At 42.7% G+C, this 57671-nt stretch carries 59 protein-coding genes (2 of these 59 only partly in view); 22 read left to right on the top strand and 37 right to left on the bottom strand.

Annotated features, from left to right (window positions below; genetic code table 11):
- The 3 genes in view from CLV48_RS06500 to bglX are tightly spaced (at most 54 nt apart) and all read left to right on the top strand, a layout consistent with a single transcriptional unit that may run on beyond the window.
- A protein-coding gene (locus CLV48_RS06500; protein WP_106566447.1) for a glucoamylase family protein crosses the window boundary here: on the top strand, positions 1-303 show its 3' portion. 1662 nt of this gene lie to the left of the window's left edge; only the last 303 of its 1965 coding nucleotides appear in the window; its start codon lies off the left edge, out of view; it ends in the stop codon at positions 301-303.
- Between the two features lie 10 nt (positions 304-313).
- The gene (locus CLV48_RS06505) at positions 314-1669 is read left to right on the top strand and encodes a glucoamylase family protein (RefSeq protein ID WP_106566448.1); all 1356 of its coding nucleotides are present in this window, start codon (positions 314-316) and stop codon (positions 1667-1669) included.
- Between the two features lie 54 nt (positions 1670-1723).
- A complete protein-coding gene (bglX, locus tag CLV48_RS06510) occupies positions 1724-4012 on the top strand; it encodes a beta-glucosidase BglX (protein WP_106566449.1) in 2289 nt (762 codons plus the stop codon).
- A 205-nt stretch (positions 4013-4217) separates the two neighbouring features.
- On the opposite strand, the gene CLV48_RS06515 is transcribed toward bglX, so the two are convergent.
- A complete protein-coding gene (locus CLV48_RS06515) occupies positions 4218-5306 on the bottom strand; it encodes a glycoside hydrolase family 43 protein (protein WP_106566450.1) in 1089 nt (362 codons plus the stop codon).
- Between the two features lie 98 nt (positions 5307-5404).
- On the opposite strand from CLV48_RS06515, the gene CLV48_RS06520 reads away from it, so the two are divergent.
- Both CLV48_RS06520 and CLV48_RS06525 read left to right on the top strand, forming a co-directional pair.
- On the top strand, positions 5405-7060 hold the full coding sequence (locus tag CLV48_RS06520; RefSeq protein WP_106566451.1) for a sulfatase family protein: 1656 nt from the start codon (positions 5405-5407) through the stop codon (positions 7058-7060).
- A gap of 209 nt (positions 7061-7269) precedes the next feature.
- On the top strand, positions 7270-8439 hold the full coding sequence (locus CLV48_RS06525) for a PQQ-dependent sugar dehydrogenase (RefSeq protein ID WP_245889503.1): 1170 nt from the start codon (positions 7270-7272) through the stop codon (positions 8437-8439).
- Here the strand turns inward: CLV48_RS06525 and CLV48_RS06530 are convergent.
- The 15 genes from CLV48_RS06530 to CLV48_RS06595 form a co-directional block, all read right to left on the bottom strand.
- Positions 8429-8809 carry a hypothetical protein gene (locus tag CLV48_RS06530; protein WP_106566453.1) on the bottom strand — a complete coding sequence of 127 codons (381 nt, stop codon included), beginning with the start codon at positions 8807-8809 and terminating at the stop codon, positions 8429-8431. The two genes, CLV48_RS06525 and CLV48_RS06530, sit on opposite strands and share 11 nt — an antisense overlap.
- On the bottom strand, positions 8793-9086 hold the full coding sequence (locus tag CLV48_RS06535; RefSeq protein ID WP_106566454.1) for a hypothetical protein: 294 nt from the start codon (positions 9084-9086) through the stop codon (positions 8793-8795). Before CLV48_RS06535 ends, CLV48_RS06530 begins: the two co-directional genes overlap by 17 nt.
- A gap of 21 nt (positions 9087-9107) precedes the next feature.
- Positions 9108-9263, bottom strand: a complete 156-nt coding sequence (locus CLV48_RS20510) for a hypothetical protein (protein ID WP_170068988.1) — start codon at positions 9261-9263, stop codon at positions 9108-9110.
- Between the two features lie 17 nt (positions 9264-9280).
- Complete coding sequence (locus CLV48_RS06540; protein ID WP_106566455.1) at positions 9281-10147, bottom strand: hypothetical protein; 867 nt, start codon at positions 10145-10147, stop codon at positions 9281-9283.
- Positions 10147-14073: a tail fiber domain-containing protein gene (locus CLV48_RS06545; RefSeq protein ID WP_106566456.1), complete on the bottom strand. Its 3927-nt coding sequence runs from the start codon at positions 14071-14073 to the stop codon at positions 10147-10149. The genes CLV48_RS06540 and CLV48_RS06545 overlap by 1 nt, the downstream gene beginning before the upstream one ends.
- A complete protein-coding gene (locus tag CLV48_RS06550) occupies positions 14070-14504 on the bottom strand; it encodes a hypothetical protein (protein WP_106566457.1) in 435 nt (144 codons plus the stop codon). Before CLV48_RS06550 ends, CLV48_RS06545 begins: the two co-directional genes overlap by 4 nt.
- A complete protein-coding gene (locus CLV48_RS06555; RefSeq protein ID WP_106566458.1) occupies positions 14504-18805 on the bottom strand; it encodes a tape measure protein in 4302 nt (1433 codons plus the stop codon). The genes CLV48_RS06550 and CLV48_RS06555 overlap by 1 nt, the downstream gene beginning before the upstream one ends.
- 193 nt (positions 18806-18998) lie before the next feature.
- A complete protein-coding gene (locus CLV48_RS06560) occupies positions 18999-19484 on the bottom strand; it encodes a hypothetical protein (protein WP_106566459.1) in 486 nt (161 codons plus the stop codon).
- 1 nt (position 19485) lies between these two features.
- Positions 19486-19998, bottom strand: coding sequence for a hypothetical protein (locus CLV48_RS06565; RefSeq protein WP_106566460.1), 513 nt, complete (start codon positions 19996-19998; stop codon positions 19486-19488).
- A gap of 2 nt (positions 19999-20000) precedes the next feature.
- Positions 20001-20477, bottom strand: coding sequence for a hypothetical protein (locus CLV48_RS06570; RefSeq protein WP_106566461.1), 477 nt, complete (start codon positions 20475-20477; stop codon positions 20001-20003).
- Positions 20474-20977, bottom strand: a complete 504-nt coding sequence (locus tag CLV48_RS06575) for a hypothetical protein (protein WP_146140073.1) — start codon at positions 20975-20977, stop codon at positions 20474-20476. The genes CLV48_RS06570 and CLV48_RS06575 overlap by 4 nt, the downstream gene beginning before the upstream one ends.
- A complete protein-coding gene (locus CLV48_RS06580; protein WP_106566463.1) occupies positions 20959-21330 on the bottom strand; it encodes a D-Ala-D-Ala carboxypeptidase family metallohydrolase in 372 nt (123 codons plus the stop codon). Before CLV48_RS06580 ends, CLV48_RS06575 begins: the two co-directional genes overlap by 19 nt.
- Positions 21321-21833: a phage holin family protein gene (locus CLV48_RS06585; RefSeq protein ID WP_170068989.1), complete on the bottom strand. Its 513-nt coding sequence runs from the start codon at positions 21831-21833 to the stop codon at positions 21321-21323. Before CLV48_RS06585 ends, CLV48_RS06580 begins: the two co-directional genes overlap by 10 nt.
- 1 nt (position 21834) lies before the next feature.
- Positions 21835-22767, bottom strand: coding sequence for a phage major capsid protein (locus tag CLV48_RS06590; protein ID WP_106566465.1), 933 nt, complete (start codon positions 22765-22767; stop codon positions 21835-21837).
- 75 nt (positions 22768-22842) lie between these two features.
- On the bottom strand, positions 22843-23838 hold the full coding sequence (locus tag CLV48_RS06595; protein ID WP_106566466.1) for an HK97 family phage prohead protease: 996 nt from the start codon (positions 23836-23838) through the stop codon (positions 22843-22845).
- Between the two features lie 141 nt (positions 23839-23979).
- On the opposite strand from CLV48_RS06595, the gene CLV48_RS06600 reads away from it, so the two are divergent.
- The 6 genes from CLV48_RS06600 to CLV48_RS06625 all read left to right on the top strand — a co-directional run bounded on the left by CLV48_RS06600 (position 23980) and on the right by CLV48_RS06625 (position 30035).
- Positions 23980-24408: a phage terminase small subunit-related protein gene (locus CLV48_RS06600; RefSeq protein WP_106566467.1), complete on the top strand. Its 429-nt coding sequence runs from the start codon at positions 23980-23982 to the stop codon at positions 24406-24408.
- Positions 24408-25976 (top strand): phage terminase large subunit, encoded by a 1569-nt coding sequence (gene terL, locus CLV48_RS06605; protein WP_106566468.1) that lies wholly within the window; start codon positions 24408-24410, stop codon positions 25974-25976. The genes CLV48_RS06600 and terL overlap by 1 nt, the downstream gene beginning before the upstream one ends.
- Before the next feature lies 1 nt (position 25977).
- Positions 25978-26391, top strand: a complete 414-nt coding sequence (locus tag CLV48_RS06610) for a DUF1320 domain-containing protein (protein WP_106566469.1) — start codon at positions 25978-25980, stop codon at positions 26389-26391.
- 3 nt (positions 26392-26394) lie between these two features.
- Complete coding sequence (locus tag CLV48_RS06615) at positions 26395-28923, top strand: phage portal protein family protein (protein WP_106566470.1); 2529 nt, start codon at positions 26395-26397, stop codon at positions 28921-28923.
- Positions 28924-29062: 139 nt separating this feature from the next.
- Positions 29063-29587 (top strand): phage virion morphogenesis family protein, encoded by a 525-nt coding sequence (locus CLV48_RS06620; RefSeq protein ID WP_106566555.1) that lies wholly within the window; start codon positions 29063-29065, stop codon positions 29585-29587.
- Position 29588: 1 nt separating this feature from the next.
- Positions 29589-30035 (top strand): hypothetical protein, encoded by a 447-nt coding sequence (locus CLV48_RS06625; protein WP_106566471.1) that lies wholly within the window; start codon positions 29589-29591, stop codon positions 30033-30035.
- A gap of 386 nt (positions 30036-30421) precedes the next feature.
- Here the strand turns inward: CLV48_RS06625 and CLV48_RS06635 are convergent, their stop codons facing one another.
- The 19 genes from CLV48_RS06635 to CLV48_RS06720 all read right to left on the bottom strand — a co-directional run bounded on the left by CLV48_RS06635 (position 30422) and on the right by CLV48_RS06720 (position 41466).
- The gene (locus CLV48_RS06635; RefSeq protein WP_106566472.1) at positions 30422-30988 is read right to left on the bottom strand and encodes an outer membrane beta-barrel protein; all 567 of its coding nucleotides are present in this window, start codon (positions 30986-30988) and stop codon (positions 30422-30424) included.
- 42 nt (positions 30989-31030) lie between these two features.
- On the bottom strand, positions 31031-31273 hold the full coding sequence (locus CLV48_RS06640) for a hypothetical protein (RefSeq protein ID WP_106566473.1): 243 nt from the start codon (positions 31271-31273) through the stop codon (positions 31031-31033).
- The gene (locus CLV48_RS06645) at positions 31266-31859 is read right to left on the bottom strand and encodes a Rha family transcriptional regulator (RefSeq protein ID WP_106566474.1); all 594 of its coding nucleotides are present in this window, start codon (positions 31857-31859) and stop codon (positions 31266-31268) included. Before CLV48_RS06645 ends, CLV48_RS06640 begins: the two co-directional genes overlap by 8 nt.
- 264 nt (positions 31860-32123) lie before the next feature.
- Positions 32124-32702 (bottom strand): hypothetical protein, encoded by a 579-nt coding sequence (locus tag CLV48_RS06650; RefSeq protein WP_106566475.1) that lies wholly within the window; start codon positions 32700-32702, stop codon positions 32124-32126.
- 6 nt (positions 32703-32708) lie between these two features.
- A complete protein-coding gene (locus CLV48_RS20830; RefSeq protein WP_106566476.1) occupies positions 32709-32912 on the bottom strand; it encodes a putative quorum-sensing-regulated virulence factor in 204 nt (67 codons plus the stop codon).
- Between the two features lie 15 nt (positions 32913-32927).
- The gene (locus tag CLV48_RS06660; protein ID WP_106566477.1) at positions 32928-33341 is read right to left on the bottom strand and encodes a hypothetical protein; all 414 of its coding nucleotides are present in this window, start codon (positions 33339-33341) and stop codon (positions 32928-32930) included.
- Positions 33338-33598 carry a hypothetical protein gene (locus CLV48_RS06665; protein ID WP_106566478.1) on the bottom strand — a complete coding sequence of 87 codons (261 nt, stop codon included), beginning with the start codon at positions 33596-33598 and terminating at the stop codon, positions 33338-33340. The genes CLV48_RS06660 and CLV48_RS06665 overlap by 4 nt, the downstream gene beginning before the upstream one ends.
- A 24-nt stretch (positions 33599-33622) precedes the next feature.
- Positions 33623-34045, bottom strand: a complete 423-nt coding sequence (locus CLV48_RS06670; protein ID WP_106566479.1) for a DUF4406 domain-containing protein — start codon at positions 34043-34045, stop codon at positions 33623-33625.
- 7 nt (positions 34046-34052) lie between these two features.
- On the bottom strand, positions 34053-34469 hold the full coding sequence (locus CLV48_RS06675) for an ASCH domain-containing protein (RefSeq protein ID WP_106566480.1): 417 nt from the start codon (positions 34467-34469) through the stop codon (positions 34053-34055).
- Positions 34470-34479: 10 nt separating this feature from the next.
- A complete protein-coding gene (locus CLV48_RS06680) occupies positions 34480-35001 on the bottom strand; it encodes a nucleotidyltransferase family protein (protein WP_106566481.1) in 522 nt (173 codons plus the stop codon).
- Positions 34998-35552 carry a 3'-5' exonuclease gene (locus tag CLV48_RS06685; protein ID WP_106566482.1) on the bottom strand — a complete coding sequence of 185 codons (555 nt, stop codon included), beginning with the start codon at positions 35550-35552 and terminating at the stop codon, positions 34998-35000. Before CLV48_RS06685 ends, CLV48_RS06680 begins: the two co-directional genes overlap by 4 nt.
- 110 nt (positions 35553-35662) lie before the next feature.
- Positions 35663-36079: a DUF4494 domain-containing protein gene (locus CLV48_RS06690; RefSeq protein ID WP_106566483.1), complete on the bottom strand. Its 417-nt coding sequence runs from the start codon at positions 36077-36079 to the stop codon at positions 35663-35665.
- Positions 36076-36732, bottom strand: a complete 657-nt coding sequence (locus CLV48_RS06695) for a DUF3164 family protein (RefSeq protein ID WP_106566484.1) — start codon at positions 36730-36732, stop codon at positions 36076-36078. Before CLV48_RS06695 ends, CLV48_RS06690 begins: the two co-directional genes overlap by 4 nt.
- Entirely contained in the window at positions 36729-36884 is a 156-nt protein-coding gene (locus CLV48_RS20515; RefSeq protein WP_170068990.1) for a hypothetical protein, read from the bottom strand. The genes CLV48_RS06695 and CLV48_RS20515 overlap by 4 nt, the downstream gene beginning before the upstream one ends.
- Positions 36862-37455 (bottom strand): hypothetical protein, encoded by a 594-nt coding sequence (locus CLV48_RS06700; protein ID WP_106566485.1) that lies wholly within the window; start codon positions 37453-37455, stop codon positions 36862-36864. Before CLV48_RS06700 ends, CLV48_RS20515 begins: the two co-directional genes overlap by 23 nt.
- Complete coding sequence (locus tag CLV48_RS06705; RefSeq protein WP_106566486.1) at positions 37452-37850, bottom strand: hypothetical protein; 399 nt, start codon at positions 37848-37850, stop codon at positions 37452-37454. Before CLV48_RS06705 ends, CLV48_RS06700 begins: the two co-directional genes overlap by 4 nt.
- Position 37851: 1 nt before the next feature.
- Positions 37852-38481 carry a hypothetical protein gene (locus CLV48_RS06710; RefSeq protein ID WP_106566487.1) on the bottom strand — a complete coding sequence of 210 codons (630 nt, stop codon included), beginning with the start codon at positions 38479-38481 and terminating at the stop codon, positions 37852-37854.
- Between the two features lie 2 nt (positions 38482-38483).
- Positions 38484-39380, bottom strand: coding sequence for an AAA family ATPase (locus tag CLV48_RS06715; protein ID WP_170068991.1), 897 nt, complete (start codon positions 39378-39380; stop codon positions 38484-38486).
- Positions 39381-39390: 10 nt separating this feature from the next.
- Positions 39391-41466 carry a hypothetical protein gene (locus tag CLV48_RS06720; protein ID WP_106566489.1) on the bottom strand — a complete coding sequence of 692 codons (2076 nt, stop codon included), beginning with the start codon at positions 41464-41466 and terminating at the stop codon, positions 39391-39393.
- 96 nt (positions 41467-41562) lie between these two features.
- On the opposite strand from CLV48_RS06720, the gene CLV48_RS06725 reads away from it, so the two are divergent.
- Entirely contained in the window at positions 41563-41853 is a 291-nt protein-coding gene (locus tag CLV48_RS06725) for a hypothetical protein (protein WP_106566490.1), read from the top strand.
- 69 nt (positions 41854-41922) lie between these two features.
- On the opposite strand, the gene CLV48_RS06730 is transcribed toward CLV48_RS06725, so the two are convergent.
- Positions 41923-42120 (bottom strand): helix-turn-helix domain-containing protein, encoded by a 198-nt coding sequence (locus tag CLV48_RS06730; protein WP_106566491.1) that lies wholly within the window; start codon positions 42118-42120, stop codon positions 41923-41925.
- Positions 42121-42213: 93 nt separating this feature from the next.
- On the opposite strand from CLV48_RS06730, the gene CLV48_RS06735 reads away from it, so the two are divergent.
- From CLV48_RS06735 to CLV48_RS06780, 9 genes are all read left to right on the top strand, one after another.
- The gene (locus CLV48_RS06735) at positions 42214-42630 is read left to right on the top strand and encodes a hypothetical protein (RefSeq protein WP_106566492.1); all 417 of its coding nucleotides are present in this window, start codon (positions 42214-42216) and stop codon (positions 42628-42630) included.
- 842 nt (positions 42631-43472) lie between these two features.
- Positions 43473-45143: a sulfatase family protein gene (locus CLV48_RS06745; protein ID WP_106566493.1), complete on the top strand. Its 1671-nt coding sequence runs from the start codon at positions 43473-43475 to the stop codon at positions 45141-45143.
- A 102-nt stretch (positions 45144-45245) separates the two neighbouring features.
- Positions 45246-46415 (top strand): aminotransferase class V-fold PLP-dependent enzyme, encoded by a 1170-nt coding sequence (locus tag CLV48_RS06750; RefSeq protein WP_106566494.1) that lies wholly within the window; start codon positions 45246-45248, stop codon positions 46413-46415.
- Between the two features lie 13 nt (positions 46416-46428).
- Positions 46429-47697, top strand: a complete 1269-nt coding sequence (locus tag CLV48_RS06755) for an alpha/beta hydrolase family protein (protein WP_106566495.1) — start codon at positions 46429-46431, stop codon at positions 47695-47697.
- 146 nt (positions 47698-47843) lie between these two features.
- The gene (locus CLV48_RS06760) at positions 47844-50600 is read left to right on the top strand and encodes a M14 family zinc carboxypeptidase (RefSeq protein WP_106566496.1); all 2757 of its coding nucleotides are present in this window, start codon (positions 47844-47846) and stop codon (positions 50598-50600) included.
- Between the two features lie 95 nt (positions 50601-50695).
- A complete protein-coding gene (locus CLV48_RS06765) occupies positions 50696-51382 on the top strand; it encodes a hypothetical protein (RefSeq protein WP_245889504.1) in 687 nt (228 codons plus the stop codon).
- Positions 51379-52095, top strand: coding sequence for a DUF3307 domain-containing protein (locus CLV48_RS06770; RefSeq protein ID WP_106566497.1), 717 nt, complete (start codon positions 51379-51381; stop codon positions 52093-52095). The genes CLV48_RS06765 and CLV48_RS06770 overlap by 4 nt, the downstream gene beginning before the upstream one ends.
- 1 nt (position 52096) lies before the next feature.
- Positions 52097-52903 (top strand): metallophosphoesterase family protein, encoded by an 807-nt coding sequence (locus tag CLV48_RS06775; RefSeq protein ID WP_211299907.1) that lies wholly within the window; start codon positions 52097-52099, stop codon positions 52901-52903.
- Between the two features lie 66 nt (positions 52904-52969).
- Complete coding sequence (locus CLV48_RS06780) at positions 52970-54880, top strand: sialate O-acetylesterase (RefSeq protein WP_106566498.1); 1911 nt, start codon at positions 52970-52972, stop codon at positions 54878-54880.
- Here CLV48_RS06780 and CLV48_RS06785 read toward each other — a convergent pair.
- Complete coding sequence (locus CLV48_RS06785) at positions 54867-56135, bottom strand: carcinine hydrolase/isopenicillin-N N-acyltransferase family protein (RefSeq protein ID WP_106566499.1); 1269 nt, start codon at positions 56133-56135, stop codon at positions 54867-54869. The genes CLV48_RS06780 and CLV48_RS06785 overlap by 14 nt on opposite strands.
- 134 nt (positions 56136-56269) lie before the next feature.
- Between CLV48_RS06785 and pgi the strand changes: the two genes are divergently transcribed.
- Positions 56270-57671: the 5' portion of a glucose-6-phosphate isomerase gene (pgi, locus tag CLV48_RS06790; protein ID WP_106566500.1), read on the top strand. Its footprint extends 245 nt past the window's final position; 1402 of the gene's 1647 nt are visible here — the first part of the coding sequence; the start codon lies at positions 56270-56272; its stop codon lies beyond the right edge, outside the window.

The following is a 57671-nucleotide window of genomic DNA, read 5'->3' on the forward strand; positions in this document are numbered from 1 at the left end:
ATTAATGATCTTGGCGTCATATCATTGACAGCAGCCCTGTCTTCTTTTCCTTATACACCAGAAGAATCAATGGAAGCATTAAGGTTTTTTTATTTCGAAATGGGAGATAGGCTATGGGGCCCATATGGTTTCTACGATGCTTTTAATGTTACGGAGTCTTGGTATGCTAACTCTTATCTGGCCATAGACCAAGGCCCTATTATCCTAATGATCGAAAATCATAGATCTGGATTGTTATGGTCATTATTCATGAAAAATCCTGAAGTCCTTTCAGGATTACGGAAATTAAATTTCACCTATTAAACTTTAAAAAATGAGATATTTATTCATTTTGATTTTATTGATCAATTTAATTCAAATCTGCTCCTGTAAGGAAAAGAATCGGGAAGTTAAGTTCGAAACCAATGTCATCAGCGATGACTCCCTGATGACATTAGTACAATATAGGACGTTTCAATATTTCTGGGAAGGAGCTGAGCCTACCTCAGGAATGGCCCGCGAAAGAATTCACATAGACGGAGATTATCCACAGAATGATCAAAATGTAGTGACTACGGGAGGTTCAGGCTTCGGTCTTATGGCGATATTGGTTGGGATTGAAAGAGGTTTTATTACCCGTGATGAAGGCTTGAAAAGATTAGATAAAATCGTGGACTATCTTGCCAAAGCAGACCGGTTTCATGGGATTTGGTCACATTGGATTGAAGGTGAAACAGGAAAGGTAAAACCTTTTGGAAGAGATGATGATGGCGGAGATTTGGTGGAATCTGCTTTTTTGGCCCAAGGGCTCCTTACGGTAAGGCAATATTTTCAAAATGACCATCCTTCGGAAAAACTGCTTGTAGAAAAAATCAATAAATTATGGGAGGAAATGGAATGGTCCTGGTACATTAAAAAGGGAGACAATGTCTTGCTATGGCACTGGTCTCCTTCTATTGGATTTCAGAAGAACCACCCGATTAAGGGATATGATGAAACCCTGATCACTTATATTTTGGCCGCATCTTCTCCAAATTATCCAATTACTGAAGAGGTATATCATGATGGTTGGGCAAGAAAAGGTGAAATTGCATTTAATGCAGAACCTTATGGTCATCTTTTGGAATTGAGACACAATGGTGCGGAAGAATTGGGAGGACCCTTGTTCTGGGCGCACTATTCCTATTTGGGTTTGGACCCTAGAGGATTGAAAGATCGATATGCGGATTACTGGAGACAAAATGTAAACCATACCCTTGCCAATAGGGCTTGGTGTCTGGAAAATCCTTTAGGATTTGCTGGATATGGAGAAAAATCCTGGGGATTGACAGCAAGTTATTCGGTAAATGGCTATGCAGCCCATGCACCAGGAGAAAATAAAGATAAGGGGGTTATATCCCCAACAGCAGCACTATCTTCATTCCCTTATACGCCGGAATACTCCATGGAAGCGATGAGATTTTGGTTTGAGAACTATGGGGATAAGCTTTTTGGACCTTATGGTTTTTATGATGCGTTTTCGGAAGAAGAGGATTGGTTTCCCCAAAGGTATTTGGCCATTGACCAAGGGCCAATAGTAGTCATGATTGAAAATCACAGGTCCGGGTTACTTTGGAACTTATTTATGTCAGCGCCTGAAATTAAAGCCGGATTAGTTAAATTGGGATTTAATAGTCCTCATTTAAATTGAACAGATCAAGAATTGATTGTTCGGAATACAATAGATAATAAAATGGTATAAGCTATGAGAAGTTCAATATTAGTTGTATTGTATTTGATTGTAATGATAGCCTGTAGTCAACCAAATGCAGACAAAGGTTCGGAGGCTTATTATTTACAAAAAGCTGATTCTATTTTGGCCTTAATGACCCTTGAAGAGAAAATAGGTCAATTAAACTTGCCTGTAGGTGGAGACATCACTACAGGTGAAGCAGGGAGTTCAGATGTGCTCAATGCCATTAGGGAGGGAAAAGTCGGAGGAATTTTTAATCTCAAATCTGCTGAGAAGATCAAAGAAGCACAAAGGGTTGCTTTTGAGGAAAGCCGTTTGAAAATCCCATTGCTAATCGGTATGGATGTCATACATGGTTATGAAACCTTATTTCCTATTCCACTGGGCCTTTCCAGTACTTGGGATATGGAGCTGATTGAGAAGTCTGCACGTATAGCAGCCCAGGAGGCAAGTGCAGATGGGATCAACTGGACATTTTCACCTATGGTGGATGTTTCGAGGGATCCCAGATGGGGAAGGGTATCAGAAGGAAATGGAGAAGATCCATTTTTGGGTGCTGAAATAGCCAAAGCAATGATACGAGGATATCAAGGGGATGATCTAAGTCTGCAAAATACAATCATGGCATGTGTGAAGCACTTTGCTCTTTATGGCGCACCAGAGGCCGGAAGAGATTATAATACTGTGGATATGAGCAGGCAGCGCATGTTCAATGAATATTTGCTTCCTTATAAAGTTGCCGTAGAATCAGGTGTTGGTTCTGTGATGACAGCTTTTAATGATGTGGATGGGATTCCTGCTACGGGTAACAAATGGCTCATGACGGATCTTTTGAGAGAAAATTGGGGTTTCAATGGATTTGTGGTGACTGATTATACGGCTATCAATGAAATGAGCCCCCATGGTTTGGGAGATCTTCAGAAGGTTTCTGCTTTGGCTTTAAATGCAGGTGTGGATATGGATATGGTAGGAGAGGGATTTCTTACTACTCTTGAAAAATCACTTAAAGAAGGAATGGTAAGCCAAAATCAAATTGATCAGGCGGTCCGCCGAATATTAATCGCTAAGTTCAAATTAGGGCTTTTCGAAAATCCATTCCGATATTCTGATCTGGAAAGGTCAAAAAATGAGATTTTCACCCAATCAAACAGACAGATAGCCAGGGAAATTGCTTCTCAGTCCTTTGTTCTTCTGAAAAACGATGGAAATATCCTTCCACTTTCCCAAAAAGGAACCATAGCACTTATAGGCCCGATGGCTGACAACAGGGAAAATATGGCTGGAACTTGGAGTGTGGCGGGAAAATTTACTGAGTCTGTTTCATTACGAGATGGATTGGAAAAGGCAGTTGACAACCAAATGAATATTCTCTATGCAAGAGGGGCTAATGTGGTAGAAGATCCGGAATTTGAAGAGAGGGTCAGTATTTTTGGTAAACCTACTTATCGGGATGAAAGACCTGAGGAAGTCATGATTCAGGAAGCGGTGGCAGCAGCCAGAAAATCAAACGTGATTATTGCTGCAATGGGTGAAGCTGCAGAAATGAGTGGGGAAGCATCCAGTAGGTCGGATATTGAACTGCCTGCCAACCAAAGAAGATTGTTACAGGCATTGAAGGCAACAGGAAAACCAATAATATTGGTCTTATTTACTGGCCGACCAATGGCTCTTAAATGGGAGGCTGAAAACATTCCCAGTATCTTAAATGTTTGGTTTGCGGGATCCGAAGCCGGAGATGCCATTGCAGATGTACTTTTTGGAAAAGTCAATCCTTCTGGAAAACTGACCGCAACATTCCCACAAAATGTGGGACAAATTCCAATTTTTTATAACCATAAAAATACCGGTAGGCCTCTTCCAGAAGGACAATGGTTTCAAAAATTCAGGTCAAATTATCTTGATGTTTCCAATGATCCGCTATATCCTTTTGGTTTTGGATTGAGTTATACTGAATTCCAATATGGAGATATTCAATTGAATAAAAAGGAATTAAGAGGAGATGAAGTCCTTAAGATTTCTGTTGAAGTTAGAAATACCGGCAAATATGACGGAGCAGAGGTGGTACAATTGTATGTGAGAGATAGGGAAGCTTCTGTAACAAGACCTGTCAAGGAACTTAAGGGATTTAAAAAAGTATTTTTAAAAACCGGCGAGTCTCAAACTGTGAATTTCGAACTGAAGCAGGATGATTTAAAATTTTACAATTATGACCTAGATTTTGTTTTTGAGCCTGGTGAATTTGATATCATGTTGGGAAGTAATTCCCGTGACCTGAATATTTCCAGAGTCAATTGGAATTGAAAAAATAGAATCTGAAAAAAAGCCATTGTCCAAGTTTTACGGATTAAGTTTTGTATTAAGAATCAGACACTGTGTGGCTTGGCGCCTTTATGGCCTTATTCGTATAATAAAGCCACAAAGACGTCAAGTCTCCAAATTCATTCTATTTGAAACCCAATCCAAATTTTGATAGATGTATTGGCTTAGGCTTTTGGTGCAACCTATTTTATTTCATTGGATTGATAGTAATTATCGTTCCATCATCATTATATCTCAACTCTGTCATTTTGATGTTTCTTAGATGGGTTTCACCGGACAATTCTGTATCATGGTAGAATAAGTACCATTTTTCTTCAAATTCCACAATGGAATGGTGGTTCGTCCAGCCTTGAACAGGCAATAATACATTGCCTTTGTGGACAAATGGGCCATAAGGACTGTCGCTTATGCCATAAGCAATATTATGGGTGTCTCCTGTAGAATAGGAAAGGTAATATTTTCCATTGTATTTGTGTACCCAAGCACCCTCGAAAAACCTCCTTTGGTTGTCGCCTGATAAAATTGGATTTCCCTGTTCATCCACTATCAGAGCATCAATTGGTTTTTCAGCTAATTCTAGCATATCTCCTGAAAGTTTGGCTACTTTAGGCATTAGGGCAGGCTGATCTGAAGCTGGAATTCCATCTGTTGGTCCTTTTCTTCCCTGTACCAGTTTTCCGTCTTCAAACCACTGTAGTTGACCACCCCAGATGCCGCCAAAATAAAGGTAGTAGCTTCCATCATCATCTTGGAAAACAGCAGGATCCATACTGTATGACCCTTTGATTGGAGCGGGCTGTGCCTTAAATGGACCTGCAGGACTATCTGCTACTGCGACCCCGATCCTGAAAATATCTTCTTTGTCTTTAGCCGGGAAATAAAGGTAGTATTTTCCGTTTTTATGCGCGGCATCAGGAGCCCAAAGCTGCCTACTTGCCCAAGGAATATCTTCTAACTTTAAAACCGGTCCATGATCGATAACTTCTCCACTAGGTCTTTCCATGGAAAAGACATGGTAATCTTTCATGTCAAAATGCCCTCCCATATCATCTGAAGCAGCACTGGTCTCAATGTCATGGGATGGGTAAATATAAATTTTACCCTCAAAGATATGGGCCGAAGGATCAGCAGTATATATATGGCTGACCAAAGGAGAATGGCTGAATTTTGAAGCTTCCTCTGCTGATGTTGCTTGATCATTTTGGGAGGCAGGCTGATCACATGCATTACCTATAAGTAATAAGGCAATGAAAATCTTGTTAATTTTTGTTTTCATGTAAGATTCAATAGGTTTAGGTGGGAACAATAGGTTTCTTAAAACAAAACTACTTATTTTTATTGGATTGCCATAGAAATCAAATAAAGCCCGAAATAATGAATAAATTACCAAAACTGATTTTATTTGCCGGTTTACTCTTTTTTCTTTTTGCTTGTCAAAAGGAACCGTATGAACAAATCTCTAAGAGGCCTAATATCATTTTTATCATGTCAGATGACCATGCGTACCAGGCCATTTCTGCTTATGATAGTAGGTTGATTCAAACTCCCAATATTGATCGAATTGCAAACATGGGCATGTTGTTTACCAATGCCTCAGTGACTAATTCTATCTGTGCTCCATCCAGGGCTACCATACTTACCGGAAAGCATTCTCATATCAATGGAAAAACGGACAACCATTTCCCTTTTGATACTACCAATGTTACTTTTCCCCAGCTACTGCAGGAGGCAGGATACCAAACCGCCATGTTTGGAAAACTACATTTTGGAAATAACCCAAAGGGTTTTGACCAATTCAAAATATTACCTGGACAGGGGGTGTATTATAATCCCATATTTATCACCAAAAATGAGGGCACCTATGAGGTGGAAGGTTATGTGACGGACATTATCACTGATATGACATTGGACTGGCTGGAAAATGAAAGGAAAGCTGATCAGCCATTTTTTCTGGCCTTTTTACACAAAGCCCCCCATAGAGAATGGCTGCCTGCTGAAAGGCATATAGAAGAATTTGCCCAGAAGCAATTTCCTGAGCCTGCTACCTTATTTGATGATTATTCAGGAAGAGGATCTGCTACCAAAGAGGCTGAAATGAATTTGCTTCATCATATGAACTGGTCTGGAGATTCTAAAATTTATCCCGAAGTGATGGATCAATTGGGCATACCTGATGCTTCAGGTTGGGACAAAGGGGCGTTTAAAAGGGAAGTAGGTAGGATGAATAATCAACAAAGGGCAAATTGGGATAAGGTGTACCAGCCAATCAATGAAGCGTTTATAAAGTCCTTTCCCAGTATGAGTGAAAAGGATAAAATGCGCTGGAGGTATCAGCGTTATATGCAGGACTATTTAGGTACCATAGCATCCATTGATGAAAATGTAGGCAGAGTTCTTGACTATTTAGAGGCAAATGGTCTTATGGAAAACACTATTATTGTTTATACTTCCGATCAAGGTTTTTACTTGGGAGAACACGGTTGGTTTGATAAGCGATTTGTATATGATGAATCGTTTAAGACTCCACTTATGATTGCTTGGCCTGGAAAAGTAAAAGCTGGTACTAAGTCAGATGAACTAGTCCAAAACCTTGATTTTGCACAGACGTTCTTGGAGGCAGCAGGAATAATTCCTCCTGCCGATATGCAGGGGGAAAGTTTGATGCCTTTATTGACAGGGCAAGCTGATAAATGGACAAGGGAGGCCGTCTATTACCATTATTATGAATATCCGTCAATCCACATGGTCAAGCGACATTATGCGATTGTAACCAAAAAGTACAAATTGATACATTTTTATTATGATGTGGATGAATGGGAATTGTATGATCGGTTAAATGATCCACATGAGCTAAAAAATGTATATCACGAACCTGCTTATAAGGAAATAAAGAATAAGCTTCATCAAGATTTGGATGCCCTGCGAAAGAAATATGGCGATTCCTCTGAAATCAGTCAAAGATTATTACAGGAATACCTTAATGGTTTGAAGGCAACAGATCAAAATTTAGCACCTTCTTTTAAAAAATAGTTTTTGGATGGAAATTCTGTCAAATGATTGTTGTTTTTTCTGTTTGTTAAGTTAATAGCCAATCATATAATTGCTTCTATTTGATCAGGTTAGCGGACCCAATAAATATCGTTCTTATTTAAAAAGATACATTAAGTGGCACAGGTTTTGGTTAATATTCTAAACGATTTGGAATGTTGAGCGTTTTATAAAAAGTGACCTACTTTAAAATGATGAAAGGATTTGTTTATAAGATATCGACTCTTTTTGTTTTAATTTTTGTAGCTGTTGCCTGTTTGCAAGATGATGTACATGAGGAAAAGGACAATGGTGAAAAAGGAACCTTGGCTGTTATTGATGCTTTTCCCAACCTTTCTTTTAACCGTCCTTTGGATTTTCAGCATGCAGGGGATGGGAGCAATCGTGTTTTTGTGGTAGAACAGGGAGGGGTAATTTCAGTATTTCCCAATGATAAAAAAGCGGAAACGAAAAATGTTTTTTTAGATATCAGGTCAAAAGTGAGTAATCAGGGAAATGAAGAAGGACTTTTAGGATTGGCATTTCATCCAGACTTTAAAAGCAATGGGTACTTCTTTGTAAGTTATTCGGCATTATCACCTAGAAGGACCATTATTTCCAGATTCCAGGTTTCATCTTCCAATCCTAATCAAGCTGATATTTCCAGTGAAATGGTAGTTTTGGTTATCGAGCAACCTTTTTCCAATCATAATGGGGGTCAACTTGTATTTGGTCCTGATGGATTCCTTTATATATCGAGTGGAGATGGGGGTTCAGGCGGAGATCCACAAAACCATGGCCAAAGAAGGGAGACTTTGCTGGGTGCCATTTTAAGAATTGACGTCAATAGAAGTTCAGACGGGAAAAATTATGGGATACCTATCAATAATCCATTTGCTGGAAATGATGCAGGCCATGCTGAAGAAATTTATGCATATGGGCTAAGGAATCCCTGGAGGATGAGTTTTGATAGCCATACAGGTGCATTATGGGCTGCAGATGTGGGCCAGGATAGGTATGAGGAAATTAATATCATCAAAAATGGAGGTAATTATGGTTGGAGGTTCATGGAAGGAATGCACTGTTTTAATCCGGCTCAGGGTTGTAATCAGGAGGGGCTGGAAATGCCGATTTGGGAATACGGCCATTCCAATGGAGATAGGTCAGTCACCGGAGGTTTTGTTTACAGAGGAGAGGAAGTTGATGAATTAAATGGCTTGTATTATAATCACCAAATCAAAACGTCTTTAACTTCAAATCAAAACGTCCCCTTTTATTTATCAAAAATGGGAAGATCTCCACTTCTCAAGACAATCGCAGAATCAGTTCCGGATATAATGGTGTGTACAATCTTCCCGTTTTTCACCTCTGTCATTTCTTGACAATTTTTGATATTGATACAAGAATGTCCGCATGTATCTTCCCGTCCTTGTCCTTCAGGGCCTCAAATGGAATGAAAGCCAATTTAACTTCTTCCTCCTTGTTCCCAATAATATCAATTTCAGCTTCATACTCATGATACCTGGAAGGATCTATCCCTGTCTGATTGTTTTTGGTGACTGAAAACTTTTGGAACCTATCCTTTTGGTACTGCTCATAACTTTTCTTGATCGGTTCAATAGCCTGAATGTTCTGAAGTAGATCCCATGCCAGTTCCGCTTCAAGCTTCTCCCTTTTGGATAATTCCCTAAGACCGTTATCAATTCCGATAAGGTCATAAACTGTTAATTTGTTTTTAGATAACTGTGCCATCTTGGTAGTTTTCTTTTTCAGTTAAATTATTCAATAAATCACCTACAAAAGATTGTAAAACTGATTCTTCAACCTGGACTGATTCATATACCGTATCAATTGGCTGACCACCATCACTTAATGATTGTTGTGATGCAAATACCGACATTTCAATCTGAATAATTCTAAATCCGTTGATTGGATTTTGTTCAGGTCTGAAATTATTAACCCTAAATACCGCGTCCGGATACGTGAATTTATGGTTGTTGCTAGAGTGTGTTTTTTTTAATAAAGACATCTTTTTTTAAAGGTTAATGGATTAGACAATTCTTTCATCCCTATCAGGTTTATCAATAGGATAGTGGTCTTTTTCGCCGCCTCCTTTAGTGGATTTTGTTTTTTTAAATAACCCTTTTAGCAAGTACACGAAACCTGTTAAAAGAGCAATTAGGATAATGATTTGCAATGTTGTCATATTATTATGGATTTTGGTTAAAGTCCTTCACAAGGTGGATAATTACATGATAATGTTTGGGTAATTACCCCATTTACCACCTCATAAATTATTCCCGATGAGGTGAAATTCGGGTCACATGGGGATCCAAAATTGTAATATCCATTTGGCGCAGGTACTGTTCCGGCACTGTTCAGCCAAACCGTTGATCCCACTGTAAGGTTTAATGCCCAGTGAGTAACAGGGGATGGCCCAAAAGTCCATCCTGAATTGTCGCAGAAAAGCCCTCCATGGCTAATCACGCTCCATGCAGTAAAGTTGTTGGGAGGGAGGGTTGCAGTTCCTGACCATCCAGTTGTTAAGGCAATTTCATTGTAAACAGTCTGGTCTGATCCGGTATAAGATATTGACCAATTTGTTCCCTGTGCCACTCCTGTACGGATAAACGAACAGAAAACAGAAGTCTGACCTGCCTGGATGGTGAAGTTATGTGCTGTTAATCCCCCGATTCCTGGGCCTACCTGGAAATTGAAACTGAAGGTAATTGGATAGCCCACAAAGAAATTGGTGTTGATCTGAAATCCTATCTGAAGATCCCCGTTGGCCGCAAAAGTTTCCTGGAAATTAACGACTGAAATTGAGACTTTCGGAAACCCCTGGAAATGGCCGTATGAAGTAGGCTGCTGACCTCTAAGTATAGGTGTTCCGTTCTGTTGTGCTGCCTGTTCGTCTAATAACTGCCAGTTTGCCAATGCTACAAGTGTATCAAAATCATTTATGCTTGACGGGGGATTTGACATGTGGCCCCTTACTGCAGCTTCAATGGAATTGAAGTCTGTCGGTGGGTTGGGTGTGCCTACATGCCCCTTGAAAGCTATTGCCGGATTTACTGTAACTCTGCCCATTATGCTGCTGCTTTAAGTTTTGATACTTCGTTTTCAAGTTGGCTTATTCTTGATTTCAGTCTTTCGATTTCTGTCATTTCTTCTTTCACGGCCTCCCATAATACCGGGATCATGCCGTTGTAGTCCAAGTTGTAATAACCGTTGTAACCTTTTCTAACAAGTTCCGGGAATACTTCCTGAACATCCTGGGCAATAAAACCCAATTCCTTTTCGCCGGACTTACAATAGCTGTAACCATTGATCCTGTTGATGGCCTCCCTCCAATTAATGATGGGAACAATATTCTCCTTTAATCTCCTGTCGGATGATTTAACAAAGTTGTTTGCTGTCAAAACCCCATTTAATCCGAGTGTCGCAAGAACATTTAAATTAGAAGTCCTTCCTGCTGATCCTGATCCTAATCCTTGGAACAAAAAACCACCTGCTGAAAATGTGATATAACTTGCAAAGTCGGCTAAAGGGTGTATGTAGGTTCCACTTGTTGAAGTATGCCTAACATTATAGCCTATACCCCCGTAAGAACCCCCACTAAAGCCCGCAACAAGCCCTCTGCCTTCTGATCCACCATTACCTAAATTGACATTAAATGCCCCTGTGTTGTCGTGTATATTAGATGTATTTGTGCTACCATTAATCTGAAGTGTTCCACCTCCGCCCAACAAGGTTGTTGTACCCAATAACAACCTTCCATCTTCCATTAATGACATTCTGATCTGTGACCCTGTTACATAAGAGTTGGTTGTGGCAAACCTCATTCTTGTTCCATAAGAACCATCAGAGTTGACATATATACCCGCCTGTGCTGTGTCACCGCCACTGTTGTCTCTTGCGCCAAAAGTAATTGCCCCGCCGGCATTTGCTGTGGCATTCGTTGATCCTATATGGATACTTCCCCTCGCCGTGCCCGGGGTTGTTATGTTTGGGGCTATCATAAAGTTGCTTCGGATCTCACCATCTGTATGCACTCTTGCTATTGGACTTGTCAATCCAATCCCAACATTTCCATTTGGAAGAATTCTCATTCTTTCAATACCACCTGAAAAAAATTTTACTCCACCTCTAAGGTTCCCCATTTGAACATCTGCAAAAGAGTGTTCAATAAAAAACTGATTAGGACCGCCTCCTGATGAAAAATTTCTACCTACTAAAATTACAGATGAATCATTCCCGTTTACAACAAAAGCATTACTTGCCCTGACAACTCCATTTACCTGTAAAACCCCACCGCCATCCAGTCCTGCTGTGCTGTTGATCATAAAACTTGACCCATTGTCAAAAGCAATGCTGTTGCCGATTGTTGAGGATCCTGTGAACCTCGGTATAAATCCGGTAGTTCCTGAACCCTGTACCGGGGAAGATAAAGAAACAGAATCCCAAATCCTTTTCCATGCACCATAAGAACTTAGGCCCGAACTACTGCCCCGGATCCAAAGATTGTTGTTGTCCGTAAATCCAAGCTGTCTTGTTCCACCGCCTGAAGCATCACTCCATTGTTGGAATGTCATTACCCCGTGAAAATCGCCCCCATCGTTCAGACCATCGGTAGAATTCAACAAAAAGTCAAAACGGACCATCCTTCCCGAACCGACTTGAGGACCTGTAACAACATTTCTTGTGTCAAATACATTTATGCTTATAGGCCAAGTTCCTGAAGCATTGCTTCCGTTGGTATTTGCTTTTCCGTCCAAAGCTGCCTGAAGCCCTGAAACTTCGCTTATAAAGGGCCACCTCGTAGCCGTGTCGGGCTTGTTGGCCACCAATGACCATGTGGAAGGGAAGTTTTCAGGCCTGTTAAGGATGTTATCCCAGGTAACGGGGCCTCCCGGTCCTCCTGATCCTCCCGATCCTCCCGAACCGTTCTTAATGAAGTTTTGGGCAAAGGAAAAACCGCTTACCACCAAATCACCTTCAATAATGATCTGTGTACCATCCTGTCTCATGATGGAATCCCCGATTGTGTTTGTTCCGGTAAATCTTGGGATCCTTCCAATGGTTCCTGAAACTACCGGGATAGTAGGCCTGTCAATTAATTGATTCCAGGAAACAGACCTGTTTACCCATGCAGAACCGTTCCAACCAAGATAATGGTTGTTGTCCGGTGATGTAATTGTAACATCCGTATGGAAATCAATGGAATGGCCCGAAGGATTGAAAACCACTGGCTTATTGGTAACTTCATCCCAGGAAGGCCATCTTGTAGCTGTATCTGGCTTATTGGCCACCAAACTCCAGGTAGTCGGAAAATTTTCAGGTTTATTCTGGATATTGTCCCAGGTAATCAATCCTCCGGTTCCTCCTGATCCACCTGATCCCCCGTTTCCGTTTTTGATGAAGTTGGCTGCATAGATAGGGCGGGGAACCCAGATTCCGTTTACTACCTCTCCTACCTCTACTGCTTTTACTCCTCCTACCGTAACCTCCCTGATAGCAGAATCCACCAGTTCTTTTCTGTTTTCCACATCCCTGAACCTTGGGATGTAACCATCAGTTCCGGACCTGATTATCCTTTCAGCCTGGACTATTGTATTTCGGTTGGCTTCACGCTCCACCCTGATGATTTCATAGATATTTTCCACCACCTGCTTCTGAAGTCTGTCCTGCACAGTGAAGGTCACTTCTTCAGATATAGTGGCCGTGATCCTGCTCGGAATGGAAATGGGATAACTGATCCCTGTCACTCTCAGGTTTACATCCAGATCAAGCGGATTGTCCAACACCCTTATTTTCTGCCCAAAGACAATATCTACATTATTGTCCCGGATGTACTTTTCGTCACAGTCAAAACTATAGGTGACTGCAGGAAAGCTCCTGACGGCCAAAAATTCCTGTGCAGCATCAAGCAGGTCAGATTCAGCATCATCAATATAACTCTGAGGCATAATGATGTCCACTAAAGTGTAGGTATCACCTATCTCTGGACGGCTGTCTTCATTGGGTAAAATAACTCCCCCATCATTAAAGGGGTTGAACCGTATCCTTTTTAGGGAGTCGTTATATTCTGTGATCTCAAACTCATACCCGGCAAGGGCCCCGCTCTTAAAAACTATTTTGGCTACAGTCCCCTCAAGCAACTGATCATTGATATCAAAGTCAAGGGAACTGTCTATGATTTCCCTGGGATTGTTTTCATTGATCCCGTTGATGATACCTGTACGGCTGGGAAAAATATTCTCAAACCTTATCACACCTTCACGTATACCGTAGAGGGCAGTGTTCTGTGTGATAAACCTGTCCTCAATGGTAAGGGCCCTCAGACCTCCCCTGTAATCAAGAGGAAGATTATTAGAACCGCCCCACACGTCGAGCTTGGTGATCACTCCCCTGTCCTCTACCCTTTGTCTTTCGAGCTGATAGAGACCATTGCCTTTTCCGTAGCTTAAGGTTACATTAGAGGGTATTTCAAAGCGTTTTAAAAGGCTTATAACCTTTCCTTCAATAACATATTCCAGACCAAAAGTATTGGCCATGTTCAGAAGAGCCTCTCTACAGGTGATGTCTTCATACTGGACAGTAGTGGGTGCAATATCCTCAACATTTCCCACTGTCCACCCGGTATCATATACATTGAGGTTTTCAACAAGTAATAGAAGATGATCTTCCGGAGTACCGAAATATGAAAAACGGCTATCCCCCTCATCCTTTATGATTTTATTGTAAAGGGAATAGTCAAGGGCTTCAAAAATCACTGAATATTCCAGCCTGTTTTTTGATACCCTGACGACATTGGGGGCAATGTTTACATAAAAATTCTGGCCTCTCCATACAATATAATCCGATATCTGTATGTCGACCGGCTGCGGCACAGTGAATTCCACTGTAATGCGGTGCTCACCCATCAGCTGCCTGGAATATACAGCGGTATCATCCACCTTGATGGTGGTTACCGTAATTCCCGCACGTAATATCTGAAGGTCTATGGTCCTCATACTATATCAAATTTTTCAGTCGGATAGTCATCGTACATTTCAAGTGAGAAAACCGCAAAACAGTCACCTGAAGGATGATACTGTAGGTCTGTGATCTCATTCATCTGTCTGTACAGAAGTTTGAATCTCCTGTTAAGGTCAATACTGTCCAGAATGATCTCATCGTCTGTAAGTATATTTTCAAGAGCAGCCATTTTGTTGTTAAAGTCAGTTCTTGAAGAGCCTATCAGCAATAGGGGAAGGGTAAGTTCCCTCGATTCAAATGCATTTACACTCAGATCCCTTTCTGTGCCGTTTTCATCAGGCCAGTTTCTTGCATAGCCCTCTTTTCTTCTTGGAAGGCGAATGAGCTCCTTGAGTGTTCCCTCAAGAAAAAGAACCCCGTATAAAGTGTAGGCATCTGCCCCGTTTATTTGAAATTTACCGTTCATTATCCTAGTCCTAAGTCTCGTGTACCCTGCTGTGGCTTTGTGTTCTTTTTGATCTCTTTTAGCTCAGTGTAGACCGCATCAAGTTTGTCGGATGTCTCTCCTGTATTGTGCGCTATTGCTGCCTGGTAGCTCAATGACTCAAGTGCGGCTTCATAATGTAGTCTATCAGTTTCAAGCATCTTGACATTAGCTTCCAGTGTCCTTTTACTCACATCAAAGAATCCCCTGAAAAGCCCCGCAAGCTCTGATGCTGTGGCCTCTGTCATTTCCCTTCTGATTGCCCCGGACAATCCTTTCTGGTTATTTTCACCGCCTTTTTTGAACAAATTGAATCCTGATCCCTCTGCGGCCTGCTGCGCCGCAGACAGTGCGTCATTGAATACCTCCGCACTTGACTGGGCCTGGGAAAAGAAATCCTCAAAGCTTCTTGTAAGTTCTCCTACATCACCGGAAGCAATTGCCCCTACTATCTGCTCTTCAAACTGGTCAAAAACATCCCCGAATATCTTGTGAAATAAAATTTGGGTTATCATGTTTTCCAGTACTTTGTCCACGGTTTCACCCATGGCAAGGGCTGCATTTTCTCCGGACTTAAATGCCTCTACCAGAGAATTCCTGATATCATTTCCCATGGTGCCCACAAGTTCTGAGACCACATCTCTGATCTGCTGTCTGGCGGACTCCATTTCTTCTTCCCATGCGATGATATTCTCCAGTATCCCCTTGGTGGATTCATCGATCATATTGTTCTGGATCAGGCTGTCTGCCAGTGCACGGTTAAGCTTTAGTACACCTGATTCCGTCATCTCCAGGAGTTCAGGATATTCCTGTAGAACCGGTACCAGGTTGTCCACTTTCTTTTTACCTCCAAAAAGTCCGGCCACGGCACCTACTACAGCCCCTATTGCTGTTCCTATAACAGGAACTATAGCTGATCCAATTACAGCTCCTGTTGCAGCACCTGTTCCGACATTTCCCCAGTCGATGGCAGATCTTGTTCCTGCTTTTGCCCTACCTTTGGACAGTTCTTCCAGTGCCTTCTGATATTCCTCATTGGCCCTGTTGATAGAGGCAAGACCGTCACGTATCCTTCCCTCAAAGTCCTTTAGAAATACATTCTCCCCAAGTATCGACTGGAGTCTGATCTGTTCGTTCAGGGAAAGGTTGTACTGCCTCTGGAACCCTAATACATTGCGGTAATATTCCTCTTCGGCCTGCTTTCTCCTCTCTGCAGCCGATGCAAGCATATCCACCATTCTGATGACACTGCTTATGCCTGCGGTGATTTTATCAGTATCAGTGGATGTCTTGTCTAACACGGTCAGCAGATCACCCACACCGCTGGCCATTCCGCTGAGAATACCGCCGATATTGGACAGGCCTTTGTTCCCTGTCACCTGGCCAAGATTGGCAAGCGACTGTCCAAGATTTCCGATAGCTGTAGCTATCTGGAATATGTTTCGGAAATTGGTCTCGCCTATTTCCTGCTCGAATTTGACGATGGCCCGGGCTATTTCAGCCCTCAGCTCTTCGCTCATATTCTCAGAAGCAAGCATCTGCTTGAGACGGGACACAAGCATACGGGCAGATTTCACGGACATTTCCGCTATACCTGACTGCAGCTCTTTATAGACAGCGATTTTTTTGACATTATTGTCGTCCAGCTCATCGAGTTCCTTCTGATGTGATTCACGTAGGATCTCCAGTTCTTCAAATTTACCGTCAGCTATCAGTTTTGATTCTGTTTCCCGGAAGTTCTGGATTATCCTCTCCCTTTCTTTCTGATAGGTCTTGAGTTCTGCGAGCTGCTCTTCATATGCCCTTCTTTGCTGCCTCAGGGCTTCATTGCTTTCCTCTGTCAGTACCCTTGTGATTTCCCTTGCCTGATCAGTGGCCGTTCCTTCCATGACTGCGGTTAATGCATCCTGGTTATCCTCCGTCTTCTGCGTTATAAAATCCAGATAGGTTTCATATTCACCAAGCTGCGAAGCGAACTGCTCTCTGGCAGATTCCACCCCAAACTGTTTCTTATAAGTCTCAAAGTCCTCAAATACCTTTTTCATCTCCGATATTTCGGACCTTAAGCGCTCCAAAGGTGACAGCTCTCCGCTTGCCTGCTGGATTTCCTGTCTGATAAGCACATTCTGTCTGGGTGCATCAGCTGATTTCTGGTTGATTTTGGACTGTTCCTGTTCGAGATATTGGAGATAGGTCCCGGAACTTTTGATCAGGTCGGCAAACTGTGCATCCGCAGTTTCCCGACCCATGAGCTCTATCGCGCGGTAGTAATCTTCATATTGCTTCCTTTTTTCATCCAGCCGCTGCTTGAGAAGTTCAAGTTCTGTTTTTTTGGATTCTTTCTCCTTTTCCTTTACCGATTTGATCTCCAGCGCTGCTATCTTCTGCTGGAGGGCTTTCTGCTCACGTTCATTTGCAGCAAGGGATTCGGTATCGGCCACATCAATATTGTCCCTTTCTTCCGAGAGAAGCTGGAGCTGTTCTTTAAGGGCTTTCAGGGTAGTGATGGCCTGCTGTGATATCTCCTCGGATTTTTCCTCTTCTTCATTGAGCAGACCAAGCTGCTTCAGATAGGCAGTCTTCGCTTCTGCCAGCTGTTCCGTTTCTGTTTTTTCACGGTTGATGGCAGCGGCATATTTCTGTGCACCTTTTATGAGATAGTCGTAATTGTAGGTAGAGATATCATTCCCGGAACCCAAGACCGATATATCGAGACCGAAATCCCTTAGGATTTTATCAAACCTTGACTGCACCTGGGCTGCAGGGACATTTGAAAACTGGCTGAATTCCTCTATTGCCTTATCAAACTCCGCCGAAAGCTGTGCACCTATTGTAGAGGAAAGCTGTGCATCCTTGATGGCATCTACAACCTGAACCCCCCAGTTCTTTGACAGTTTTTGTGTTTTGGATTTAAGATCTGCAATATCAGATTCCTGGGACCTCAGAAATACACTTTCCGCTATAGCTTTGTTAACAGCTTTTTGCGCAGCTTCTATCTCTTCAAGATTTGTTTTTTCTGTAAGCTGGGAAGGCAGATATTCCTTGTAGGTCTTATTGATCTTTTCGATCATTTTCGAGCGCTCTTCGGTGCCTTCAGCTGCAGCTTTCAGAGACTTAAAGAGCTCATTGCTTGCAGTTACTTCTTCCTTTATACTGTTTTTAAAATCCTCAGATAATTTTACTCCCTTATCTGTGTTTTTATTATAGATGACCAGCGCACTGATCAGTGCCGTAAGCGCTGTGGCCGCTGCTACATAAGGATTGGCCAGCATAGTGGCATTCAGAAGAGCCTGGGCCCTTGTGGCCAGGACAGTCCATTTTTGCTGGAGTATCTGTGTGGCCGTAAGTCCTTTGGCACTGAGTGCCGCTGCATTGTGTGCCGCTGCAGTTAGCATAACCGCAGCCCTATAGGTACCGTAGGTGACGATGAGGCCTTTTACCACATCAACCACAGTCTGATAGTTCTCTACCAGTGAGATGATTCCGGACAGACTATCGGATATAAGCCCCTCATTGCCCTCACCGATTTCATTGTACATCCTGTCAAATGCATCCCCGAGATTTGAAAGCTTGCCCGTAATAGAAGCAGACTGCTTTTCCATAAGGTTAAAAAATATTCCGCCCTCATCGGTGAGGTTATTGATGGCAATTTCCACTTCCTTAAAGCCAACCTTTCCCTGTGATACGAGTTCTTTCACTTCGGATTCTGCGACTCCGAACTGCTTGGCAAGCTCTGCGGTAAGAGGAATACCCCTTCCGACAAACTGCTGCAGATCCTGTGCAAAAAGTCTTCCCTGGACCCTCGTCGTACCGTAAAGATAGGTAAGGTCATTTAGTGGGATGGAAAGGCCTGCCGATACATCGCCAAGCCTTCTGAGTGTGTCCGTTACACTCTCGGTGCTCGTACCGTATGCCAATAGCTGTTTTGTGGCATTGCCTACATCGGTGAGTGAAAAAGGCGTCTTGGCGGCAAGCTCTACAGACCTTGCCAACACTTCATCCGCCTTCTCTTTATTACCTATAATCGTCTCAAGAGAGATGTCAAGCTGTTGAAATTCGCCACGGACCCTTGCCACTTCACTTATAAACCCACCTATAGCATTGATTGAAAAATATCCGGCTATGGCTGCACCGAGCTTTTTATAGACCATCTCGGCCCTTTCAGCTTCGGATACAGCTGTATCTGATATACCCTTGATCTCATTACGTACCTTTTGGGAAGACCGGGTGAACTCCGGGTTGTTGATCAGAAATTCTACGCTTATCGGTTCGAGCTTTTCCATGTCCTTAATTTAGACCTGCCTTCGGAAGGATTTCCCTCCCTGACATCACTTGATTCAATCATTGCCGGTGCGTCGGACATCCCCGACAGTACCACAGACCAGGGAATTCCCCAGATGACGTACTGAAGAGACCAGCCGGTCTTTTCGCACACATGGAAGAATATCCCCATCGGGCTATGAAGGCCGCTGGCCTTTAACTCCCTTTCTTTTTGTTTTGACCCAGATTGCTTGGATCTGTGATCTTGGCTGCCCTTAGCAATCTGGTAGTATTCATAAAATCCGAAGTGCCGTTATACACCAGGATAAATTCAAGAAGTGCAAAAAGCTCCCTCCAGTGCATATTCCATACCAGGAATGAGGCCATCATTTTTGAAAACATCCTGATCTTCCATTTTGAATTCAAAGCCGCAATCGCTACAGCTTCGGCGATCTTTATCCCGTGCAGCTGCATCAGCTCGAGAGCCCTTTCGGTATCCACCTCTTTGAGCTCCTCTTCTTTGATCCCTGTGGCAAGATATGCGGCACTGCATTCGAGCAATGTCCCTGCATAAAGCTTTCTTATCCTTATCGATATATGCTTTCTGCCAAGTATCCTTAAGAAAAAAGGGGCCCTGACCTTAGCCCTGATGCCCCTTTCCAAGATACTGACCGCTGCATTTAGCTCAGTCTGATGCTTCATCTTACACTCCTTCTGCAGGCGGATCAGTCCAGGAGAAATCCGGAACTTCATCGATACCTGTATCCATGACCACACCGCTTACATCGATCAGGTTGATATTCGCCTCGGTGATCTCAAAGTTTGGCCTTGAATAGTGCGAAAACGCCGGGATCTCTATTACTGAATCATCCTCTACCGTAATCCTTAAGGCTTTCACCCTTTCGCCCCTGAACTTCGGTGCGTTCCATTTTTTTACGGTATTCACCGTGGTCACTGTTCCACCAAGAGCCATTTCAAGAGCATCAGGATCAGTTTCCATCAACTGAAAACTTACATCGATAGCCGCAGGTGATACCCTTCTTACCCTTGGATTGATTTTGCCCTGCTCAAAGTGCGGAGTAACAGAAGGCTCAGGCTCTGTCATTACAAAGCTGTCCCTGTACACCGGAATGGCCACATAATTGGATGTCGCTCCGGTTGTGGGGTTGAAGTCACCAAATTCGATCTTCTTGGCGCCGTATTTTACTTTTCCCATCCTTATTCAGATTTTTGGTTTTCCTCATTGTTTACAGGTGCTGGTTCAGGTTCCGTTGCTGCTTTTTCAAGTTCGGCCACACGCTCCCTGAGCTTGTCCATGCCGATATTTGCAACTGGTTTTTTACCAGAAAGCTCCTCATGTCTTTTGACCAGCTGATCCCTCTCAGGATCTGCCGTACCCTGTGCGCCAAGCGTACTTTCACTTCTTGTACCTGTTGCCTGGAACTCATTCTTGGCTTTACCCTGATCTTCATTTACAGATTTCTGCTCTGAAGAAGCAAAGCTTATGTTTCCGCTTACTGCCATTGCCCTGGTAACCTCTGTGACTTCTTTGTCCTCAAGGCTTCTGCCATGGTTTACAGCATCGGACTTTTCCGAAAACGCCTGCCCGTCAGAAGTAAAATAAAAAACCTTGGCTGCAGTGTGTGCGGCAAATACCATCTTTGCGATATCTGCCAGTTTTTTTGAATCTTTCATAAACCGATAATTTTTCTAATTGGTCTTCTTGTTTTCCAAAGAACCCATAGGATAAGTATCAAAGAGGCCCACATCACTATCCGGAACCATAAATTATTGCTTTTCCTCACACTGGATTCTTCAATTACAGAATTTCCCGATTGGTTTTCAGTCCTTCCGTACACTTCCTGACTGCCGTACGAGAGTTTTGATCTTGCCACTGGCCTCGACACTGCATTGTATGACAGCTCTGTATCTGTTATACTCAGCTCCAGGCTTATCCCCTTACCCGATACCGGTATCACTACCGGTACTGTGCCCAGGGGAGGTAATGGAATCCTTCCGGTCAGGGAATCGCCGAACTGAAACTGTTCAAAATGGCCAGAACTGTTCAGATAGATGAGTTCCTTTTCTTCACTTTCGGTATAGCTGCCGGACATCTTTGATTTCCTGACAGAACCGCAGCTGCAGACCAGAAGGAAAACCGCCCCAGTAAGAAAAACTAATATCCTCCCCGCCATTGTGCATCAGGTTTGTCCGGATCATTGTCCACGTGGACAAAGTTCCTGTATATACCTATCCTTCTGAAGCCTGCTTTTTTACAGGCTTCAATGACCTGGCTTTGGGTTTCCGGATCAGTGGCAATATCAGCAGCATAGCCTTTCATATGGGATGAATTTTTAGATCCTCCCACAGCGTCATTGTGTTTTTTGGTGCGGAAGCCGGAATTGATCCTAAAGGGAATCCCCGCAATCTCCCTTGCACTGTCGAGCATCAGTAATGTACTGATCCTCATATTTCCCCCGGTGCCTCTTCCGCTCCCGTCACCATCATTGCTGTCAAACTCAGCTGGATTAAAATGCTTTATTTCCATACCCTGTTGATTTTATCCTTAAGCTCATTGATCCAATGGCTCTTTTCCTTGCCCCTGATCACAGCCATATTCTCAGCTATAGATACTATTATCTCCAGGACAATCTGCGTGCATAAGAACAGATGTATCCATGAAAACACCTCATAGGCCATCATCCTTCCCATATTGTAATAACTGATGGCAAAAAGATGTGGGAGCCCTATGATGATCAGGTACTGCAGGACCTTAAAACTGAACCTGCTCAGCCTTTTGCTTTCAAATGGCTCACCTTTGATCTGGCTTGCCTTAATACCTGTCCGGAGCTCTACAAAAAACGAAAGCAACAGAAAGAGAAAGGCTACCCAGTCAATGCCAAACAGCCTGGTGACAAGCGCACTCAGGGCACTTACGATCATGATGGTCTGGGTAAGATCATACTTCAGACTGGGGGCAAGTGACTTGAGCAGCTGCCCCCAGCTGTTGTAATTGAATGAATTGAGCAGATATACAAGAAATGCCCTCATATTATCCTCCGGACACTTCATCTGAAGCTATAGCCCCTATATACTTCGCCCTTTTTGGAACGGCAATGAAGTAGTGGCGGATAGCGTATCTGTTATCCTGATTTTCAGGATCAATGACACTTGACTTGAAATACTGCTTGGTCATACCTGTCTTACGTGCTATATTAGGCACATAGTAGGCCACAGATGCCTGATGGTCACCCGCTACAGGAGCAGCACCCCAGGCTTTCTTGTTGGTGCCGGTATAATACGGATTGGCCACATATCCATAGATCTGGAATCCTGCGATTACAGGAGCTACAGTACCCGCATTGTAGTTCACAAGCGAATCACCGAATCTCTGACGGTCAAGAAGGGCATCGTTAAAGTGATCCGTTGAAAGCACGATCCTTCTCCCGGACATTGGAACCTCCATTTTGTCAAACTTATCCTTAAGTGTCACGAGATCTTCATATCTCATGATCCTTCTGCCTGCAGCAGCTCCTCCGACAATCGCTCCGGTAGTGAGGACTACAGGCGTAAGCGCTGTATTGGCTGCGGGCGCAATGGCATGGATGGCTTTGGCATATTTCTTTTTCAGGATAGCCTGGATAAGCGTACGTGTGGCCGCATCGATCCTGTCATAAGACGCACCGATTACCTGATCATCACTCAAGGTTATCACTTTGGTCTGGTACTTGTCCAGCTGTATGGTAACCTTGTCATCAGTGTAGGCCTGAAGGGCCAGAGGATAGGTGGTATTATTGATCAGCACATCCGGTTCAAAATCCGTGGTCGGGATATGGATGATGTTCTGCTCAGACGCCGAACCGGATCCTACTTCCAGTACCGTGGTGTCAAGCTCATCGACACCTTCAAGCCAAGGGGCTTCGTCAGTTGCTCTAAGGTTGGTCTCTACTCGAGCTCTCCATACCTCAGGAAAATTTAATGGCATATTCTGCTGTGTTTAAATTGTGTATAAAGCCTAATTAATACCGGGGCTTTTTACTATTTGTGGCGATTTCAGCTATCAGGCAAACAAGGCCTGATAAGCTTCAGGGTTCTCATTCTTGAAAGCAAGCTGCCTGGCCAGAGGAAGTTTCTGAAACTCATCCAGGCTCTTTGGCTGATCAGCCGACCCGCCTGCCGGACTTCCTTTGATGCCTGCGGCAAGACCGGTCTTTCCTGGCATATTCTCAAGAATTGATTTGGCAAGGGAGATGTCGTTGATGGCAAGGGTTACAAACTGTTCTTTTTTGTCAGCTGTAAGCTTACCCGCCACTACGGCGGCATCTACCAGTGTCTCTGCCTCTTTTTTGACAGCAGCGAGCTGCGCATCCTTCATGGTCTGGATAGTCTGCTTTGCCGTGGTCAGATCGTCCTGTGCCTGCTTAAGATCGGTACCAAGCTTGGCTATGGCGGCATTGACCGCCCCAGCATCATCCTGATTGCTCAGGCCGGCAGCCAACAGTACCGATAAGGCCGGGCCGCTTAAGATGAATTTTTCCATATGGTTGAAATTTGATTTTGGTTTTCCTGATGTCACTTTTTTAGTATCAGGGGATTCCTTTACTGCAGAAAGGCATAACCTGATCTGGTCATCACTCATCAGCTTGCCCGGAGCGGCATAGAGCCTTACCGCATTGGCATTGCCCGGAATGGTTACCAGTGAGGCTTCATAGAGTTCTGATTGTACCAGGTCAAAAAGCCCGTCAACAGCTTTTTCAAGGTTTTCCTGAAGAAAAAGAAAGCCCATAGAACATGCCTTGATAAACCCACGCTTCACTTTACCGGCTATCTTGGCAGTATCTTCATCATCCATATCAAATTCATCGTCTGCCAGTAACAGATTCCCTTCGATACGGATGTTAGTCCAGCGACCGATAATAGACATTAGGTCCCAGTCCTTATGCATAGCGAGCATTACCGGATTCTGCCGGAAGCGCTCCAGGTCAATGCCTGAATTCTTCACACGGAAACCGTACACGTTTGCCTTCGTCTCATCATTTAATACCCATGTTGCCATCCGGTCGCTGTTCTAATTGTTTGCCCTTTGTGAACCCAAAGATTCAAGGACATTCATTAAGCAAGAAATAGTTGTGCAACCCTTGCCCGCTTTTTTTATTACAAAGGCATTTTGGGCCACTTTTGGCAGAAAAAAGGGCAAATGGCAGGCAAAAAAGACAAAATAAGATACCAGGCTAAAGACTACTTTGTCGAAAACTTCGGCGCCACTAAAAAGGAAGTGGCAGAGCTTTTCGGGGTTACGGAGAAGACCATCGGGGACTGGTCTTTCAAGGACAACTGGGAAAACGAAAGACTCAACTATCACGCCTCACCCGTCAAGATAAAACAGCTACTGCAGCAGGAACTCCTTTCAGTGGCCCAGGGAAATCAGCCAAAACTGCCGGCCGATGGCATATCCAAACTTATGTCTGCCCTGGACAAAGTGGAAAAGAAGGCTGATCCAACAGTCGTATCCAGGATACTTAAAGACCTGGATAATTTCATATCCGAAGAAGATCCGGAATTCGCACTCAAGTGCATACACTGGCATAAGCAGTTTTTGATTCACCGCATTAACCTCGAAGGCTGATGAGCATCGAAAACAGAAAGTACTTAAAACTTCTCGCAGATTATGACAAGCACTGCGCTAGGATATCAAAGTCCACCACCATTGATATCCATGAAAACCCCGAAGCTAAGGCAAAAAGGGTACGCAGACTGGAAAAGGACTACATCGCATGGTTTGAGTATTACTTCCCCAACTTTGCCAAGAAAAAATCGGCATGGTTCCACAGAAGACTTGCAGAGCTTGTCATCAACAATAAATCCCTAAGGCTGCTGGCAGAGATGTACAGGGGTGCAGGCAAGTCTGTACATATCGATATGGGGCTTCCATTGTTTATGTACCTGGCCAAGGGAGATCTTAAATACATGCTCCTGATAGGTCAGACAGAGGAAAAGGCCAAAAAACTCCTTGGCGGAATACAATCACAGCTTACACACAATAACAGGCTCAAAAACGACTATGGCGAAAAAGTACAGCACGGAGACTGGGCTTCCGGTGACTTCCTTACCACGGATGGAGTAAGGTTCATGTCACTTGGATTCGGACAGGATCCAAGGGGTTCAAGACAGGATGCGGACAGGCCTGATTATATCGTAGTGGATGATGTGGACAGCAAGAAGCACGTAAACAATGACCGTCTGATGCGTGAAGCCCTTGATTTCCTCACTGAAGACGTGTGGGGATGTTTTGATTCCGATCAGGATTCCACCAATAGGTTCATCTATGCCAACAACAACTTCCACCGAAATTCCATCACCAACAGGCTAAGGGTTTATTTCCTAGAACAGCTACAGAAGCAGGCCATCAGCGGAAGGGCTTCAAGGACACTTTTTGAGGTGTTCAGGGTATGTGCTGTCAAGGACCTGACCACATTTGAACCCGAATGGCCGGAAAGGGGAGGTGCAGACTACTGGCGTGACAAATACGAAAACATGCCCTATCGCTCATTCATGCGTGAATTTATGCACGTACACATTGAAGAGGGCAAGGTATTCAAGTCCAGAGACATGCTTTTCAAATCACCCTATTGGCTTAAGGATTATGATGCGCTATGTTTTTACGGTGACCTTTCCTACAAGGCAAACGGTGACTTTAAGGCCATGGTATTGGTCGGAAAAAAAGGCAGGGAATTCCATATAATCCTCTGCTATCTCAGACAGAAGAGCCGGGCAGATGTAGCCTCCTGGCTGTATGAAACTTACGAAATGTTCGGACTTCAGCGTCATAATATAAGATACCTCATTGAAGGACTTTTTGCCATGGACGAGTTCACCAATGATTTCCTGCTAGAAGGTGACAGGCGTGGCTACCATATTCCCGTAAGGCCGGACAAGAGGGCTAAGGGTGATAAATTTGACCGGATTGAATCCCTTGCAGGTTTCTTTGAATCACATATGGTCTTCTTCAATGAGGACTATCAGACCATAGACCAGCTGGAGCTGATCAACCAGTTCCTGGCATTTGAAAAAGGATCCCAGGCACATGATGACGGCCCTGATGCCGTACATGGAGCATTTACATACGTCAACCGAAGGACGCACCACAGATCAGCAGATTACAAGTTTGGGGAGCGAACCGATAACCATTACTGACATGCCGTTTATCAACAAAGAAGACCTGTCCACCCACATCTATCCTGAAGGTATGGATGCTATTTCACGTGAAGATGATTCCAATATAGAGGAAGCGATCACCGCAGCAATTCAGGAATCATCACAGTACCTGAGCAAATATGACACTGAAGCGATATTCTCCACTGAAGGTGAAGACAAAAAAAAATACAGCAACCTCATCACCTATATCAAGGATATAGCCAAGTGGCACTTTATAGCTGTGGCCAATGTGACCGTGGATCTTGAACTCGCAGAAAGAAGGTACAGTGCCGCCATCAAGGGCCTCATACAGATATCCAGGACTGTCATGAAGGGATGGCCGCTCATGAGCGATGATTATATCAAACCCTTCAGATCAGGCAGCAATTCAAAATTCAACCACTCCGGATTTTAACAAATGGAAAATAAAAACACCAACTCCAAGGTAGGAAAAAGAGTACTGCCATGGACTGCAAAATCTGTTTCACGGGTAAGGCAGGATATCAGATCCTGGAACAATGCACTCAACATTTCCAGGCTTGCAGATGATCCGTCCAACTGGAGACTGCAGCTGCTCTATGATGAGGTTATGCTTGATGCCCTTGTGACATCTCAGAGGGCCAATAGGGACAATCAGGTGCATTCCTCTGAATTCTCACTCAAAAAGCCAAACGGCGAGATTGATAAGGAACAGACCAAATTACTCAAAAAACATCCTCTGTACAGGTTTTTTAACCAGACCGTATTGGATACCGAATGGTTCGGGTACAATGTCGTGGAATTCTCCATAAAAGAATACATAGGGACAAAGAAGCTTAATGCCGAGGTGGTGCCAAGATACAATTTCACACCTCAGAACGGACGCTTCTTCAAAGACTACACAGACCCTACACAATACATAAAATACCGTGAGCTTCCAGAATACGGCACATGGATTCTTGAATTCTATTCCGGACACGAAGGACTTCTCAATAAGCTTGTAGCCCCTGTACTGCTGACAAGGTTTACCGAATCTTGCTGGTCAGAACTGGCAGAGATCTACGGGATACCCCCAAGGGTGATGAAAACCAATACACAGGATACCACCCAGCTCAACAGGGCCGAGAGGATGATGAGGGATATGGGATCCGCTTCCTGGTTCATCATCGACGAGACTGAGGAGTTTGAATTTGCCAAGGGTGTAAGTACCAACGGTGACGTGTACAAAAACCTCTTAAACCACCTTAGGGACAAAATCTGCCAGATGATCGTAGGCGGTCTGATCGGACAGGATACGGAAAACGGTAGCAGGTCCAAAGACCAGGTATCTTTTGATATGCTCTGGCTTCTTGTACAGTCGGACATGGCCAGAATTGAGGAAGCATGGAACAACACCATCATTCCGGCACTTGTGGCACATGGCGTGCTGAAAGGAGAGCTTACGTTTGAATTTGAACCTGCAGAGGATCTCGGTGACCTGTGGAAATTTGTACAGGGCCTTTTGCCGCATTACCAGATAGATCCCGAATGGATCAAAGAAAAATTCGGCATAGAGATCACCGCAGAGCGCACACGTACTTCTTTTGAAGAAACCCTCGGCCTCATGATGTCACACAGAGGAGAACAGGGTTTTTTTCACAAAGCCCTCCTGTCCCAGGACAGGAGGGCAGAATGTGGATGTCTCCACACAATCGGACTAAAGCTTCCAAAAGAAGCCCCAAAAACTGAAACCCTTATACAGCAGATAGCTGAAGCTGAAGGATCGCTCAGGTTTAGCCCTGAGACCATGCAGTCCACCGCCAAAACCCTCATCAAAGGATTCAACAGGGGCCTGTCAGGATCTAAGATCAAGCTGTCCGCTATAGTGGCAAAAAGACTGGACTTTGGACAGGTTGAAATCAGGTACGGGATCGACGATCCCCATCTGCTGACTTCCTTTGAGCTCAATATGTTCAGGTTCTCAGCAGGCAAGACGCTGGCTGAAGTACAGGCGCTCAACCAGGCATTCAGGGATGCGCCGAACTTCGACGTGTTCAGGACCAATGCACAGCGCATAGGTGACGTGTTCAATGAAACATGGCTCAGGACCGAATATGATACCGCTGTGCTCACCGGAGAAGGTGCCACTACCTATTACAGCCTCATGCAGGATGCCGAAGTATTCCCTTACTGGGAATACAGGACTGTGGGAGATGGGTCAGTGAGGCCTGAACATGCGGATCTCGACGGTCTTATCCTTCCTGCAAATGATCCTATGTGGCAAAAGATCTATCCTCCAAACGGATGGAACTGCAGGTGCTACGTAGTGGCCAGAAGCAGGGAGGAAGTGCAGGGGATCAATTTTAGTGAACAGCGTGACAGGGTGAATGATTACTTTGGTTCAGATGAATTTGACCGAGCGGTATCACAGGGATTCGGTGTCAACAGGGCCGTGACCGGTGAAGTATTCACGGCCAATCAGCAGTATATCACAGGTAAAAACCTCAGTCAGACCAACAGGCAGTTAAACAGCCTTACCGCAGACGACTACCGGATGAAACCATATTCAGAAGCCAAAAAAACCGCTAAAGCTGATGCGCCCACATATGAAGGATCTGCCCAGGAATGGCTGGCCAACCGTGCCACACTGAACAATGTACCTACTATTTACGATTACAACGGCCGTGCACTGGCCATCAATCCGACAGTATTCGAAATCCATACCACAGGCAAAAAAGCAAAAAGAAGCCTTTTACTGGAGGCGGTTACGGATACAATAGATTCTGCGGATGAAGTATGGCTGAGGGGAAAAACAGCCACTTCCAAAATGGACGAAATGGTTTACCTGAAGTATTACCTTGATCGGACGATTGTAGTCATCGGTAGGCAGAACAAATCCAATATCGTAGAGCTGCTCACCTGGTTTCCCCTGAATGAAAAACAGGAAGTCATAGACCGGTACCGCAGGGGACTGTTGATCAAAAAATAATCCCGTCCTGACAGCCGTCGGGGCGGGATAAAGCTTTCCTTGTCAGACGCTGTTCGTGCAGCCTTCCCGGTCCTCTGGCTTCTGTGATACCGGCCGGGAATTACCGCCTTCAAAGGCATATACAAATATACGTAAAATTATGGCAACAGATTCAAATGCTGACCTGGACAGGTTCTTCAGGAAGTTCGGACAATACTTTGACAGCAGTGTTCCTGCCTATATTTCCAATACGGCAAGGGAATACTACAGGAATTCATTCAGCAGGAAGGCATTTGACGGAAAGCCATGGCCTGCCGTATCGAAGACCTACAGGCCCAAAAGAGGCTCTCTGATGGTCCGTACCTCCAAACTCATGAACTCAATCAAGGAAGCCGAAAGAAGCCCTGATAAAGTCGTAATAGCAGCCGGTAACAGCAAAGTACCCTATGCCAGGATACACAATGAAGGGGGAGTCATCAAGAGGGGGGCAAGATCGGAGACATTCATCCGTACCCGTAACAAAAAGACCGGCAAATTCTCCAAAATCCGAAACCGCCAATCAGGACAGGGATTCAGCTTCAGAAAATCATCCGTTACGATTCCGCAGCGTCAGTACATGGGCTATGCCAAGGAACTGAACCTACAGATCATCGCACGTATCAAAGCAAACTTTAAATTCAAATAATATGGAACTGGAACAGATCTACCTTGCCGTAGCCGACAGACTTGCCGAAATAGAAGACCTCAAGTGGATAGACATGGACTTCGGTCAGCTCGATGACTTCAATGTAAGGCCCAGTGTGGCATTCCCATGTGCACTGATATCGACCGACATCACCAACGCCATTGAGCTCGGACAGAAGAAGCAGAAGTGTCAGATAGTCATCAATGTAAAGCTTGGATTCAGCTATACCGGAGAGACATCGCAGCGTACAGCCGCTTACCATAAGCAAAAAGCTCTCGCATATTACCACACTGTCAGGGAAGTGTACACCAAGCTCCAGGGACAGCGGATAGAGAGCACTACGCCGCTAAGAAGGACCCAACAGATAGAGACAGCACGTCCCGACAGGATCAAGATCACAGAGATGCCTTTTTCCACGGAGTTTCTCGATGTGTCCGCAGCGGAATGAAAAAGGCAATAATGCGGATTATTGCCTTTTGAAGTAATAAAAATCTGATCGCTAACATCCGATAAGCGGGATTAAAACCACCGCTTATCTCTCCGTTACCGATCAGCTGAACAGAGCCAGCTGATTAGGACTGATCACGGAGGACGGAGGCCTATGTATCCGCATATGCTTCATATTCATCCACTGCCGGTAGCTGATAAAAATACCGTGCTTCGGAAAAATACTCCGAACTATCCTCGTATCCGGTACATCTTCCTCCTTTACCTGAAGGTACACCTCGCGGATACGCTGCACTCTCTTCTTGTAATTGTCACGATTATAGGGCATAAAACAAAAAAAACCTGCCATACTGACAGGTCAAAAAAAGTTTTCAGGAAGTTTCAATCTTAAAGCCTAAAACCTAAAGACAAGGCAATTGGGCTTGCTTTATATTCATAGGTTTTTGACATATTACTTAAACCCCATAGACTATTAATCTCAACAAATAAACCTTTTGAAATATTATAACCTAAAGTGGCTGGTAAATAAATAAATCCTTGTAATTCAGAGAATGGTGCGGGTATGCTTGAGCCTGCTACCTCAGTTCTGAATGAAACTTCCTCTGATGCTGCCAAACCTAAATAACCAACGCCTACAGCAACATATAGGTTGCTAGGGAAAGTTCTTTTAACAAGTAAAGGTAAGCCAATATAATGTGACTTTAAAAAGGCTCCATCATTGTTACTGTGATTCAACTGCATGTAATTTGTCTCTACACCTATAGAAAATTCATCTGATATATTGTACCACATCCTTAAGGTGCCATTAAAACCAAAGTCTCCTTTATAATCAAAAGGAAGATCTGTAAATCTTGGGTAATTAGCACCAAATGCTAAATCAAAATTTAGGTTTTTTTGAGCATATACATTAGAAAATATGCTTAAGGCAAACAAAATAAAAACTAACTTTTTCATGACTTTAAGAGTTTGTGGGGGCTTGTCGCCCCCGGTTATGGATTATTTTTTTTGGTTATGTATCTGTTCAAAAGCCTTCCTGAGCTGTCTCAGGTAGTACCACTCGCTCTCTATTCCCACCGGGCCACCTGCATGCTCATCTGTCAAGATGTAGCTGAGGAGCTTTTCCTCTACAGTGTCCAGGTACCTGGCCATATCCTCTGGAGATGCCTGCTCCTCGACGATCTTGCTGATCGGGCTCAGGTCCCAGCCTGACCTCCCTGTGGTATCACATGACTTACACATGCGCACCTCCTCCGAGTCTGCTGATGGCCTGCCCCAGGAGGTCCGGAGCGTATCCGATGACGAGCTGTCTGTTCTGCTCCTTGTTATACACTGCCTGATCGATCAAGGCGGACATGATCCTGGCCGAGCGGGTACGTCCGCACTTCACAGCGGACACAGTGCGCCTGGCTACGCCCAGCTTATTGGCTATTGATTTCTGATCACCAGGGATAAGGTATTTGGCGATCAGCTCCAGTGTTAGTCTCTCATCATCCCGTAGCTTAAGCCTTCTCTTAAGCTTACTGTTCTCCTGCTCCAGTTGCATCCACCTGACGACAAGCCTTGCCCTCACTTCATCGTTAAACTTTGAAGCAATGTACAAACTTTCTGCTTGATTGAATTCATACATAGGTAATTTTCTGCCACTTGCATCGCTGTATTCACTGAGCTGAAATTTCAGCCCAGTAACTTGACTCCAACTTACTTCCTGATTTCTAACTGACTGGAGTAGATTTTTGTGAAGGGTCTGCGTAATTTCAGCCATTTCAAGTGATGTAATCCGTTGCTCATTTTTGGCCTGAGCTGGGCTCTGATGTAATGTTAACATTTTTATATGAGTTTTTTAGCTTTGGATAATCCCTATCCTCGGAGGCACCAAAAAAAAGGGCGGTACCCACTTCCCTCTGCTAAGTCCACTCACATGGGCCTCCATAGCCATTACAACCATGGAAAGGGGTTAGGTACCGCTTTATCAATTGGACATAAAAAATGCCCTGAAGCGACGCTACGGGCTCTTACACCCATATGAGAAATAGACTTAGCGTTGCTAATATACGAAAAAATTTTATTTACAAAAAAACAGGGTGTTTTTTTACTTCCAATCGATGATCCTTCCGGTCTGGTCCTTGATGGCTCTAAGTCCCCTGGACCGTAGGTGCCGGTAGTAGTCGCTCAGCTGATCAGCCTTCAGCTTGGTGCAGTAGGAGGCGTCCCATTCATCCGGATGCTTCTGCCTGCCGCCTGTGGCCATCTCCGCACGCAGCTCATTGTAGTACCTGACCAGGTTGGAGATGCTGTACTTTCCCTTCCAGAGGAAGTTATCCGACCTGAAGTAGTGGTGCAGCAGGGCTTCATCTAACTGCACATGCTTGATCTTGCCCGCATCGGCACCGATCACCTTATACTTGATACCTACGTGCTGCTCATATATACGGCAGAAGATGGCTATCTTTTCATTGGGGGCAGCGACACGCTCTACCTTCAGCCCCATAGACTCATACCTGCCGATGAATTCTTCCAGTATGGGCAGTGCGCTCAGGAATCGGTCATAGAGATAGTCTGTTATACCGTTTTTAAAAGCCATTTCAAAGCCTGTTAATCTGCCCTGCTCGAAGGATACGAGGAAGTGGCCTTTGAGTTTGGTAGATGAGAGTCTATAGACTGTTTTCATGTGATATCAGGTGTCATTGAGGTTGTCTACTCCGAAGTCTTCTATGTACATGATGACCTTATGGTACTCTTCGCTTATCTGTCTTCCAGACTCGACGTTTTTCATGATCTGTGAATAAAGCCACTTCAGGTATGGATCAGGCACGTTGGCCATTGGAGTGCCCTTATGCTTGCCGAATGGCATCGGATCAGTGTCTTGTAGTTTTTCCATCTTATGTCTATTTTCTTAAGTCTTATTGAGATCTCTGAGGTAGCTTACGTATACCTTTTCTTCAAATATGGAAAGGATTACATTGAGCTCGTTTTCTGTATGCTGCATGAGGGGCTTTTTGTACTTCTGTGCCAGGCACCATGTATTCAGTCGCTCCAGGATTTTTTTTTGTGGATTGGCAGACTCACATCCCCATCCCATCTGCCTGGCCAGACTGATCATCTTCTTGCGCTGTCTGTCTCCGGGCTTTGGTGTCCATCCGGAGTTTGTTTTGTCCCTTTGAATCATTTCCAGCAGCTCCATGTACTGCCGGTCCGAAAGGTCCCGGAGAGAGCTGGTAGCTCCCCCGGTAAAACCGTTCACTATATCTTCCTTACTCAAAGGAAGCTCCCTGATCAGGGCATAGAACTGTGCGTAGTTTCTACTCATCTTGATTCCTTTAACTGCCTCAGATTATAATTTTGCTCCGCTTGGATAAACTCCTCATCGGTCATACTCTTAATGATTTTGAAGTAGTAACCAACCGTACCAAAAAATTGTAAACTGCTTTCAATGCCCTTCTTTGCTTGTCTAGTTTTAGCTCGTTTAAGTTTATACATATTGTCATGAACAGTGTCCTCAGTGACTTCAATAACCTTTTCGACAGGCAAGAAATCAAACTTAAATTCAATTTTTTCATTAGCCATTTTTCTCCTCCTTTCCGTTCTCTTTTATCTCGCATCTCGCTTCTCGTCTCTCTCTATGGTTTCCTTAAACTCCTTCCTCACCTGATCCCTGATCTCATCGGTAAGGATCTGTATACCGACTTTGAGGGCTATCTCCCTTTCCCAGCTGGCTCCCTTGCTCTCCTGCCATCCGGGAAGCAGATAGATATAGTCACAGATCATCATCATGTGTATGGCTATCCTCATGGCCTCCTCCCAGCTGCACTGTGGATGCACATGTGCCAGTGGATCAAATATGGTAAATCCGTCATTAGCAAGTTCTAGTCCGGCCTCTGCAAAGAGTATGGCCGTATCATAGGGATTCCTGCCGCTGACAGGACCTGCGATGTATACGAGTTTTTCTTCTTTGCTGAATCCTCCCACTTCTTTGAGGCTTCTGATCGGTTCGATTTCCTGTAATTCGTTCATGGTTTTTTTAGATTAAAATGTTTGTCCAGTGATAAATGATGTGATTGTCAAAATCTCCTATTCTCAGACCGACATCATCAGGCCTGACACCTTCAAGCCAGTAGTCCCTGAAGTCTTCGACGCTTTCAAATCCATCAGCCTTTACAAATGCTTCAATTTCCGAGCTGTCCAACCTCCTACCGTCCACTTTGATCGATACAGTCCAGAATTTTTTACTGTCTTGTCTGATGACGGCACTGACCAATTGGGTAGCCGTTAGGGTAAACTGGTCGGTGATCTTCCTGACATTCTTGGTGCGGATATGCTTGTACATGTACAGGGTCTCACCTATTTTGGGCACCCTTCTCCGCTTTTTGCGGATCGTGAACTTCTTAGTCCCGTCCAGTATCGGTTTTTCAAACCTTTCTTTAAATCCTAGTAGCATAATATTTTATTTAATGTCTATTCTCAGGCTCCACCCAATCAATACCGAGCAACCTGAATAAATCGATTTCCTCCCTGATTTGGACTGCATTGCCCCGATCATTGTAGAGAATATCTTCCTTATAGAGAACACCTTCTCGGCTTTCGTAGCCCTTACGGCTCCAAGCTGTAGCGAGTACTTTGTGACTGAATTCAGCCGATCCAGTTCGGATGGCTAGGATCATTCCCCAGTTCTCAGGAGTTGCGAAGAAGATGTCTACTTTAATGACCTCATTGCCATGAGTAGCATAAATGCGCTGTGTGTACTTGCATGGTAGATCTCCTTTTATTTTTGGCCATTGCTCGATGACTGTCGCTATTCCTGATCGGAACAGGCCTACATTGTAGGGCTTTGGTATGCATACTATTTCGACATCCTTGATGCCATCAGCTTTCTTTCTCCTGATGCTACCGGCGATCTCTATCCGCTCACAGTGGGGGGCCAGCTCACTTTTGATCTGATTGGCCATCTTAAGGGCAAACTCGTAATTCATGGCAGGACGTTGTTTTGTTGATAGACATATTTAATGCATCTGATCTGATGCTGTGCGTCGGCTACTGGCAGGTGTTTGCTTCCCAGGAACTTCACCCTCTCCTGTAGGATGGGCCTCCAGCCGTGCAGATAAGTCCTCACGCAACGTTCATTGTAATGCTTCCATGGAGCAACAGACCCCACTGACTTAAATGCAGCGCTAAGGATGGCATTGTCAAAACTGGGGCCGTTGCCCCATACAAGTGTATCCTGATCGAAATGCCTCATATACCATAGGGAAAGTTCGGCCAGCACTACTTTGAGGGGACGCGGATCGACCAGGTTGCATTTAAGTACTTCCCTGTCCTGATCTATCCACCAGAGCAGTGTACTTTCGTCTATCTGCAGTCCGGCATCAAGCCCGCTCTGGATAGAGACATTGGCCCTGAAGTTGGGCACATCCAGTGTCTTGTATTCCATATGGAATGGCACCATGGCTATACTGATGATCAGGGCCCTTTCTCCGGTACCAAATGTCTCGATGTCAACCATTATGTTTTTTTGATACTTCATTAATCAGTCTTTTTATGGATTGTGGAAAATCAGATATTTTATAAAATTTAGTTTTGTTAGAGGTTTTGGAATCTATTACAAATCCCAATTCTTTAATATCTTGGATAGCTCTATAAGCATGCCTGGATTGGGCTTTCCTTTATTTCTGTTAACCTGAAGGTTACCAGCATATTGCTTAGGCTCTCATTGATCCGGTCATATGCCTCCTTTACATCATTTGCAGAGACCAGCATGAACTGTGTTACTTTCTTTTCACGCCCCGAATCACCGTCTACAATGAAGTAAGTAATTTTGCACTGCCACCAGTAATCGGAATCCTCATAGATGAATACATCGACAATGTTACTCTTAGTGACTGCTGTAACCTGAAAATCACCCCTGATATAATTGCCCAAAACTTCGTAGACTGTAGCTTCAGCTTCAGTAAAAGACACTGCATCTATCAGGTATTTTTCAGAGACAGCTTTCAATAGTCCCTGCTCATTTTCTTTGGCATACTTAAGCGTGCATATAAACCATGTTCTCATACCGATGCGAAGTTTAGGTTGATGTTTTCGTACTTTCCGCTCTGATCGTTCCGCTTGAAAAAGCGAACGTACTGGGCGCTGTCTACTTCTACATAAGAGGCCTTGAACAGTTCAATTGCTTTGATCCAGGAAGGATGGTCAAATTTGTCTTCCATCTTAAAGAGCCTGCCGACTAAGTTGATATCAAACTTGTCATTCTTCTTTTCAGTAACACCTTTGATGTATTCGTACATGGCAGTATCCTTCTTCTTGACATGTGTAAGGAGAAAATCCTCCAGGTGATGTGCTGCCATCTCTGCCCGCTCATCAAACTCTTTGATGACCTGGTTGGAAAATTCCACTTTGTAAGCCCCATCATCGCTTTTTAACTGGAAGTTTCCTTTGTTATTGGACTTCACATCGCCAAATTCCTTCATTACACCATAGTGATCCTTCAGCTTATCAAAGGCCTGATCTTTGAATTCCTTTAACAGCGTCCTTATTTCTTCGGCATTATGTACCAGTTCTCGCACCAGTTCGTTTTTACGGTTTTGATAGGCACGCTCTTTGCGTTCTTTCTCAGCTTTGGCCTTTAGAGCTCTTTCTTTAAGCAGCTGGTCAAGCTCCTCTGTAGTGAGCTCTGACACGGGTTTGTTTAAGATTGCTTCATTCATTTGAGTTTTGATTTTAGTTTTTGAAGATTTGATTCGAGATCCACTATCCGCTTGCTAAGTTTGCGGATAGTCTCTGGATCCTTGGTGGCTTCTATTTCATCGGATAGCTCAAGGATCTGCTTTTGTATTTCAGTCTGGGACTTGTTTGGCATTTTGTATTGGTTTTAACTGATTGATCACATCGAGGATAGTCATGTATCCATGGGGATTCCCCACCTGATAGTATTGTGAGAAGCTCAGATGCCATACCATGAAGGCACATCCCTGCTTCTGGTCAAGCTTTAGATTTGGTTTATCATTCCTGATGTTTTTCCTGATCTTCTCTTTGATGTCGTCCATATGGAGACTGAGGAGCTTTAAGGCTACATCATCAGTGCTTCTTGAAGTGAAGTCACTGAGAATGATGTAAAGGCTGTGTAACTGGCTTAGATTGAGTTTGATTGTCATATTTGATTCTATTAGCTGCATGATAGATTCGTAATCTTTCTTTACCTGTGGGTCGTGGTCAAGCCATACACTCATCTGTCCTATCCACTGTCTCAATGTTTCCGGTGATCTGCCAGTAATCTTTACTGCATAGTGCAGCTGCATATCCTTCAGAGCGTATGCAATGATTTTGCGAGGGTAGCTCAGACCTCTATTTCTTGCCCTGCTCTGTATCTGTTCTGCCCTTATTTCAAAGTACTCTTCTACAGCAGAAATAAGTTTTTCGGGATTGATCATAATAATTTCAAAATCTGGTAATACCTCATCATGAATTCATCGTCTTCAAGAAGTGCCTTGTGGCTGTGAAGCAGCATGTATTCAGTCATGCAATAGACTCTTTCCTGCTGATCAAGCGGATATTTAGAAAATGAATCTGTAAACTCCAGGAATTCCCTGTCCCTTGCATTCCACTCATTGTTCCAGAATCCTCTGAATACCGGACTGTAAAGTATCTGCTCTCTGACTTTGAGCCATCCCGTGGTAAGTGTCTCCACAAAATGACAGTATTCCCTGAACTGGAACCTGCAGTATGCATCATCTGACCACATGAGTAAATCCTGGATTTCCTGCTTTTGGTCTTTTGAGGCCTTTCGGACCTTTCCGATGTGTGATTTGGGGCTAAGTGTTTTCATGTCAGTTTCCGTGATATAGGGCGGCCCCTTCTTCAAATATTGTGTATGTCCCGCCGTTTGGCCCTATGTACCTTCCTTTGGAAAATGCTCTGTATCCTTCAATCCATATTTTAAGACTCGCATCGTACATGACCGATACTGCTGCCCTTCCCATTGGCCTTTTGCCGTCAGCCTGAGAGATGAAGATGAGTAGCTTATCCGGATGCTTATTTTTGAACCTGAGATAATCCTTAAAACTCATTTCAGTGTACTGGTAGGAATCTATCACGGCCACTTCCGGACTTTTTCTTTTACCAAGCCGCTTGCCCAGGTCTGACATGCTTTCTGAAGTGATGATGAGTTTCTTAGCTGCTTCATTCATACCTTCCCTTATAAATGCATTCTGTATTGTATGTCCGTCACCCTCTTCAAGGCTGTTGAATACTATCCTGAAATATTTTGACAGTTCTTTGATCATCTGTAGCACAAAGGATGTTTTACCATTGCCACTGTTGCCCCAGATAAACCAGACTCCTCTATTTTCCGGCTTGGAAAAGGCCTGGTACCATTCACCTTCAAATTCGATAAGTTCATATTGCTTGGATAAGATGTCATTGACGCTGAGGGCTCTTTTTATTCGCTCTCCGGCCATACTTATACATCATGTAGGATTAACAGTGTCTCTGCCCTTCTTAGGCCTCCAATATCTCCATTGGCATCTGTAGCAAGGCATTTGTTCACCAGGCTGTTGAGCTTGTTTTTGTCCTTGATATTGACCGCCAGTACGTCATGTATCATCTTCTTGTAGAATGACATGCGTTCATTTCTGTCAGAAGGCACTATCTTCATGTACTTATCAGAGTATCTGCTAAGGAGCTCTCTATAGCCTACTTTTTTCCAGCTTATGCCTCTTTCCATTTTGGCTTTTAGCCCATCAGCACCCATGAGGTACCATCCGCACACCCCTTCAGTAGCATTCCAGAATTCCTTAAGTTCAAGAAACGCCGTGTATTCCAGGTCGCCAGCTTCGTCGATGATCAGTACAGGATTTTCAAGCATCCTTAGGTAATATTTGATATTTGCCTTGATGTCTGCAATCCTTCCGTTCTGGTCAAGACCTATTGCTTTTGCCATTGCACGGATAAAGAGGTTTTTGGTCTTGCACTGTGAGGCGTCTATGTAGAAGCAGTTGTGCATTGTCTTGGAGAGGTACTTAGCTGTGAAGGTCTTGCCGATGGCACAGTCATCTACCAGGAGCATACCTTTGGCATTGGACTGGCAGAACTCGACATCTGACTTGATCGCATCAAATACCTCAGTGCGTGCCATGTTCCATTTGCGCTGGTTCATGACCACATTCAGTTCCCTTCCTATATTCAGCCACTGTGCGTCTTTGAGAACACCTTCGGTTTCACCGTTTTTCATTCTGGACCAGATTGATCCGTTGATACCCCATTGTTTGGCAAAAGCAGAATCACTTCCGCCGTAGCGTGTCCTTACTTCCTTGAGTATTTCTACTACTTTAAGCCGAAATTCAGGTGTTAGTTTCATAGTGTATGTGTTAAAATCTTGATGCTGTTGAAGTATTGAATTTTGTACTGTAATTGACATCAGGCATATCCTCAGCAGGTGGAAGGACTTCGGATTCATTGGTTTTCGCCTCGTATTTTTGAAGATCCGGGATGACAAACCTTCCCTTAGTGGTCTTTGGTTTTTCAATAATTGTGATCGATTCTACCTCTTGAGTATTTGACCTGATATAACCCTGTACTGTGGCGCTGTAAGCACTCATAAGTTCCCTGTTTCGCTCATCGCCTTCTGTTCTTTCAAGAACTGACCTGTTGTACCCAAGGTCTCCCAGAAGCTCACATATAAGATTCCCTGATCTGTCATACACCAGGCTTTTGAGCACATTGCCCTGGTGATCATCCAGCCATCTTACTACCACCTGTTTGCCTTCAATTCTCTTCATGATGTTGATGAGTTTTTCACCTGTGGCCACTTCCCCTTCATATCCCACCACCCGGTGCTTTCCCTGTAGTATGATCCTTCCCAGCTTCATACTGCTCTCTGTCTCATATCCGATGTATGGAAGTATGCCTGCCCAGTTGATCGGCTTAAGGTCAGGGTGCTGGTTGTCCATAAATACATCCCACCGGCTCATGCCCGGATATTTCTCCTGATTTGAGTGAAGGTCATTGTTCCATCTCTCAATGGCCCTGAACGCTTTCTCCACTATCTTGTCTTTGGAGAGCTGTACTTTCTTCCAAGGTCCCGCCTGGTTTGCTTCAGAAAGTGCGTGCGGCCTTGCAAGCCATCCTATTTCATCCTTTTCATATTTGTACCTTAGCGGCCTATAGTAAGCTTCGATCCGTTTGCCCCGGGCATTATTGGCCTCTATTCTCACATGCTGGAACATAGCTCCGTTTTGGAGCAGGTTATCCTTGTACATACTGTTGAGGGACATTTCCCCCTCCAGCTCCCAAGGGAGGTTCAGACCCCAGGCGGCATAATTTCTGACCATTTGCCTGTAGAATCCCTCAATTATCCCTTCTTTACTGTCTCCCCATACCCAGCAGGTAAATGCCTCTGACCCCAGGTCTATTGCATTATAAAACCACATTCTCTTTCCTGATGCATACTCAAATGGCGGCTGACGGTCATCTATGGAGATCATGGATCCGGCATATTGGGGCTGCATAAGCTTGTGCCATGGCTCATAAGCCGATTTGAATTTCTGTCTATCCCCTGACCTGATGGCATGACTGACAGATCTCTGTGCCCATGCGCTCTGATAGCTGTAAACTGTGCTTTCAGATGCAGGACGGTATGCTTTGTCGTCCCTGTCAAAAATCTCTCCCGTAGAATTGTTGATGATCTCAAGATCTCCGTTTAGGAATGCCTCATAGCGCATGGCCACCTCGATGTAAGTAGGTTTTCTGTTTTTCTGGCCCGCAAAAATATTCTGCCATAATACGATCATCTCTGGAGTCACAATCTGGGCATTCTTATTGTTATGTCTCCCGTCGATCAGACTTTCGTACTTGAATTTTAAAAACTCATTAATCCTTATTTTAAGCCTCTTTACAGAAGAAGGAAGTGTATGTGTGGTGTATCCGAGTTTTTTCAGATTATCCTGGAAAGCGACCACATCATTTCTAAGGCTTTCCCATATTCCCTTGGAATTGCCGCCCCTGCTTCTTCTTTGTGCCAGTCTGTCTGACTTAAGCCTTAGCACAGCTTCCAGTACTGAAGCATTTACAGTGTATTTGTCTTTTTGCTCAGAAGTAAGGTATTCGTCATTGTCAAACTGGAACCTGTCATAAAATGTCTTTGCTTCAGCTGAAAGTATAAAGTGTTTTTCCAGTGCATTGTACTCTGTCTCAGGATTGCCCAGCATATCCCTGCATGCAGATTGCCACTCATAAGGCATGGCCTTCCAGGAGATCAGCGCTTCATTTCCCGGACCTTTGCCCTCCTTCAGTCTGAATCCTGGATATCTCTTGGCTCTTTTTGCAATAGCTTCATAAGAAGCTACCTTAACTGAGCCAGGATGTGCCTTTTCTTCATCGGATACCAGGAAACTTATCCTGACACCTAGCTGACCGTTGTATTTTTCGTAAGGGAGAATCTGCATGTTGATTTGATTTTGTTCCCGCTCCGGACCCGAACCGGATGTGTATGCCTTCCGGGAATTGTGCTATCTTTATCGAATACCAAACTTTAGATAGCAATGAAAGAGATTTCTTTGAAGCAGCTCAACGATGACGTAGAGCATCTTATCATCACAATGGCCGTACAAAGTGCCGAAATAATGCTTTTAAAAAAGCTGATAACCGATGGACTTTCTGCCGTACTTTCCACACAACAGATCCATCAGCTGAACAGGGAGTACTATAGTAATCTGCTCCGGAATGTAAACGGAGCACTCGATCAGCTCCAGGGCACTGTGTCTGAATCTGAGATAGTGAAGAAGCGGTTTGAAATTCACGAAATGGTCGAGCTAGCCATGAACCGTGATTAGATGATTCCAGCTGAAGTCTTTTTTCTCTTAAATAGACTTCAGCTTTTTTATACCTTGCGTTTGACATAATTATTTGATTTTTAGTATTTCCTTGATTTTTGGTACTATGTTGTCTCCTTTGTAATGCCCGTTGACGATCATGCTGACCACTTCTCTTGAGCACCCTATTTCCTTGGCTATATCTTTTATGGTCCTCTCAGCCTTGACCACCTCTACTTTGAGGTATTTGTTCTGTGGGTATCTGACTTTTTTGTTTTGACCGCTCATGTTTTATATTTGTTAATACTCTCACAATTATCGAAAGTTGTTTCGATTTATGCAATTATTTATCGAAACTTTTTTCGCTTAAATTTTAAGAACATGGATATAATTCACAAAATCAATGAGATAGCGGAAATATTTTTTAACGGAAATAACTCTGCATTCGCGAAAAAATTCGAAACAAGTGAGGCAAATATTAGGAATTATAGGTCAAAAATAATTCCTAAAGTAGACTTTATTGTGAAAATGTGTAATGATCTCGAAATATCTTTCGATTGGATTTTTAATGACATAGGCCCAATGATAAGACCATCAACTCATGTAAAAGAGAAAAACCCTCAATCTCTCTTAAATGTCAATTTTGATGAAACTATTAATGCATTGAATAAAACCATCAAGGCCCAGGAGATCACAATTGAATCTCAAAGGGAAACAATAGCTACACTTAAACAAATGATAGCAATCAAAAGACCGGAACCGCAAAAAGGTACCTATGATCCTACTGGGGCCGTTTAGGGACAATTGACCATTAAAAAAACCTCCCACGCACACACTTTTAGCCATATTTTTTATAAAAAACTGATTAAAATATTGATTTACAGTGTTTTATAAATTTATTGTATTGTCAAAAAAGTGGTATTATGGGGGTACTTATATGCTGTTTTTTGCGCTTTTCGTGTTCATTTTTGGAAATATGGGTACCTGAACAGCTCATTTTTTACCCTAAAATGTCCATCTATTTGTCCATCTATTTGTCCATCTATTCCAATTGTTTTCATTTTAATGGCAGTGAAAATTCTTTTACTTATTTATTGTCGTTGGTGCTTGGAAGCGATGTTGCCGGTGATTAAAAAAGGCTTTTTAGATGCATTTGAGGCCTAAAATGGTAGATTGCACTACATTTCCCAGGAGTTTTGATGTGTGGGTTGAACCGGTGTGGTAGCTAATGGTATGTTGGGACGTTTTGATTTAAGATCCTTCCGGTATAAAAAGCATAAAAAAACGGCCTCCGTTTACTGGAAAAGCCGTTTTTAATCAAAAATCCGTTTTAGCCGTTTTAGTACGTTTTGTTTTGTGCCCCCTAGTATGTATATGGGGATTTTGTATCAGGCAGGATTTGGACCCTTGACTTTTCCAATTTACAAAATCCTATCAATAAGGAGATATTCAAAGTTCCTTTTAGGATTTCATCATTTGGGCTTGATGAAAAAAATGAATTGTATATCTGTGGGTTTGATGGTAAGATTTACAGGATTGGTTATGAGTAATTTATTTTAAGATGTAAGCTGAGCATTTAAATTTTTTTTACCTGGTCTTTTTAGTATTTTACATCTCAACAGGTGTCGGAAATCCAAGTAATGAAAGCAATTATTAATCTTGCGGTATGCATATTTATTTTGGCGGTTCCTTCTAATGAGTGCCAAGCCCAATCATTCAAAGAAAAGCCAAATATCTTATGGATTTCGGTGGAAGATATTAGCCAATTGTTGGCAGTTTATGGGGATTCTTCCATTAGGACTCCCAATATTGACCGTTTGGCCAGAGAGGGGATAACCTATAAAAATGCCTTTGCAACTGCGGGAGTGTGTGCACCAAGTCGTAGTAGTATCATTACAGGGATGTATCCTGTAAGCATTGGCACTCATAATATGCGGACAGGCCCACATTATGCTTACAGGGAGCCTGAAAAAGAAACCTATCAGGATTATTATGGACTCACAGATATTAAAGGTAGAAATGTGCCCGAATATGCGGCGGTACCTCCTTCCTTTGTAAAGGTCTTTACAGAGTACCTGCGTGCTGCTGGGTATTACAGCTCCAATAATGCCAAGACAGATTACCAATTCAACTCTCCTATCACAGCTTGGGATGAAATCGGGCGGGATGCCACTTACAAAAATAGAAATCCTGGCCAACCTTTCTTCGCGGTTTTCAACCATGAGGTCACCCATGAATCTAGGGTTTTTATGAAAAAAGACGATCCTTTTTTGTCGGATAAGGGTAGGGTAGCCTTGCCTGGTTATTTTCCAGATATTCCAGTAGTCAGACAGGATGTAGGGAGGGTATATTCCAATATCCTGGAACTTGACCAACAAGTAGGAGAAATGCTGGATAATTTGGAAAGGGAGGGTTTAATGGACAATACCATCATTTTCTTTTGGTCAGACCATGGAGGTCCTTTGTTGAGGCAAAAAAGAGCAGTTGGGAATTCTGGTTTAAGGGTACCGCTTTTGGTGAGGTTTCCCAATGGTTATGGAGCTGGAACCGTGGTGGAAGATATTGTTTCCTTGATGGACCTTGGTCCTACAGTCATGTCTTTGGCAGGGCTGAAGCCCCCAAGTTACATGCATGGAAAAGCCTTCTTGGGAGAATTTAAAGTAGACAAACCTCATCCATATGCTTTTGGTTCGGCTGACAGATTTGACGAAGCAGTGGATATGAGCAGGTCGGTGATAGATGGAAGATTTGTTTATGTCCGTAATTTTAGACCAGAATTACCTCTTATTTACAGGAATTCATATAGGGAACAGATTGAAATGACCAAAGTCCTTATAGGAATGGACCAAAATGGCGAATTAGAAGGGGATGCAGCCTATATTTTTATGAAGACCAAACCTTTGGAGGAATTGTATGATTTAGAAACCGATCCTTTTGAAGTCAGAAACCTTGCGCATTTACCGGAATTCGATGAAAAGTTAAATGAAATGCGCTCCGCACTTTCTAAATGGCAATTAGATGTTGGGGATTTAGGCTTTGTACCTGAATATGACCTTGTCAATATGATGTGGCCAGGGATGAAGCAGCCTGTGACAAAACCAGTTGAGTATAAGCAGATTGGTAACCATTGGCATTTATCATCAGCTACAGAAGGAGCAAGCATAGCCTATCAAATAGGGGAAAATATTGGGAGCAAGCATTGGGAATTATACCACAAACCGATTCCGGTAGGGGAAAAAGTAGCAGCATTGGCTGTAAGGATTGGATTTAAGACTTCAGAAGTGAGTTATAAGGAAAAATTCACATTTTGATGTGAGAGAGGGAAAATAGAAGGCGCTTAATTTTGCAGTTAGATATAGAAAAGCAAAGAAGTGTTTTCTTGCCTTTGTGGCAAAACTAAAAATAATTGAAAAATGAAGACCTTGATAAACCAAAAACACCTTTTCCAACTTCCTGAAGATATCCATTACCTCAATGGTGCCTATATGTCTCCATTGCTCCGTTCTGTTGAAGAAATAGGAATCAAGTCCCTTATTCAAAAACGGAATCCAACTACCATTCAGCCTAAAGACTTTTTTGAAACTGGAGAGAAAGTAAGAACAAATTTCGGAAAACTTGTTAATTGTCCTTCAACACAGGTAGCCATTATTCCTGCCGCCTCTTATGGTCTTACAACGGCCATTAATAATCTTCCACTGGATAATGGAAATACCGCAATAGTTGTTTCTGAGGAGTTTCCAAGTGGTTACTATGCCATAGAAAAATGGTGCCTGAATCATAGGAAGCAATTAAAGATCATTACAGCGCCTGAATATAAGCAAGGAAGAGGGGAAAGGTGGAATGAAAGCATATTGGAAGCCATTAATGAGGATACTGCTGTGGTAGTTATGTCTACCATTCACTGGGCAGATGGCACCCAGTTTGACCTAAAGGCCATCGGTCAAAGATGTAAAGAGAAAAATGCTTTTTTAATTCTCGATGGGACCCAATCAGTGGGGGCATTACCAATCGATGTTGAAGAATGTAAAGTAGATGCCCTTATATGTGCCGGGTATAAATGGCTCATGGGTCCTTATGCTATAGGGGCTGCGTATTTTTCAGAATATTTTAATAATGGTAAACCTCTTGAGGAAACTTGGGTGAACCGAAGTAATGCGAAGCAATTTTCCAATTTGACACAGTATGTGGAAGATTATGCTCCAGGAGCAGGGAGGTACAATGTCGGTGAATACGGAAATTTTATTTTACTCCCCATGTTCAACGCAGCAATGGAACAATTATTAGATTGGGGAGTGGACAATATTCAACATTATTGCAATGACCTGACTCTGCCCTTGGTCCAGTTTTTCAGAGAAAATGGATTTTGGTTGGAAGAGGATGCTTTCAGGGCCAAACACTTGTTTGGGGTAGGTTTGCCTGAAGGAATAGAAAGTGGAGAAGTTATTCGGCGATTACAGGAAAACAAAATTTTTGTTTCAATAAGGGGCAAATCTATCCGGCTATCATTTCATTTGTACAATACCGAATCAGATATTCAGACATTGATGAATGTTTTGAACTGGATTTTGTCCGAAAAAGCTTAATTTAATTCCCATTATGGGTACAAAAAGGAGAGACTTCATAAAACAGGCCTCTTGGGCAGGAATGGGCATGTTTGCTGTTGATTTGAATGGAATTTTTGTACCCTTAGGAACTAACAAAACCCTTAACCTTATGAATAATGATTTTGAGAAAAATCAACTCGGCAAATATGGCCCCTGGGCAAAAAGCCTGTTTTTGAACAAGATGCCAAGTTTGTCTTTTAGGAAGGAAGAATTTTCAGACCTATCTGCTTGGAAGGTCAAGGCAACTGCCCAAGTCAAAGAAAGGATGGGATACTTAGGGATAGAAGAAAAACCAAAAATAACTGTTCATCGGGTTCATCTATTTGACGGGTTAATTTGCGAAGAGATCAGCTATCAATTGCCTTATGGGAATCCCACCAGGGCAGTAATACTTAAGCCTGAGAATGTCACCGGTAAACTCCCCGCAGTATTGGGATTACATTGTCATGGAGGGAATAAATATTTAGGATTGGAAAAAATCTGTAAGGTAAGCTATAAGCTACCCGAATATGTTGAGGAACATCAGCAACAATATTACGAGGGATCAGCTTGGGCAAATGAACTGGCCAAGCAGGGCTATGTGGTTATGGTTCATGATGCTTTTGCTTTTGGAAGTAGAAGGGTGTTGTTGGAAGATGTTCCTGAAGAAAGGAGGAGGGGAATAAAGGATTTCGATATGGGCAAGGTGGAAAATATCAATGCTTACAATTCCTGGGCATCAGACCATGAACATATCATGGCTAAATCTTTATTCAGTGCTGGTTTATCATGGCCAGCGGTATATTTGGCTGAGGACCAAATTGCATTGGATATTTTGGCATCAAGAAATGATGTGGATCCTTTTAGATTGGGCTGTGCCGGACTTTCTGGTGGAGGATTAAGGGCGGTTATGCTTGGAGGCTTAGATGATCGGATTGCTTGCGCTATCAGTGTGGGGTTTATGACCACATGGGCCGATTTGTTGATGAACAAGTCCCATAACCATACCTGGATGATTTATATTCCCTTACTTCCAAGAGAGCTTGATTTTCCAGAAATATTTGCACTGAGAGCCCCTAAGGCAACCATGGTCCTGAATGATATAGAAGACACATTGTTTACTCTTGAGGAAATGAAAAAAGCAGACGAAATGTTAGCTGAAATATTCAGCAAGGCAGGGGCATCTGAGAAGTATCGTTGCACTTTTCATCCTGGACCACATAAGTTTGATAAAAACATGCAGGCAGAAGCTTTTGAATGGTTTGATCGTTGGTTGAAGTAATTATAGGGGTTTTATTTTTTTATGTTTTTGGGGCCAGTACAAAATTTTTTTCCGTTTATCCTTCCAAAGTCTAAGTTTTTCAAAACTGATTTTATTATTGATCCGAAATTTGTAGCTTTTTGGTTCTATTTACAATCTTCCCCATTATGAAAAAACACCTTTACTTCTTGTTGATTGCGGCCCTTATTTTTCAGATGTCCGCTAAATCCCAAACTATAGACAGGAATTACGTGAATAAAATCAAAGAATTTACCACAGATGAGAGGTTTCTTCCCAAGAGTCTCTTGGATGTAGTGGACCATCCAACTATTCCCAATCCTTTGAAGCACTTTGGCCATATTATCGGGGCAGAGGGGCATGTCCACCGTTCTGAGGAAATTTTTAATTACTATAAAAAACTGGCAGAAACTTCCCCAATGGTTAAAATACAGCAAATGGGTGTCTCTGAGGAAGGAAGACCTTTCTATATTGTGGTTATTGCTGACGAGAATACCATATCTGAATTAGACTATTTTAAAAATCAGACTGCATTATTGTCAGATCCTAGAATAACGAGCCAGGAGCAGGCAGAGAAAATTGTATTGGAAAGTAAGCCAATTTATTATGTTTCAGGTGGAATGCATGCTACAGAAATGGGTTCACCTGAAATGTTGATGGAACTTGCTTATAGGTTGATAACATCCCCAGCCCAAGAAATTAAAAAAATCAGAGAGAATGTAATCACAGTGATCAATCCTGTAATGGAGCCAGATGGTTGGGACAAGCAAGTAGACTGGTATTACAGATACACCAAAGGAAGGGAAAATTTTGAAGATGGATTTCCAAGGAGTACTCCATATTGGGGAAAATATGTGTTTCATGACAACAATAGAGACGGATTGCAGGTTTCCCAACAAATTACAAAGTCAATTTTCAAAGCCTTCTTTGAATTCCACCCGACTGTGATGTTGGACCTTCATGAGTCTGTTCCTTTATTGTATATTTCAACAGGAACAGGACCCTACAACGATTATGTAGACCCAATTACTCAAAGTGAATGGCAGGTAATGGGTAACCATGATGTTTCAGCTGTGGCAGCCCAAGGAATGCCTGGAGCTTTTACATGGGCATTTTATGATGGTTGGTGGCCTGGGTATGGTATTTGGGTAGCCAATAACCACAATTCCAATGGACGGTTTTATGAGACTTATGGTAATGCAGGTGCAGATACCTATTTGAGGGATCTTTCTACTGCACGCTTTGCTGGAGATTTGGCTACATCCAAAGAATGGTATAGACCGGATCCAGCAACTCCGCAGGTATATTGGTCCTTTAGAAATAATATTAATTACACACAGGTAGGGGTGATTGCATCCTTATCTTATGCGGCCGACAATGCCCAACTTTTATTGAGCAATTTTTACAAAAAGGCCTATAACAGCCTTGAAAAAGGCAGGAAAGAAGGCCCCAAAGCCTTTACAATAGCCAAAGAGCAACGCGATCCGGCAATGGCAGCGTATCTTGCCAATCAGTTGGTTTCGCAAGGCATTGAGGTTTATGAAAATGAGTCGCATTATGTAGCATTGACTGAGCAACCTTATCGGAACCTTTTAGTGTCTTTGATGACACCTACAGCCTATCCAAAAGATGCCAAATTTCCACCTTATGATGCCATTGCTTGGACCTTGCCTAATTTGTATGGGGTGGAGGTGAAAGCCAAAGATAGTCTTGATTTCAATGTTTCAGGTTTAAAAGCTTTGGATTACCCTGTCAAGTATTTGGGAAAGGTAATTGGTCAAGGGAACACATATTTATTAACCTACAAAGCACAGAATTCTGTGCTTCCTGCACTTTATGCCTTCAAATCCCAAAACAGAAATACGGAGTTGAGTATTCTACCAAAAACAATTGTTGTGGATGGAGATACCCTACCTGCCGGTTCTATTTTAATTAAGAAAATCAATGCTGATCAGGCAACAAAAATTGCACTTGACTTCGGTTTGGATCTTAAAGCAGGGGGATCTGAAATTTCCACTTCAGATCAGAAATCAATACAGTTGCCTAGAGTTGCCATCTACCATACTTGGTACAATACCCAGGATGAAGGTTGGTCTAGATATACTTTTGAAGAAAGAGGTATTCCATATACTTCTATTGACAAAGATGTTTTGAAATCAGGCAATCTAAGGTCAAAATTTGATGTGATCTTATTGCCGAGAGTAAGAGGGAATGCAAAAAACTTTATCCATGGTGTGGATAAAAAATTTGGCCCCATGCCTTATACCAAAACTGCTCAATTTCCGTCCCACGGATTTCCCGCTTCGACCAATGACATGACCGGTGGTCCTGGCTTTTTAGGCATTGAAAATCTCAGGAAATTTGTTGAGGAAGGAGGATTGCTGATTACTTTGGACAATACCAGTAGTATTATAGCTGAAATGGGTATTGCTTCTGAACTGAGCCCTGTCTCCGCTGGAAGTTTGTTCCATCCAGGTTCCATTGTCATGGCCAAAGCGAGAAAATCCGGATCGCCAATCTTGTACGGATTTCCTGAAAGCTTTAACCTTTTTAGAGGAAATGGTCCTTTACTTCAAACAGATAAATTCAACCGAGACTTGATGCTTGTGCAGTATGGATTTCAACCATTGAAAGATGAAGTTCCCTATGAAGGTCCTATTTTGGGTTTGAAGGAGAAGGAATTGACAGCCAAAGCAGAAAAGAAAGATGAAAAAAATCCACCATATGTTGTTTCAGGAATGGTAAGGAATGAGCAGGAGATTGTCGGACATGGAGCTGTATTCAATGTTCCTTTAGGAAAAGGTAGTATTTTGGCTTTTACTTTTGATCCGCTTCACAGGTATCTGAATCACCACGATGCTCCAATGGTGTGGAATGCCCTTATCAACTGGGATAAGTTGAGGTGATTTAGAGTATTGATTTTAGAAAGCCAGCAAGTCCAAGGGTACTTGCTGGCTTTTGTCGTTTAATATCCAGCTATTCAAAAATATCGTTATTTTATATGATATTTTTATATATCGAATTTTTTAACGATATTACGGGTATGCTGGCTGTAATCACAGGAGATATCATCAATTCAAGGAAATTGGAAAATCCCAAAGAATGGCTTTTTCCAATTAAGAATTTGTTTTCCTCAATAGGTGAAGAAAAGAAAACTTGGGAGATTTTTAGAGGAGATAGTTTTCAAATTGAAATCAAAGATCCTATGGATGCTTTGCTTGTTGCTCTCAAGGTCAAAGCGACAATAAAGTCAATCAGTGATAAGGATAAATCCATACGCCAATCACCGGTTGATGTCAGAATGGCTATAGGGATAGGAGAGGGGAGTATTGGGGGAACTAATATTGGAGAAAAAGTAGGGTCGGCATATATAAGGTCAGGTGAAGCATTTGAATCCTTAAAAAGAAATTCATCTAATCTTTTATTGAACTCAGGTTGGCCAAATTTGGATCGTGATTTCAATTTCACCTTAAAGTTTGCTCTGATTTTGATGGATAATTGGACTATAAGCTCGGCCGAGACAATTAAGATCATTTTGGAATGTCCTGAATTGAAACAGGTGGAATTGGCTAAAATTCTAGGGATAGAGCAAAATTCTGTAAGTGGTAGGATTCAAAGAGGATTTTTGGGGGAAATTCTGGAGTTGGAGCGTTTTTTCAGATTGAAACTTAAAGAGCAAATGTTATGATTATCCTATTGAAGCTGATTCTCGCCCACTTTATTGGGGATTTTTTGTTGCAAACCAAAAAATGGGTAATTGCCAAAGAATTAAAAAAAGCAAGGTCGTGGCAATTGTATGTTCACTCCATAAGCCATGGGTTGATTCCTTGGGCATTGATTTGGGATTTTGATTTTTGGCCACTTGCATTGTTTTTAGCAGTAAGTCATTTTCACATTGATTGGATGAAGTTGATATTTCAAAAATCCAACAATATGGTTTTTTGGTTTTTGTTTGACCAAGGAATGCATTTCCTGGTATTGGTGGGGGTAGCCCAATTTTGGACGGGCGGAATTTGGCTTAATTGGGGTCATTTAATGTCTCAGACATTTTTGACAGTAATGACAGCCTTTGTATTTCTATTGATAGTTGCTCCAATAGTGATAGGAGTTTTATTGAAAGGTTGGTCTTTGGCTATACAGGAAAATGAGGATGATTCTTTGGCAAATGCTGGCAAATATATTGGGATCTTAGAAAGATTACTTGTATTTGTTTTTATCTTGATTGACCAATGGGAGGCTGTAGGTTTTTTAATAGCTGCAAAATCCATATTCAGATTTGGGGATCTCAAAGAGTCAAAAGACAGAAAACTTACAGAGTATATCCTGATTGGAACCCTTTTGAGTTTTGGTATAGCCATAGTCACAGGAATCATTACTGCGTACCTTATCAAAACAGCTTAGAATGAAAAGACGTCCATTCCTCAAAAAATTAACCTTTCTCACCTCAATGACTTCGCTTATGCCATTTCTAAATTATGGGAAAATGGAATTTCCTGAGAAGACGAAATTGAAGTTTATAGTGGCCTCTGATGGACATTATGGACAGCCAAATACAGAGTTTGAAGCAAGTCATAAAACATTATTAAAAGCTATTCAACAGGAGCAGGAAGTGGATTTTGTGGTATTTAATGGAGATTTGATCCATGATGATCCGAAGTGGATGCCTGAGGTTAAAAAAGTATATGACAGTTTAAAGCTACCGTATTTTCCTGTTAAAGGTAACCATGACCGAATATCAGAGACTGCCTGGCAAAATATCTGGGGAATTCCTGCTGACCATCGATTTGTTTGGAAAGAGCACTTTGGAATGATTCTGGCCAATAGTTCCAATCAGGCTGGGGAGTACTTGTGCGCCGATACAGAATTTTTGAAATCATCTTTGGAGGAATTCAAGAACCTGGCTTTTGTATTTGTTTTTGTTCATATTTCCCAGAATGACTGGACATTGCATGGGGTTTCCTGTGATCCCTTTTTGGAATTGATGGCAAGATATTCCAATGTAAGGGCCATATTTCATGGGCATGACCATGATGTCAATGGAATAATGAGAAACAGAAAAAAACCTTATCTCTGGTCTGGACATTTTGGAGGAAGTTGGGGGTCACCACATCCAGGTTATCGAGTCTGCGAAGTTGGGGGGGACGGAAAAGTAATCACTTATTTGAAGTCAATGAATGAAGGTATGATCCTGAGTGGCCATACCATATAAATGGCCTGTTGACAAAAATATTGCACTTAAATAAATTCGCGATGATATTATAAAATCTCCAACTTTATGAAGAAAATTTTCTCTTTTATTCTGCTTCTATTGGTGCTCTTCAGCCAGATTGGCTGCAAGGATGATAATACACAAGCTGAAATCACTATGCCCAAGTTCTTTGGGGACAACATGGTTTTTCAAAGGAACCAACCGATACGTGTTTGGGGCACCGGATCTCCCGGGCAAAGAGTTAAGGCGGTTTTCAATGGGGTAGAAAAACAGGCTAAAATTAATAAAGAGGGTAATTGGTTATTAGAATTTGATCCTTTACCAGCTTCCGGTCCCTATGAGTTGGAAGTGAATGGCAAGAAGTTTTATGATGTACAGGTAGGTGATGTTTGGGTAGCTGGAGGCCAGTCCAATATGGAGTGGGTGATGAGTGCACAGGTGGAAGGTCTTCATGAAGAATTGGCGGATGCAGATTATTCTCTTATCCGTTTTTTTAAAATTCCCCATGATTATGATGCGAAGGAGAAATTTGATGTAAGAGGAGGGGAGTGGCTAAAAGCAGATTCAGACAATATTTTGAATTTTTCAGCTGTGGCATGGTTCTTTGCCAAGAAAAACCATCTTGAAAAAGGTGTGCCGGTAGGTATTATAGAAAGTAATTGGGGAGGTACACCCGCAGAGGGGTGGACACAGACTGATAGATTGCTTTCTTTGGAACTGTACAAGGAAAATGCTCAGGATATTTTGGACAGGCAGGACTATTGGATTCAAGAGGTGATTGAGAATAAATTGAGGGAGCTTAAAAGAAATGATTTGGTCATTGCTCCTCAAAATGGGGAAATTCAGGGAGTCGCCAATCCTGATTTTGATGACAGTGAATGGCAGACTGTCCAACTTCCTGATGCCAATCCTTTTAAGGATATTGCTTGGTTAAGAAAAAAATTTACTCTTACTGATACTGATGCTAATTTTATGCTCAATCTGGGAGAAATTCAACAGATGGGGTATGTTTATATAAATGGGGGAAGGCTTTTTTACAAAGATTGGGGGACTGATGTAAAAGAATTTCCGGTTCCGGCAAGTATGCTCAATAAAGGAGAAAATATCCTTACAGTAAGAGTAATAAATACATGGAATAATGAACCTGTCTTAGGCAAGAAAGACCAACTTTACCTAAAATCCGGAAATAAGAAAATTTCCCTGGAAGGTGAATGGAAATACAGTAACCGCATAGAAGAAGAACTTCCCGTAGTGGAATGGTATAATTGGTTGCCTGGAATGATGTTCAATGCCATGATTGCGCCAATTGTTAAATATCCTATCAAGGGTGTGATTTGGTATCAAGGTGAAAGCAATGCTGGCGACCATCAGCATTACAGAGAATTGTTTGGAACGATGATCCAAAACTGGAGGGAAAGATGGAGCATTGGGGATTTTCCATTTTTGTTTGTCCAATTAGCAAATTTCATGGAAAGGAAAGATTTACAGCCTGAGTCCAACTGGGCATTCCTTAGAGAGGCACAGTATCAAACTTTAGCTTTGCCCAATTCAGGGATGGCAGTGGCCATTGATATTGGAGATGCCAATGATATCCACCCAAGGAATAAAAAGGATGTGGGGCATCGCCTTTGGAAAGTTGCCCAAAAAGTAGCTTATGGGGACGATGTGCTATATTCTGGCCCTGTGTTCAAAGAATTTCAAAAAGTTGGACAAAAGGTAAATCTATCTTTTGATCATACAGGTAATGGTTTGAAATTGTCTTTTGGAAATGAGGTGAAAGGATTTATCATTTCAGATCAGGAAGGTAAATTTTATCCAGCTAAAGCAGAATTAATCAATACTGCTCAAGTTCAAGTGTTTCATCCACTTGTTCAAAATCCAACAGAAATTAGATATGCTTGGGCGGATAATCCTGAGGTAAATTTGTATAATTCTGAAGGTCTCCCGGCAATTCCTTTCAGGATCAGGATCGATTAATCCTAACTGAATTAACAGGTAATTTTCTGGAATAAAATTCATCTACCTTTTGGAGGCATTCAGCACTGAATGCCTCTAATATTTTTAATTCTGGATTTTTGCTGAACAATTCTTTTTCTTTCATGAGAAAATCCGCCTGTATCTGGTTCAGTTCCTCTACAATGGCTATTTTTCTTTTCTTATAATCTTCACAGATCCATCTGTGCCATTTTTCAGCTTTCCACCAAAGTGAATCATCTGGACTTGCATTGGGTTGAGTGAATCCGGAAAGGGTAGAAGTGCCGAGAAAAAAGGGTATAAATACAGAAATGCATGGCATTGATGTACCCGTCAGCCAAATGGTAGATGGTAAATCTTTTCGGATTTCGGCAACCATACTTCCCGTAGTTGTGCTAGGGTTTGTAAGACCAGTGGCATGCATACAAAGGGAAGCAGTATTCGCTTTTTTCGGATCAAAATCAGCTTCTGCTTTATCATGTGTTTTTAAAATCCCCATGGCTTTTAAAACGCTGAAACTACCTTCTTGCTCCTGCATTAAACCAAGGCTACAGCTTTGCCTTTTGACTGCTCTTCCTATTGTAGTATAAAGAAAGTCTGAATAATATCTGTTAAAAGAAAATGGTTTTGGTTTAGGAAAGTATTGAAATGGGAAATTGAGTTTTTCTTCTGCTAAATGTACTTTATCATAATCTGATCCAATTTGTAATCCGTTTGAAATAGATCCTATGGATGAAATTTTTTTCAACGCCCAGGATTTTCCGGCGGTTTCTAAAATATAGGCGCTTTTGGAGTCAGCTAATAAATAACTGTTGTGGTAAAAAAAATCTTTGTTTTTGTAGCCACCACAGGCGTCCTGACCATATCTTTTCAATAATTGGGTTATCCATTCAATGGCTTCCTCGGAATTTTCGGATCTTTCCAAAGCGAGTCTCAATAGGTCCATTCCATTGAGCCCGGAGTTATCCTTTCTTATTTTTACCCTTGTAAATACAGCTTCATTTCCAATGACTACTCCGTGTTCATTTACTCCCATTTCGGCACCCCAAATGTGAAAGGGTTTGGAAAGGATTATACCAAAAGTTTCTTTGACCTGAGGGATCTTTATATAAGTGCATTTCAAGTAAGCTTCTTGATGGATTGTTCTTGGAACATGTAGTAAAGCTTGGGCCTCATCAGGTTCACGGTCGGAATTTTTTGCGAAAATAAGATTTCCTGAAGCTGTAAAATTGGGGATAGAGACAAGGGTATCACACATAAAATTGAAAATCTACTGTGATCCAATTTAAAAATTTAATTCGATATTCATTTTTTTCTTATTCCTTTAGATACTTTCTCTGCTCGTATAAAGTTCTATTTTTGCAGCGTTATTCCTATTAGACCAACAAAAAAATGAAAAATATTGACCCTACCACTACTGGCACTTGGCAAAAACTTTCACGATTAGCCAAGGATCACAAGACATTGCAGATCAAAGAGCTCTTTCAGGATGAAAGCCGCTTTTCCGATTTTTCCATCCAATTTGAGGATCTTTTGGTGGATTATTCCAAAAATAGGATGAACAAGGAAATTTTTTCAACTTTGATTGGCCTAGCGGAAGAATGTGGACTAGAGAAAGCAATCCAGGCCATGTTTTCAGGAGAAAAGATCAATGGTACTGAAGGAAGGGCGGTGTTGCATACTGCATTGAGGAACCGTTCCAATTCACCAGTATATATGGATGGAAAAGATGTTATGCCTGAAGTCAATGCCGTATTGGCCCAGATGAAGGCTTTTTCTGATCAGATTTCTAATGGGAGCTGGAAAGGATATACAGGAAAGTCAATCAAATATTTGGTCAATATCGGTATTGGTGGTTCTGATTTAGGTCCTGTAATGGTTACAGAAGCCCTGAAACCTTATCAAAACCCTAATTTGGAGGTGTTTTTTGTATCTAACGTTGATGGAACACATATATCTGAGACTTTGAAGAAAGTTGATCCCGAGACAACCCTTTTCTTTATAGCCTCAAAGACATTTACCACACAGGAAACCATGACCAATGCCCATACGGCTAGAAGCTGGTTTTTGGAGAATGCAAAGGATAAATCGGCGATTGCCAAGCATTTTGTGGCACTTTCTACCAATGCCAAAGCTGTGGCTGAATTTGGGATTGATACGAGAAATATGTTCGAATTTTGGGATTGGGTAGGAGGGAGGTATTCGCTTTGGTCTGCCATAGGACTTCCTATCGCCTGTGCTATAGGTTTTGAGAATTTTGAAAAACTATTGGAAGGAGCCCATTCCATGGATCAACATTTCAAGCATGCGGCATTTGGTGAGAACATTCCAGTGATTTTGGCACTTATTGGCATTTGGAATACTAATTTCCTGGGAGCAAGTTCTGAGGCCATTTTGCCCTATGACCAGTATTTGCACCGTTTCGCTGCTTATTTCCAACAAGGAAATATGGAATCAAATGGTAAGTATGTTTCCAGAAATGGAGAAAAAGTATCATATAGCACCGGCCCCATCATTTGGGGGGAGCCTGGGACTAACGGTCAGCATGCTTTTTACCAGTTGATCCATCAGGGAACCCATCTGATCCCTTGTGATTTTATTGCCCCTGCAATTTCACACAACCCTATCGGTGATCATCATGTGAAGTTATTGTCCAACTTTTTTGCACAGACAGAAGCTTTAATGTACGGAAAGTCCTTAGAAGAAGTCAAAGCTGAAATGACCAGAGCAGGAAAATCTACAGAAGAAATTGAAAAAATTGCAGTCCATAGAGTTTTTGAAGGAAACAGGCCCA

This window comes from Cecembia rubra (assembly GCF_003014575.1).
Taxonomy (GTDB): Bacteria; Bacteroidota; Bacteroidia; order Cytophagales; family Cyclobacteriaceae; genus Cecembia_A; species Cecembia_A rubra.

Coding starts and splice junctions, on each gene's coding strand:
- CLV48_RS06645 (WP_106566474.1), bottom strand. CDS start 31,859: ATGTTAACATTACATCAGAGCCCAGCTCAGGCCAAAAATGAGCAACGG.
- CLV48_RS06770 (WP_106566497.1), top strand. CDS start 51,379: ATGATTATCCTATTGAAGCTGATTCTCGCCCACTTTATTGGGGATTTT.
- CLV48_RS06700 (WP_106566485.1), bottom strand. CDS start 37,455: ATGATCAATCCCGAAAAACTTATTTCTGCTGTAGAAGAGTACTTTGAA.
- CLV48_RS06670 (WP_106566479.1), bottom strand. CDS start 34,045: ATGAACGAATTACAGGAAATCGAACCGATCAGAAGCCTCAAAGAAGTG.
- CLV48_RS06570 (WP_106566461.1), bottom strand. CDS start 20,477: ATGAAAGATTCAAAAAAACTGGCAGATATCGCAAAGATGGTATTTGCC.
- CLV48_RS06660 (WP_106566477.1), bottom strand. CDS start 33,341: ATGAGTAGAAACTACGCACAGTTCTATGCCCTGATCAGGGAGCTTCCT.
- CLV48_RS06650 (WP_106566475.1), bottom strand. CDS start 32,702: ATGAAAACAGTCTATAGACTCTCATCTACCAAACTCAAAGGCCACTTC.
- CLV48_RS06775 (WP_211299907.1), top strand. CDS start 52,097: ATGAAAAGACGTCCATTCCTCAAAAAATTAACCTTTCTCACCTCAATG.
- CLV48_RS06750 (WP_106566494.1), top strand. CDS start 45,246: ATGAAGACCTTGATAAACCAAAAACACCTTTTCCAACTTCCTGAAGAT.
- CLV48_RS06695 (WP_106566484.1), bottom strand. CDS start 36,732: ATGAATGAAGCAATCTTAAACAAACCCGTGTCAGAGCTCACTACAGAG.
- CLV48_RS06600 (WP_106566467.1), top strand. CDS start 23,980: ATGGCAGGCAAAAAAGACAAAATAAGATACCAGGCTAAAGACTACTTT.
- CLV48_RS06575 (WP_146140073.1), bottom strand. CDS start 20,977: ATGGCGGGGAGGATATTAGTTTTTCTTACTGGGGCGGTTTTCCTTCTG.
- CLV48_RS06725 (WP_106566490.1), top strand. CDS start 41,563: ATGAAAGAGATTTCTTTGAAGCAGCTCAACGATGACGTAGAGCATCTT.
- CLV48_RS06680 (WP_106566481.1), bottom strand. CDS start 35,001: ATGAATTACGAGTTTGCCCTTAAGATGGCCAATCAGATCAAAAGTGAG.
- CLV48_RS06525 (WP_245889503.1), top strand. CDS start 7,270: ATGATGAAAGGATTTGTTTATAAGATATCGACTCTTTTTGTTTTAATT.
- CLV48_RS06745 (WP_106566493.1), top strand. CDS start 43,473: ATGAAAGCAATTATTAATCTTGCGGTATGCATATTTATTTTGGCGGTT.
- CLV48_RS06535 (WP_106566454.1), bottom strand. CDS start 9,086: ATGTCTTTATTAAAAAAAACACACTCTAGCAACAACCATAAATTCACG.
- CLV48_RS06665 (WP_106566478.1), bottom strand. CDS start 33,598: ATGGCTAATGAAAAAATTGAATTTAAGTTTGATTTCTTGCCTGTCGAA.
- CLV48_RS06675 (WP_106566480.1), bottom strand. CDS start 34,469: ATGCTACTAGGATTTAAAGAAAGGTTTGAAAAACCGATACTGGACGGG.
- CLV48_RS06640 (WP_106566473.1), bottom strand. CDS start 31,273: ATGTGTAAGTCATGTGATACCACAGGGAGGTCAGGCTGGGACCTGAGC.
- CLV48_RS20830 (WP_106566476.1), bottom strand. CDS start 32,912: ATGGAAAAACTACAAGACACTGATCCGATGCCATTCGGCAAGCATAAG.
- CLV48_RS06595 (WP_106566466.1), bottom strand. CDS start 23,838: ATGGCAACATGGGTATTAAATGATGAGACGAAGGCAAACGTGTACGGT.
- bglX (WP_106566449.1), top strand. CDS start 1,724: ATGAGAAGTTCAATATTAGTTGTATTGTATTTGATTGTAATGATAGCC.
- CLV48_RS06635 (WP_106566472.1), bottom strand. CDS start 30,988: ATGAAAAAGTTAGTTTTTATTTTGTTTGCCTTAAGCATATTTTCTAAT.
- CLV48_RS06520 (WP_106566451.1), top strand. CDS start 5,405: ATGAATAAATTACCAAAACTGATTTTATTTGCCGGTTTACTCTTTTTT.
- CLV48_RS06780 (WP_106566498.1), top strand. CDS start 52,970: ATGAAGAAAATTTTCTCTTTTATTCTGCTTCTATTGGTGCTCTTCAGC.
- CLV48_RS06715 (WP_170068991.1), bottom strand. CDS start 39,380: ATGAAACTAACACCTGAATTTCGGCTTAAAGTAGTAGAAATACTCAAG.
- CLV48_RS06765 (WP_245889504.1), top strand. CDS start 50,696: ATGATATTTTTATATATCGAATTTTTTAACGATATTACGGGTATGCTG.
- CLV48_RS06590 (WP_106566465.1), bottom strand. CDS start 22,767: ATGCCATTAAATTTTCCTGAGGTATGGAGAGCTCGAGTAGAGACCAAC.
- CLV48_RS06580 (WP_106566463.1), bottom strand. CDS start 21,330: ATGGAAATAAAGCATTTTAATCCAGCTGAGTTTGACAGCAATGATGGT.
- CLV48_RS06530 (WP_106566453.1), bottom strand. CDS start 8,809: ATGGCACAGTTATCTAAAAACAAATTAACAGTTTATGACCTTATCGGA.
- CLV48_RS06505 (WP_106566448.1), top strand. CDS start 314: ATGAGATATTTATTCATTTTGATTTTATTGATCAATTTAATTCAAATC.
- CLV48_RS20510 (WP_170068988.1), bottom strand. CDS start 9,263: ATGACAACATTGCAAATCATTATCCTAATTGCTCTTTTAACAGGTTTC.
- CLV48_RS06690 (WP_106566483.1), bottom strand. CDS start 36,079: ATGAGAACATGGTTTATATGCACGCTTAAGTATGCCAAAGAAAATGAG.
- CLV48_RS06515 (WP_106566450.1), bottom strand. CDS start 5,306: ATGAAAACAAAAATTAACAAGATTTTCATTGCCTTATTACTTATAGGT.
- terL (WP_106566468.1), top strand. CDS start 24,408: ATGAGCATCGAAAACAGAAAGTACTTAAAACTTCTCGCAGATTATGAC.
- CLV48_RS06710 (WP_106566487.1), bottom strand. CDS start 38,481: ATGGCCGGAGAGCGAATAAAAAGAGCCCTCAGCGTCAATGACATCTTA.
- CLV48_RS06610 (WP_106566469.1), top strand. CDS start 25,978: ATGCCGTTTATCAACAAAGAAGACCTGTCCACCCACATCTATCCTGAA.
- CLV48_RS06620 (WP_106566555.1), top strand. CDS start 29,063: ATGGCAACAGATTCAAATGCTGACCTGGACAGGTTCTTCAGGAAGTTC.
- CLV48_RS06560 (WP_106566459.1), bottom strand. CDS start 19,484: ATGAAGCATCAGACTGAGCTAAATGCAGCGGTCAGTATCTTGGAAAGG.
- CLV48_RS06615 (WP_106566470.1), top strand. CDS start 26,395: ATGGAAAATAAAAACACCAACTCCAAGGTAGGAAAAAGAGTACTGCCA.
- CLV48_RS06705 (WP_106566486.1), bottom strand. CDS start 37,850: ATGAAAACACTTAGCCCCAAATCACACATCGGAAAGGTCCGAAAGGCC.
- CLV48_RS06565 (WP_106566460.1), bottom strand. CDS start 19,998: ATGGGAAAAGTAAAATACGGCGCCAAGAAGATCGAATTTGGTGACTTC.
- CLV48_RS06545 (WP_106566456.1), bottom strand. CDS start 14,073: ATGAGGACCATAGACCTTCAGATATTACGTGCGGGAATTACGGTAACC.
- CLV48_RS06760 (WP_106566496.1), top strand. CDS start 47,844: ATGAAAAAACACCTTTACTTCTTGTTGATTGCGGCCCTTATTTTTCAG.
- CLV48_RS06730 (WP_106566491.1), bottom strand. CDS start 42,120: ATGAGCGGTCAAAACAAAAAAGTCAGATACCCACAGAACAAATACCTC.
- CLV48_RS06540 (WP_106566455.1), bottom strand. CDS start 10,147: ATGGGCAGAGTTACAGTAAATCCGGCAATAGCTTTCAAGGGGCATGTA.
- CLV48_RS06735 (WP_106566492.1), top strand. CDS start 42,214: ATGGATATAATTCACAAAATCAATGAGATAGCGGAAATATTTTTTAAC.
- CLV48_RS06685 (WP_106566482.1), bottom strand. CDS start 35,552: ATGAAGTATCAAAAAAACATAATGGTTGACATCGAGACATTTGGTACC.
- CLV48_RS06625 (WP_106566471.1), top strand. CDS start 29,589: ATGGAACTGGAACAGATCTACCTTGCCGTAGCCGACAGACTTGCCGAA.
- CLV48_RS06720 (WP_106566489.1), bottom strand. CDS start 41,466: ATGCAGATTCTCCCTTACGAAAAATACAACGGTCAGCTAGGTGTCAGG.
- CLV48_RS06585 (WP_170068989.1), bottom strand. CDS start 21,833: ATGAGGGCATTTCTTGTATATCTGCTCAATTCATTCAATTACAACAGC.
- CLV48_RS06555 (WP_106566458.1), bottom strand. CDS start 18,805: ATGGAAAAGCTCGAACCGATAAGCGTAGAATTTCTGATCAACAACCCG.
- CLV48_RS06785 (WP_106566499.1), bottom strand. CDS start 56,135: ATGTGTGATACCCTTGTCTCTATCCCCAATTTTACAGCTTCAGGAAAT.
- CLV48_RS06550 (WP_106566457.1), bottom strand. CDS start 14,504: ATGAACGGTAAATTTCAAATAAACGGGGCAGATGCCTACACTTTATAC.
- CLV48_RS20515 (WP_170068990.1), bottom strand. CDS start 36,884: ATGCCAAACAAGTCCCAGACTGAAATACAAAAGCAGATCCTTGAGCTA.
- CLV48_RS06755 (WP_106566495.1), top strand. CDS start 46,429: ATGGGTACAAAAAGGAGAGACTTCATAAAACAGGCCTCTTGGGCAGGA.